The following is a 47,544-nucleotide window of genomic DNA, read 5'->3' as shown; positions in this document are numbered from 1 at the left end:
GTTTGCAGAGATTTTGGTGCGGAACTGAAAGAGTGTGACGGAGAGGCTGATCATGTTCACATGCTGATAGAGTACGGCCCAACAGTGCAGCTATCGGTGCTGGTGAACTCGTTAAAGGCGGTCACATCAAGGCGACTGCGTAATGAATTTCTGGACTTGAGGGGTGCTTACAGCAAACCCGTACTCTGGTCACGCTCTTACTTTGTGGGCTCTTGCGGCGGTGCGCCGTTAGAGGTGATCAAGCAATACATTCAAAACCAGCGGGGCTGACGCCCCGGCGAAATTCCCCTCCCACCTACGTCGGAGGGAGTCCCCTTTCGCATTTAAGATGGGGTTGAAGGGGCGATCGATCACCCCGTGTTCAACGTTGAGATCGAGCGGCGAGACGTAGACCCGCTCCCAGGGCAGCGCCATGGCATCGCGAAAGTAGTAACGCTCCCCCTTGTTCTGCAACTGGTCGTCCGTCACACGCCACAGATGCTGGCCCTGGCGATCGATGCGCACCCGCTCCATGCCATCCGGGGCAAGCCAACGCACCTGGGCATAGTCGGGATTGCGGTTCAGCAGGATGGTGAACTGGACGGCCAGGGTGTCACGGTCATTGCGAGCCGCCGCTTCGAGCAGGATGGGTTCTTCCGACATGCTGCGCACATGGCGCAGCGGCACCGCCAGCTCGCCGTCAAGGCGGCCGCTGGCAAGCGCCAGGAAGGTGCTCTCATCACTGCGAACGCGATAGAGCTCGCGCTCGATCAGTGCATTGCCCAGCAGATAGCTACCTGCCAGGACAAGCAGCAGAATAGGTGAAAACAGCAGGATATTGCTGTAAAAACAAAGAGGCCACCCGATTGGGTGGCCTCTTCACAGGAAAGTTCGTTGTCGATTAGACGCGAACGAAATCCAGGTGAACCAGCTTGTAGCGAACCGGGTGACGCTGGATAGCCTTCACGTTCACTTTGACTTCTTCACCGTTGATGACCAGGGTCAGCTCGGAGGAGTAGAACTCCGGCTTCTCTTGGGCCAGGATCAGCTTCTTGTGGTCCAGGGTAACGGACACGGCTTCTTTGCCTGCACCGTAAACGATGGCAGGAACCAGGTCAGCATGACGCAGGCGGCGGCTCGCACCTTTCCCCAGGTCAGAACGGACTTCAGCTTGGAATACGAAAGACATAGTGATTATCTCTTTTAAGATGAATGTATGGTGTTGACTGCGACCGGTCAGCACCTCGCAAAACGAGCGCGAATACTAGCACGGGCCCGGAGGGGATACAAGGAAAGAACCCGCGTCACTCCTCTTTGGCCAAGAGGCACTCCACCACGCCTCTCGCCATCCCCTAGCGCCCCTGCTCCAGACGGGCAAACTGCTGCTGTCGCTGGGCCGGGCTCAGGGAATCGAATTGCGCCAGAGTCTGCGCTTTCGGGCAATAGAGGCGCTGCCCGGCCTGTACCTGGATCCCTTTGGCCATCCTGTCACGATTTTCCTGCACCAGCGCCAGCAGATAACTGTAAGTATCCGAGCCGCCGGCCTCCTTTGACTGAAGCTGGCTTGCAATGCGCCACAGGGTTTCTCCCGGCGCCACCTGATGACAAACCCGCGATGCCTCCCCTGCCGCCGTGGCGGAAAGAATCAGGGTCGCCTGCTCAGGGGCAGAATCTGCGGTGGCCATGGGCTGTGCATCTCCCTGTCTTGCCAAGGCCTGTGTGGGGACCAGCCCCCCAAGCCGTGCGAGCAAGGGCTCCCCCAGAGGCATCCGCATCTTCCTCTCCCGGGGCAGGGAGAACTCGGCGACAAAGGCGACAGCGCCCGGGACTTCGAACGAGGGGGCCGAGGAGGCGGCTTGCAGTACTGATTGGTGGGGAGCCATTCCATAGGCCATCTCATCGATGCGCTTCAGCCTGGCCAGGTAAGCCTTGGAGAGCTGGGCCTCCCCTTCGAACAGATCGAAGGGGGGCACCAGCCGGGCAGGAAAGAGGATCTGCCAGCGGCCATTCTTCTTTCTCTGTTCAAGTGGGGGAAACTGATTGCCCCGCCAGGCCGCAAAAATGGGCGGCACGGGGCGCTGCACCGGATAGAACTCCGGGTTGAGCTGCACCCAGGTTTGTTCCGCAATGGGTTGATACCCGCTGATGTTGACCAGTGCCACCCCCAACCAGATCCCCAGCATATGACGGCCTCCCTTCCCTTTGGCGTCTCGTTGCTTTCACACTATGGCTCAGAAAACAGATAGATAGCAGCTTAGCACTGGGCAATGGCGCTCTGCACCCGTTTATCCGAGATAGGGTATGGCGTCCCCAGTTGCTGGGCGAAGAAGGAAACTCGCAGCTCCTCGATCATCCAGCGGATATTGGCCACCTCGGCCGGGATCAGCTGGGATTTGGGGATCTTGGCGAGCAGTGCCTTGTACTCCGACTCCACGCTGTGCACCTTGAGCATGTAGACCCGATCCCGGTTGGGATCGATGGCGAGCTTCTCGAGCCGCCGCTCGATGGCCCGCAGGTAGCGCAGCAAGTCAGGCAGCCGCTGCCAGCCGGTCTCGGTGACAAAGCCCTTGTGAATGAGGTTACCCAACTGCTGCTGGATGTCCGACATGGCAAAGGCGGTGTCGAGCTGCATCTTGCCCTTGAGCCGTTTCTTGATCTCATGGGAGAGGGTCAGCACGGCTTCCACCTGTTTGGCCACCTCCACCACCGCATCGTTGAGCTCGGCGCGGACATACTCCTTGAGCGCCTCGAAACCGGCCTCGTCCCAAGCCATGCCGCCGTGCTGCTCAATCAGCTTGTCGCAGCCGCAGGCGATGCAGTCGTCAATCAGCTCGGCCACCTTGCCAAACGGGTTGAAATAGAGCCCGAGCTTGGCCTTGTTGGGCAACTTCTCCTGCAGATACTTGATGGGAGATGGCACGTTGAGCAGCACCAGCCGGCGTTGGCCTGCCCACATCAGCTGCTGCTGCACCACAGGGCTCTCCACCAGCTGGATGGCGACCGAATCTTTCTCGTCTACCAACGCCGGATAGGCCTTCACCTCGAACCCACCGCGCTTCTGACTGTACTCTTGCGGCAGTTCGCCAAAGCTCCACAGGGTGAGGCCAGACTGCTCGATATCATCGTCCGCCACTTGTGACAGAGTCTCCTGCACCTTGCCGCGCAGCGACTCTTTCAATGCCTCCAGATCCTTGCCTTCCGCCACCTTCTTGTGCTTGTCGTCCACCACACGGAAGGTGAGTTTCAGGTGATCGGGCACCGCAGCCCAATCCCAGGATTCACGGGGCACGGTCACGCCGGTCATGCGGCGCAGCTGACGCTCCATCTCGTCCAACAGCGGCCCCTGCTCGGGGTTGATACTGGCGAGCAACGCATCGGCATAATTGGGGGCCGGCACGAAGTTCTTGCGCATCGGCTTGGGCATCGACTTGATGAGGGCCACCAACAACTCGTGACGCAGCCCGGGGATCAGCCACTCGAACCCCTTCACCTCCACCTGATTCAGGAGCGGCAGCGGGATATGCAGGGTCACGCCATCCGCCGCCTCCCCCGGCTCGAACTGATAGGTCAGCTTGAGCTTGAGGCGCCCCTGCTGCCAGAAGTTGGGGTAGTCGAGATCGCTGATGTGGGCCGCATCCCCCTTCATCAACATCTCTTTCTCGAAGTTGAGCAGCTCGGGATCCTGCTTTTGCGCCTCCTTCCACCACTTGTCGAAGTGGCGGGCGGAAATCACATCTTCCGGCAAACGGGCATCGTAGAAGCGGAACAAGTCCTCATCATCCACCAGAATATCGCGCCGACGGGATTTGTGCTCCAGCGCCTCTACCTCGGCCAGGAGCTTGCGGTTATCGCTGAAGAAACGGTGGCGGGTCTCGAAATCCCCCTCCACCAGGGCGCGGCGGATAAACAGCTCGCGGCACAGCGCCGGATCGATGCGGCTGAAGTTGATGGTGCGCTCGTTGACCAGAGTCAGACCATAGAGGGTCACCTTCTCCTTGGCCATCACGGCACCGTTTTTCTTCGACCAGTGAGGGTCGCTGTGGTGCAGCTTGATGAGGTGACCTGCCAGCGGCTCCACCCACTCCGGTTCAATCTTGGCGTTGATGCGGGCGTAGAGGCGCGAGGTCTCCACCAGCTCGGCGGCCATCACCCACTTGGGCGGCTTTTTGAACAGACCGGAGGCCGGGAAGAGGTGGAAGCGGCCGTTGCGGGCCCCGAGAAACTCGGGCTTTTCCAGATCCTTGTTGCCGATATGGCTCAAAAGACCGGTAAGCAGCGCGCAGTGCACCGTCTTGAAGTCTGCCGGTTCTTGGTTGGCCTTGAAGCCCAGCTCCTTGACCGTCTGACGCAGCTGGAAGTGAATGTCCTGCCACTCGCGTACCCGCAGATAGGAGAGAAACTCCTTCTGGCACATGCGGCGAAACGGGTTGCTGCCAAGAGCATCCTGCTGCTCTTTAAGATAGTTCCAGAGGTTAACAAAAGCGAGGAAGTCGGAATCCTTGTCTTCAAAACGTCTGTGCTGCTCGTCGGCGGCCTGCTTTTTCTCCATGGGCCGCTCGCGGGGATCCTGAATGCTGAGGGCGGCGGTGATCACCATCACCTCGCTCAGGCAACCGGTCTGTGCCGCACTGATCACCATCTTCGCCAGACGCGGATCAAGGGGGATACGCGAGAGCTGGCGACCGGTCTCGGTCAGCTGCAGCTTGGCTTCGCGATCGCCCGTGGCGGGCAGCTCGCGCACCGCCTCCAGCTCTTTCAAGAGGGTCAGACCGTCCTTGATATGGCGCGACTCCGGCGGCTCGACGAACGGGAAAGCCTCCATATTACCAAGGCCGAGCGCCAGCATCTGCAGGATGACGGAGGCCAGGTTGGTGCGCAGGATCTCGGGGTCGGTAAAGGCCGGACGGCTATTGAAATCCTCCTCTGAGTAGAGGCGGATACAGATACCATCCGCCACCCGACCGCAACGCCCTTTACGCTGGTTGGCGCTGGCCTGGGAGACCGGCTCGATGGGCAGGCGCTGCACCTTGGTGCGCCAGGAGTAGCGACTGATGCGGGCCGTACCCGGATCGATGACGTAACGAATGCCCGGCACCGTCAGCGAGGTCTCCGCCACGTTGGTGGCCAGTACGATGCGCCGTCCGGCGTGTGGCTGGAACACCTTGTTCTGCTCGGCGTTGGAGAGGCGGGCGTAGAGCGGCAGCACCTCGGTATCGCGCAGGTTGAGCTTGCGCAGGGCATCGGCGGTATCGCGGATCTCCCGCTCGCCGTTCATGAAGATGAGGATGTCCCCGAGCCCCTCGCGGGCCAGCTCTTCCACCGCATCAAAGATCCCCTGCAGCTCGTCGCGCTCCTCCAGCCCTTCGCTCTTGTCATTGCTTTTTTTATCAACAAACAGTGGGCGGTAACGCACCTCCACCGGATAGGTGCGACCGGAGACCTCGATCACCGGCGCCTTGTTGAAATGACGAGAGAAACGCTGGGGGTCAATGGTGGCCGAGGTGATGATCACCTTGAGATCGGGGCGCTTTGGCAGCAGCTGTTTGAGATAGCCCAGGATGAAGTCGATGTTGAGGCTGCGCTCGTGGGCCTCATCGATGATGATGGTGTCGTACTGGGTCAGCATCCGGTCGTTCTGGATCTCGGCCAGCAGGATACCGTCGGTCATCAGCTTGATGTGGGTCTGCTCACTCACCTGATCGGTAAAGCGCACCTTGTAACCCACGTAGTGGCCAAGCTCGGACTCCATCTCCTCGGCAATACGGGCCGCGACGGTACGGGCCGCCAGACGGCGCGGCTGGGTGTGGCCGATGAAGCCCTTGACCCCACGCCCGAGCGCCAGACAGATCTTGGGGATCTGGGTGGTTTTGCCCGAACCGGTTTCGCCGGCGATGATCACCACTTGATGCTCTTCAATGGCTTTGGCGATCTCCCCTTGCTTCTGGCTGACTGGCAGATTGTCCGGATAGGTGACCTTAGGCACGCCCGCCAGACGGGACTGATAGCGCGTCTGTGCCACATCCAGGTCAGCGGCGATGGTTTCGAGCACGGCAGCCTGCTTGGCTTCCGGCAGCTTCTTGACCCCGTGCAGTCGACTGGAGAGACGGCGGGCGTCGAGATTCATGCAGGCGGTAAGACGGCGGCGCAGCGCCTCGATAGAGAGAGACAAGGTACGAATTCCTTAAAAGAGTGCCCATCAAGGGCCATATCGATAGCTGGGGGAGATCCTAAAGAGCGAGGCTGGGCGGTGCAAGCCTTAAAGCGCCGCGCCAGCACATCAAGCCGGAGGCGTCATGACCGTCACGGATGAAAAGAGCAGGCCGGAGCCTGCTCTTTGAAAACAACCAGACAACACCATTCAGACTCTGGCCTGATGCACGAAACAGGTGCCAAGCTGGGCGTGGATGGCCTGCATCACATTGTGGCGGTTGATGACCCCGAGCAGGCGCCCCTCCTCCACCACAGGATAGATCTTGGGCTTTTGACCCATCATCATCTCCGCCAGATCCAGGATGCTGGTGTCGGGGCCGACTGCCAGCACCTCCTTGCGCATCACATCCCTGACCTGGGCCACCTGTTCACAGTGGTAGGCCTCTTTCAACATGACGGCAATGCAATCCTGCTCGGAGACCCAGCCAATCAGATGTCCCTGGCTGTCCACTACGGGGCCGCCCAACTGATGACTGTTGAGAAATTTTTCCACCGCCGCCTGTACCATCATCTCTGCGCTGAAGATGATGGGCTTGGTCTGCATGTAGTCCTTTGCCTTGAGTGATTCCATGACGCTTTCCCCCAACGAGCCTCCCGAGGGGAGGCAAGAGCCGGGCACTATGTCCAGCTCACTCCAAGCATAGTCCGCGTGGATCAGGAGATGGATTGCAGCAAGAGCAAGAGCTCGTTCTGGCTGTGGCAGCCGGTCTTCTTGAACACCCCTTTCAGGGTGGAGCGCACGGTTTCCACCTTGACACCGCGCAGCTCCGCGATGTCGTTGCTGCTGTAACCCTTGCTCATCAGCACCAGCAGCTCCTTCTCGCCAATGGTGAGGGGATAGAGGCTGGCCAGCGCTTCGATGTCAGGATTGAAGGCGTGCTCGGGGTCACGCAGCACCACTTCCACATAGCGTTCAAAGCGGCTGAGTCCGCTCATCAGGGTGCATTGGACCAGCAGCGGGCGCAGGTTAGGCTGACGGGGAATGGACATATAGGCGCTGGCGCCGGGCAGCAAATAGGCAAAGCCATTGAGGATCTCCTTGAGCTGACGTTGCTGCTCCTTATTCTGCAAAGAGAAAATGCCATTGATGGCCCGCAATTCCACATTTTCATCGGCGATACGGTTGAAGGCCACATTGGAATAATGAATATGCCCCTTGTCGTCTATGATGGCGCTGGGCTTATTATGGTTTTTCACCAGCTGTTGCAACTGATAGTTCTGGGTTTCCAGGGCCAGCAAGTTCCAATAATGGTGGCTCCAGGCCGCCAGTCCGGAATAGATTTCCGAGAGCGAGGTGAGGTCGCGACTGCTGAAATCATCTTGCGCTGCACCACGGTAACTGCACAGGCTGCTCAGCCCACGCCCTTTGACCTGGCAGACGCCGCCGGCGGCGAATTGGGCGCCGAAACTTGCCAGCAGGCCCACCGAGCTTGAAATGCTGTTGGCGCTGACGATCCCCTTGCACCCTTTATCCAGATAATGGTTGAACCACACATCCTGGCGATGATGTTGCAGGTAAAACTGCTGCTGGGCCTCGGTCAGACCGCTGGAAAAAAGCTTTATTCCGTCGCTCTTGTCATCATCCCGCAATAAAAACAGGGATGAACTGCAGGAAACGTCGGCACGAAATTGGTCCACGACAAGCTTAATGTCAGAATCATTAATACCGCACTCGTATAACTGGCTGATATAGGGCGATATCCTTTCTTTCTCTAATGCCTTCACACCCGAACTCCTAATTCTTATTTTTATTGAAGAGGCATCTTACTCTGCAATGGGATAGTCGAAAAGTAGTCAAATGAACAAAGGGTTTATGATTTATTCATAAATAGTCATGAATATAGGCTCATGAATATGACCAGAAAGGGTAAATAGCCGCTCATGTTTTTCCTGGCGCTGGTCGCTTACCTTCCTGTTTTGCCTCTTGATGCCTCACCACCCACTCGCCATCCCGGCCCCTCTTTCCCCCCGAGATCACGCTTTTCAGTCTTGGGGTCATCTGCATCCACACCGATTCACATGTTGCATTTTAGTGACTTTGGTGTTTCCATTTTGAGCGCCGAACGATATTGTATATACAAATCATCCCCTCAACGGAATTGAACCATGCGGATCACAAGGAGAGAAAATGGAACCTGAACACACGCTCACTGCACCGGCAGGATCAGGGGCCGGCATCAAGCTGCTGCTGGCCAGCCTGCTTGGCATCGCCATCTTTTTCGTGCCCTTCGAGCTTGGCGGGCGCAGCACCATAGTGGTGGATCACCTGGCCGGCTTTCTGATTGCCCAGCGCCCCCTTGCCCTGACCCTCATTCTCTTGCTCATCGCCTATGGCGCCATCACCCCCTTGCTGGATGGCCGCTGGCGCGCCCGTCCCATCGACAGGGTATTGAGCCTGTTCAAGCTGCTCGGGCTGGCCCTGGCCATTTTGTATGTCACAGACTGGGGCCCTGCCTGGTTGATGACCCCGGATCGCCTCCCCTTCCTGTTCGATAAACTGGCCATGTCTGTGGGTCTCATCGTGCCTATCGGCGCCATGGCCCTGACCTTCCTGCTCGGTTTCGGCCTGCTGGAATTCATCGGGGTACTGATGCAACCTGTGATGCGCCCCCTGTGGCGCACGCCGGGTCACTCCGCCATCGATGCGGTCGCCTCTTTCGTCGGCAGCTACTCGGTGGGCCTGCTCATCACCAACCGGGTCTTCCTCGCGGGCAAGTACACGGTGCGAGAAGCCGTCATCATCGCCACCGGCTTCTCCACCGTCTCGGCCGCCTTCATGATCATCGTAGCCAAGACCCTCAACCTGATGGGACACTGGAACTTCTACTTCTGGTCCACCCTGGTGATCACTTTCGTCATCACCGCCATCCTGGCGCGTGTTCCTCCCATCAGTCGCCTGGCTCACCATGGGGAGACCGACGAGCCGCTACCGGCTGGCATGAGCCGCTGGCAGGTAGCCCTCACCTGCGGCCTGACCCAGTCCCACCAGGCCGATCCTCTGCTGCGGCAATTGAAGGACAACCTCAGGGACGGTCTTCACATGGCCGCTGCCGTGGTGCCCACCATACTGTCCGTCGGTCTGCTGGGCCTGCTGCTGGCAAAGCACACCCCCCTGTTCGATCTGCTGGGCTGGCTGCTCTGGCCACTGACCTGGCTGCTGGATCTCGGCGAGCCGCTCGCCACCGCCAAGGCCCTCTCTGCCGGTCTGGCCGAGATGTTCCTGCCCGCCATCCTGCTCAAGGATGCCGACCTGCTGGTGCGCTATGTCGCGGCCGTGGTTTCGGTCAGCTCGGTGCTCTTCTTCTCTGCCTCCATCCCCTGCATCCTGGCCACCCGGATCCCGGTGAGCGTGGGACAGCTGGTGGTGATCTGGCTGCTGCGCACCCTGCTTGGCATCCTGCTGGCCGCCTTGTGCGGTAGACTGGCGCTGGCCCTCGGCTGGCTCGGTTGACCAGGGCTCATAAAAAAACAAAGCGCCATCAGGCGCTTTGTTTTTATCGGGATTGTCTCAGGGGGCGATGACGGCGAACCGGCCGCTGTTGAAATCATCTATCGCCTGATGGATCTCTGCCTCGCTGTTCATGACAAAGGGGCCATAACCCACGATGGGTTCATCGATGGGCTCGCCACTCAGCAGCAACAAGCTGGCCTCGCCCTCCGCCTCCAACATGAACTCCTCACCGTTGGGATCGAGCAGCACCAGTTGTGCTTCGCCCGCGCGCTCCTGACCGTTGATAATGAGAGAGCCCTTGAGCACCACCAAGGCGCTGTTCCATCCCGCTACCGCCGGCAGCACCACGCTGGCCCCGCCCTTGAGCCGCAGATCCCAGATGTTCATGGGCGAGAAGGTTCGGGCTGGCCCCTCTACCTCGCCTTGTTGCAACCCGGCATCGTTCCCGGCGATGATGCGCACCCGCACATCGCCCTCCTTGAGGCTCAGTTGCGGGATGGTGTCGCTGGTGATGCCCTGATAACCGGGCGTCGACATCTTGTGTTTGGCGGGCAGGTTGACCCACAGCTGCACCATGTCGAGGGTGCCACCACGACGGGTGAACCCCTGGGAGTGGAACTCGTCGTGCATGATGCCGGCGGCGGCCGTCATCCACTGCACGTCTCCCGGACCGATGATCCCCCCCTGGCCGGTCGAGTCGCGATGGGCGACCTCCCCTTCATAGACGATGGTGACCGTCTCGAAGCCACGGTGCGGGTGCTCCCCCACTCCCCTGGCATGATCGGCGGGCTCGAAATGTGCCGGGCCAGCCCTGTCCAGCAGCAGGAAGGGGCTCAAGGCGCGGCCATGGGTCTGATACGAGAACAGCGAGCGAACCGGGAATCCGTCGCCGACCCAGTGTTGTCGAGGGGCGCTGTAAATACCGATGACTCTTTTCATGATGCTCTCCTGGGTGATCGTCACGGGATGTGTCGTGGCTCGCATTGTGAGTCTGGAACGCTGCGTCCGGTAGACGTAAAATTGGCTATCAGCGTCCTATTTTGTGAACGATAACCCCATGCAACAGGATCTCAACGACCTCTATTTCTATGTCCAGGTGGTGGATCACGGGGGCTTTGCCCAGGCCGGCAGGGCCCTCGGCATGCCCAAATCCAGGCTCAGCCGCCGCATCGCCATGCTGGAGGAGCGACTCGGGGTGCGTCTTATCCAGCGTTCCACCCGCAGCTTCACCGTCACCGAACTCGGTCAGGCTTATTACACCCGTTGCCGGGCCATGCTGGTGGAAGCCGATGCGGCGCAGGATCTCATCGCCGCGACCCAGAGCGAGCCTTGCGGTCTGGTGCGCATCGCCTGCCCCATCGATCTGCTGCACGCCCACGTAGGGAGGATGCTGGTCTCGTTCGCCCTGGCCCATCCCAGCGTCAAGGTGCAGCTCGTCGGGGTCAACCGGGCGGTGGATCTGGTCGCGGAGGGGTTGGACATGGCGCTCAGGGTGCGACCACTGCCCCTGGAGGACAGCGATCTCGCCATGCGGGTGCTGGGTTATGCGACCCAGTGTCTGGTGGCAAGCCCGGCCCTTGTCACGTCACTCGGCATACCCCGGGCCCCCGCAGATCTGCTGTCATGGCCGAGCCTCGGTCACGGCGCCAGCCTGGAAGGCCATCACTGGACCCTGCTGGGCCCCAATGAGTCCAGAGTCAAACAGCACCACAGCCCCCGCTTTGCCACCACCGACATGCAGACATTGCGTCAGGGGGCGATCGACGGGCTCGGGGTCGTGCAACTGCCCACCATGATGATGGATGAGCCCCTGGCCGATGGCCGGCTGGTGCGTCTGCTCCCCGACTGGGCACCGCGCCAGGAGGTGATCCACGCGGTCTTCCCCTCACGCCGCGGTCTGCTGCCTGCCATCCGCGCCCTCATCGATCATCTGGTCGAGGGCTTCTCCCACCTGGGGCAGGCAAGTGCGCCGCCCCCGCCATGATCTGTGCATGGCCGTTCCCGGGGGTGCCGACATGCAAAAGGCCAGAGCTTGGCTCTGGCCTTTTTATTTTTCCCCTTCCCAGAGGAGGGGAAACGGATACGGGCAGTATCCTCAGAAGGGCATTTTGAAGCCCGGGGGCAGTTGCATGCCGCCGGTCAGCTCGCCCATCTTGGCCTTGTTCTGCTCTTCCACGCGGCGCACGGCGTCATTGACGGCGGCGGCCACCAGATCTTCCAGCATCTCCTTGTCATCTTCCATCAGGCTGGGATCGATCTCGATACGACGCACGCTGTGGCTGCCGGCCATGGTCACCTTGACCATGCCTGCGCCCGCCTCGCCGACCACTTCCATCTGGGCCAGCTGCTCTTGCATCTTCTGCATGCGCTCTTGCATCTGTTGGGCCTGTTTCATCAGGTTACCCATTCCACCTTTACCAAACATAGATCGTCTCTCGTCTTGAAATCCGGCATCCAGCGCCGGGCTGTGGGTTCATCTGCCCTAAGTGGGGGCAGCCAAAGGTCTTTTCAACCGGGGACAAACCCGGCACGGTTTTTTCACCGCAATTCAGCGACTCAGGGGTTCGATGCTCTCGGGATGGAGCACGGCGCCGAAACGCTGCTGCAAGAATTGTACGTTGGGATCCGCCGCCAGATCCCGGCTCACCTGTTCACGCACCCCGAGATAGAGACGGTGCTCTATCTCGAGCGGCGTCTCCCGCGCGGGATCCGAGCCCAGGGTCACATCGATGTGAACCGGGCCGCCCAGCTCGGGACCGATGATCTCGGCCAGATCGGCGCGGGCCTTGTCGCTCACCAGATGGCGCTGCTCGGGTTTGAGCAGCAGGGAGACCCGATTGCCTTCCCGGGTCATCACCGCATTGATGGCGAGCTGGCGCAACCGACCACCCACCCCGGTGCGGGCGATAAGCTCGGCCCAGGTGTCCCCGCAATTGACCAGCAAGGACGAGGGGATCAGACGGGCGACCTCCCCCTCCTCTTCGGGCTGGGTGTCGCTCTCCAGGGCATCCCAGTCGATGGTCTCCATCAACGCAATGGCGGGCTGAGGCTCGCTGGCGGCCACTGGAGGCGCGGCAGACACCATAGCGACAACCGCAGGTGCCGCCGCATCCGCGCTGCCGACGTCAGCACCCAGATCCCAGGGCGGCAGATCCTCCTGCGAAGGAGGAGCCATGGTGGCGGGAGCTGCCAGGGCGGAAGTCACTGCCCGCGTGGGCAACGGGGCACTGGCAAACCCCTCGTCAAACCCCTGATTCAGATACTCTTCGTAGTCACTGGCTCCCTCTTCATAGGCATCCAGAGGGGGCAGGTCGTCATACCCCGTTTGCATGGCAGATCCCTGCCCCGGCATCTCGGGTCGCGCCGCTGATTGCACCTCGGCCTGGGGCGAAGTCGCGACGGCAGGCATCGCAGGGGCCGGTTTGGTCGCGACCACCGGTTTGACGGGGGTGATCCGGGCAGGCGCGGCGTTTGCGCTCTGCTCGCCACGCAGGCGGCTTCGCAGCAGATTGCGCTTGCCAAGCAGGCTCTGCATGCTGGATGTCGAAGAGATGGCGACGTCTTCCCCTTGGGCCTCAACCTGCTGCGTCTGCCCGGCGTCATCCGTCGCCAACGGCGCAGAGGCAGGCTCTGCAGGCGGACTGGCGGACACCACGGCCTCGTAACCCATCCGTTCGGCCTCGCGCAGCAGCTCATCCTGCTCGGCAAAGAGCGGATCCAGCACTGCGCCCTCCTCCGCCTTGGGTGCGGGGGCGACGTGCTCGGCCTCAAGGACAGATGCTGGCGCGGCGGGAGCCTGTGGTGCTGCGCTGGCAGCCGGGGCCGGCTCAGCCCCCTGGGGCTTTCCCGGCAGGAGCTGCGAGTTTTCCCTCGCAGCCGCCATCACGCCGGTGTGCCCTGTCATGAGAGGCTGGGCTGCCAGATTGGCGGGATGAACTACCTCGCGCCGGGGAGAGAAGGCCAGCATCCGCAGACAGGTCATCTCCAGTGCGGTGCGCCCGTCAGGGGCCCAGGGCAGATCCTTGCGCCCCCCCAGCACGATTTGATAGCAGAGCTGCACCTCTTCCGGGCTCATGGCTCCGGCAAGCTGCAGCAGGGCATCGGCATCCGCCCCCTGCTCCTGCACGCTCGCAGGCAGCAGTTGCGCCATGGCCACCCGATGGAGCAAAGCTTCCAGCTCGGCGTGAAGCTGGTCGAAATCCGGCCCCAGGGTAGCAATCTCGGTGATCTTGGCCATGGTGGCCGGGGCATCCTGGCGCAGCACTGCCTCCAACAACTGGTGCAGGTGGTGATGATCGAGGGTCCCCAGCATGGCGAGCACGCTCTCCAGGCGCACGCTGCCGTTGCCGTGGGCCAACGCCTGATCCGTGAGGCTCAGGGCATCGCGCATGCTGCCGTCGGCCGCCTTGGCCAGGGCCAGCAGGGCGCGAGGCTCGAAGGGTTGACCCTCCTGGTCCAGCACCCATTCGAGCTGCCTGGCGATCTGGGTCTGATCCAGACTCTTGAGATGAAACTGCAGGCAGCGCGACAGTATGGTGATGGGGAGCTTCTGCGGATCCGTGGTGGCCAGCAGGAATTTCACATAGGGGGGCGGCTCTTCCAGGGTTTTGAGCAGCGCATTGAAGCTGTGGCGCGACAACATGTGCACTTCATCGATGAGGTACACCTTGAAACGACCACGGGCCGGACGGTACTGCACGTTGTCGAGCAGCTCTCGGGTGTCTTCCACCTTGGTGCGGGACGCCGCATCGATTTCCAGCAGATCGACGAAATTGCCCTGATCGATCTCGCGGCAGGTATCGCACACACCGCACGGATGGCTGCTGATCCCCTGTTCGCAGTTGAGGCTCTTGGCCAGAATGCGGGCGATGGTGGTCTTGCCCACGCCGCGGGTCCCGCTCAGCAGGTAGGCATGGTGAAGCCGTCCCTGATCCAGGGCATTGGTCAGGGCAGTCAGCACATGTTGCTGGCCGACCACTTGTTCAAACGTATGGGGGCGCCATTTGCGCGCCAAAACCTGATAGCTCATAGATCTCGATGCTGGGAAACGAGGCATTGAGGCTGGATGCTAACACAAATGGAGGGCTGGCTGTATGGGGGATGCGCCGCCTTGGGAGGGATCGCTTGAATTTCAAACCGGTGCCCGTTCAGGCACCGGTTTGCGGCAGAAAGCAGGGTGACGAGGCCTGCCGCGCGAAGGGGCGATTTACGCCCCCGCGAGTTCCACCAGAGAGACAACCTTGACGCCGGCGGCGGTCAGGCGGGCATCACCGCCCAGGGACGGCAGGGAGATGATGAAGGCGGCATCCGCTACCTCACCGCCGGCGCGGCGGATGAGCTTGACGGTGGCATCGACGGTGCCGCCGGTGGCCAGCAGATCGTCCACCACCAGCACCTTGTCACCGGGCACGATGGCATCGGTGTGCAGTTGCAGGGTGTCGGTGCCGTACTCCAGGGCGTAGGACTCCTCGATGACGGCGCGGGGCAGCTTGCCCGGCTTGCGCACCGGCACGAACCCCAGCCCCATGGCGTAGGCAACCGGGGCGCCGAAGATGAAGCCACGGGCCTCGGTGCCGACAATCTTGGTGATGCCTTGATCACGGTAATGATCGGCCAGCAGATCGATGGTGGCCTTGAAGGCCTCGGCATTCTCGATCAGGCTGGTGATGTCGCGAAACAGAATGCCCGGCTTCGGATAGTCGGGAATGGTCTTGATGCTCGCTTCGATAAACTTCAGGGTTTCCGGATTCATTATTTGACCGCTTATTTTTTGAGCCCAGCCATGGCGGCGCACGGGGTCTCCGCCTGGGGGCAATAAAAAGGCCCGTCACGCAAAAATGACGAGCCAACTCCATAGCATTATTGCCGCGATAGCTTAGGGATTTCACTTCTTCATTGCAACCGGCTCCAGCACCGGCAGACGCATCAACCAGGTGAGCAGGATCACCATTATGACAACCAGCAGCCACCTCACCCAGGGCAACGGCACCACCAGCAGCGATACCGAGAACGAGATCAGGATGAAGATGATGGCGCGGCGTCTGGTGTGGCGGCGAATGCCGCGATACTGCTGCCAGTCGAGGATGGGGGGGCCAAACCAGGGATGCGCCAGCAACCAGCCATGAAAGCGGGGGGAGGAGCGCGCAAACAGCGCCGCCGCCAGCAACATGAAGGGGGTTGTCGGCAGCAGGGGCAGGACTATCCCGACTATCCCGGTGGCGAAGGCAAGCCAGCCCAGGGCCATCAGACACCAGCGTTTCATGGGTACTCCTCTAGTGTTTCTCTGCCTTTAGCCTAACAGAGTTGGCCCGGAAGCTGACAGCCTGGCCCAGTCTGCGGCCGTCGATGGGGGTCATCGAGTGGGCAGACGGCTGACAATCCCGGCGATTGCCACTACAATCTGCGCTCTTTTTTCTCCCCTTGTCTTCGGAAGCAGCTATGCGCGTTATTTTGGCCCCTATGCAGGGGGTGCTGGATCACCTGATGCGGGAGGTCCTCACCTCCGTCAATGATTACGACCTCTGCGTCAGTGAATTCATCCGGGTGGTCGATCAACTGCTGCCCGCCAAGGTCTTCCATCGCCTCTGCCCAGAGCTGAAACAGGATGGCAAGACCCGTGCAGGGACCCCGGTACGGGTGCAACTGCTGGGACAGCATCCGGAGTGGCTGGCAGAAAATGCCATCCGGGCCATCGAGCTCGGCTCTCCCGGGGTTGATCTCAACTTCGGCTGCCCTGCCCCCACGGTCAACAAGAGCAAGGGGGGCGCCGTGCTGCTCAAGGAGCCCGAGACCGTCTATCGCATCGTCAAGGCGGTGCGGGAGGCCGTGCCTGCCCACCTGCCGGTGAGCGCCAAGATCCGCCTGGGATACGATGACAAGGATCTCTATCTGGACAACGCCCAGGCCGTCTATCAGGGGGGGGCCAACGAGCTGGCGGTGCATGCCCGCACCAAGCGCGAAGGCTACAAGGCGCCGGCCCACTGGGAGTACGTGGACGCCATCCGCCGCGCCCTGCCCATCCCCGTCACCGCCAACGGCGAGATCTGGAACCATGCCGATGCCCTGACCTGTGCCCGGGTGTCCGGTTGCGATGCCCTCATGGTGGGCCGGGGCGCCATCTCCCTGCCCAACCTAGCCAACGTGATGAAGACGGGGTGTGCCCACATGAGCTGGGCCGAGGTACTGCAACTGATGGTGACCTACACCGAGCAGGATCTGGCGAGCGACAAGGCCGACTACTACCCCAGTCGCATCAAGCAGTGGTTCTCCTACATAGTGCGGGAATACCCCCAGGCCGACGAGCTGTTTCGTCGCATCCGCACCATCAAGACCGCAGAGGAGATCCGCACCGCCCTTGAGCGCGAGTGCGCCTCACAGGCCTAGACTTGGCCGCCGCCCCGCGGCGCCCTATGATGAAGGCTCATTGACAGGAGGTCAGGATGCAGGGAGTGCCGGTCAACTTTACCCATCAGCACGACAGGGCCGATTTTCGCGCCCTGCCGGGGCAGCCTGCGACCGAGCTCTATCGCGCCCACATCCAGCACCACATCTTCGATCCCCATAGTCACGAGGGGTTTGGCCTCGGTGTCATCGAGTGCGGTGCCGAGCGCTTTCGCTATCGCGGCAGCCAGCTCCTGGCCGGTCCCGGCAGCCTAGTGCTGATGAACCCCGATGAGCTGCACACGGGCGAGTCAGCCTGCGAGCAGGGGTGGCGCTATCGCATGCTCTACCTGCCCGCCGACCGGCTCGAGGCCATCAGCGGCGAGCGCGACTGGTATTTCACCGATGCCGTGCGAAGCGATCCGCGCACTGCCCCCGTCCTGCAGGCGGCCCTGGATGCCCTCTGGCACTGTGACAGCGAGCTCGCCGCCGACGGCCTGCTGCTGAGGGTGTGCGAGACCTTGCGCCCCCATGCCCGGGCCCTGGCGGCCCCGCGCGAAGCGGCCCACCCTCTGGGCCGCGCCATCGACTATATGCAGGCCTGTTTCGCTCGCCCCATTACCCTGGCCGAGCTGGCCGGTGCAGTGAACCTCAGCCCCTACCACTTCCAGCGCAGCTTCAAGGCCCGCTTTCACGTCACTCCCCAGCAGATGTTGATGGCCATCCGCCTGCAGCGCGCCAAGGGCTGGCTGGCCGCAGGCCTGCCCGCTGCCGAGGTGGCCTCCGCCTGTGGTCTGGCCGATCAGTCCCACCTCAACCGTGCCTTCCTGCGCCGCTATGGCACCACCCCGGTCCGCTACCAGAAACAGGTGCAGGCTGGCCGCTAAAGCGCAATCTGGTTCAATACGCCCCCCTTCCCCCCTGCTAGGCTGGCCTCCTTCTTCTTTACCGGATATGAAACATGTTGATCGGAGTCCTGTTTGCCCTGCTGGCCGGCCTGATGTGGGGGCTCATCTTCGTCGCCCCCCTCTTGGTGGACGGCTATCCCCCCTCCCTGCTCGCGAGCGGCCGCTACCTCGCCTTCGGCCTCATCGTACTGCCGCTCGCCTGGCAGGCCCGCAAACACCTGGCGGCCCTCTCGGCCAGCGACTGGCGAGAGGCCCTCGCCCTCACTCTGGTGGGGAACCTCCTTTACTACTTCTGCCTGTCGGGGGCCATCTTGCGCATCGGTTCGCCCCTGGCGGCCATGTTTATCGGCACCCTGCCGGTGGTGACGGCCCTGGCTGCCAACCGCCTCTATGGCGCACGGGACGGTCGCCTCTCCCGCACCCGGCTCTACCCGTCCCTGGTGCTGATGGGGGCCGGCCTCTATCTGGTCAACAGCGCCGAGCTGATCTGGCACACCGAGGCGCGCACCGAACAACTGCTTGGGCTCGCCCTGGCGGTGGGCGCCGTGCTGTGCTGGACCTGGTATCCCCTGCGCAACGCCCGCTGGCTGCGCGAGCACCCGGGCCGCAGCCCGGCCGTCTGGGCCACCGCCCAGGGGCTGGTGACCCTGCCGGTGGCGCTCATTGCCTATCTCGGCAGCCTCGGCCATCTTGCCCTGAGCGCACCGGACTTTCCCCTGCCCTTCGGGCCGACGCCCCTGCGCTTCGTGCTGCTGATGGGGGCAGTGGGGCTCTTCTGCTCCTGGCTTGGCACCCTGTGCTGGAACGAAGCGAGCCAGCGCCTGCCGACCGTGCTGGTCGGGCCGCTCATCGTGTTCGAGACTCTGGCGGGGCTCTTTTACGCCTTTATGCTGCGGGGGATCATGCCCCCCATGAGTACCCTGGTGGGTGTCGTCTGTCTGGTGGCGGGAGTGCTCTACGTCATCACCGGCAAGCCGCAGCACCTGCCGGAAAAACCCGTCAAAGCACGGTTAACTTGATTCATGTCATCTTGATAAACCGCGGGTTTCCCTATACTGGCCGAGTTTTATCACTCGTTTTTGGGGGCTGCTGTGTGTGAAGTGACGCAAGCCCGGTTGGCCGAATGGCATCAGCGCCTTCTGACCGACTGGGCGCAAACAAGAGAGGAGCTGATCCGTCAGCTCAAGGCCTATCGACAAGATGACTGGGCACAGAAGGTGGAGCGCTGCGAGCGAGATCAACTGGTTGATCTGACCAGCCGTCTCGATCTGCCCGGAGTGGAACACAGCGTGGCACGCCTCAAGCGGCTCGACGCGGCGCTCTGCCAGATGGATCTGGGGCTCTATGGCTTCTGCTCCGATTGTGAGGAGCCGCTGCTCCCTGAACAGCTGGAACAGGATCCGACCCTGCAACGCTGCCCGCGCTGCGAGGCCCGCTACCGCAAGGGGTTCCACGCTCACGAACTCTGATGGGGGCACCCTTTGTGCCCGCCATTTTCCTCCTCCCCCCCTTCTCGCTTCCCAACATGACCAACCCCCTGGCGCGACGATCCCGGCAACCCCGGGGGCAGCCGCACAGGCATGAAAAAGGGGAGTCATGGACTCCCCTTCTCGTACTGCGTACTCGTCACTGGGCCAGCAGGTGGCCTACCAGCTCATGACGCCACCCTTGCAGCAGCATGGGCTTGTCCGCCCTGGCCCGCTCCTCGGCACTCATGCGCCAGCTCCAGGTGAAGTACTGGTGGATGATCTTCTTGCTCGCCACCAGCTCCGGCGGAATGTTGCTGGCCTTGGCCTTCTCCTCCACCATGGCCTTGATGCGCTTGAGCTCGGCCTTGTACTGGGGGAAGTCCACCAGACGGCGGATGGGATCGGGCCAGCTAGCAGGGTCGCTCTGCTGGGCGGCGGCGACGATGTCCAGCATCCGCTTGCCGTGGATCTTGATCTCGATGGGCGAGAGGCCCAGCTCGTTGAGATCCCGCAGCGAAGCGGGACGACGCTCCGCCACCTTGAACAGGTGCAGCTCTTTGACCACGAAGTTGAGGGCGAGATCCCGGCGTACCGCTTCCTGCTGGCGCCAGGCGGCCAGCTCGCGCAGGATGGCCAGCTCACGGCGACCCAGTTGCCAGGCGTTGACTATCTCGAGGTAGGCCTGACGGGGATCGCTGCCCTGGGTCTTGCGGGCGGAGTGGTTCTGGCACTCCTGTTCGAACCAGGGGAACTTGCCGCTCTCGCGCAGTCTGGCCATCACCTTCTCGTAGAGGGGCATGAGGTAGAAGACATCCGCCGCGGCATATTCCAGCTGACGAGGGGTAAGGGGGCGCGCCAGCCAGTCGGTACGGGCCTGATCCTTCTCAAGCTCGACCCCGAGGAATTCGTTGACCAAGGCGCCAAACCCCACCGACACGCCATGACCCAGGAAGGCTGCCGCCAGCTGGGTATCGTGCATCTGGTTGGGCAGGTGACCCGCTTGATGCTGGATGAGTTCCAGATCCTCACCGGAGGCGTGCAGGATGGCAATCTGTCCGGCCCGACCGAGGCGCTGCCACAAACCGGAGAGCTCCAGGGTCAGGGGATCGAGCAGGGCAAGCTGCTTGCCATCGTAGATCTGGAACAGACCGAGCTGGGGATAGTAGGTACGGGTGCGAACGAATTCGGTATCGATGGCCAGGGGAACGTCGGCCAGAGAAGCGAGATACTGATCCAGTTCGGCTTGCTGTGAAATGAGTTGATATTGCATCGTTGCCTGCACGTTGGTCGGATCCAGAAAGAAAAAACCGTGGATGTCCCACGGTTTTGCATAACGACAGCGCTGGACTGCAAAGCAGTGCATGCCGGTTACTGCTTGGCAATCTCCTCGTCGCGCAGCACGCGGCGCAGGATCTTGCCCACGTTGGTCTTGGGAAGTTCGTCGCGAAATTCTACCAGTTTCGGCACCTTATAGGCAGTCAGATGTTTGCGGCAGTGGGCAATTATCTCCTCTTCCGCCAGCTTTGCATCTTTCTTGACCACGAAGATCTTCACCTGCTCGCCGGACACCGGGTTGGGTACGCCGACGGCGGCTACCTCCAGCACCTTGGGATGCAGGGCCACCACGTCTTCTATCTCGTTCGGGTAGACGTTGAAGCCGGAGACCAGGATCATGTCCTTCTTGCGATCGACGATCTTGAAGAAGCCCTGCTCGTCGCATACCGCGATGTCGCCGGTGCAGAGCCAGCCATCCTGCATCACCTCGGCGGTCGCCTCCGGGCGCTGCCAGTAGCCGGTCATCACCTGAGGACCGCGCACCTGCATCTCGCCGGGGGCACCCCGTTCGGTGACCTGGTTCCCCTCGTCATCCACCAGACGGATCTCGGTGGAGCAGACCGGCAGGCCGATAGAGCCGTTGTAATCCACCAGATCATAGGGGCAGACGCTCACCAGGGGCGAGCACTCGGTCAGGCCATAGCCCTCCAGCAGCGGGGTGCCGGTCAGCCCCTTCCACTGCTCGGCCACCGCCCGTTGCACCGCCATGCCGCCACCGATGGTGAGCTTGAGCTTGGCAAAATCCATGCCCTTGAACTCGTCGTTGTTGACCAGGGCGTTGAACAGGGTGTTCACCCCGGTGATGCAGGTGAAAGGATACTTCTTGATCTCTTTGACAAAACCCGGGATGTCGCGGGGGTTGCTGATGAGCAGGTTGTAGCCCCCCAGACGCATGAACAGCAGGCAGTTTACCGTCAGGGCGAAGACGTGATAGAGCGGCAGCGCCGTGACCACGAACTCCTTGCCGCGCTCCAGCACGGGGCCATAGACACCGAGGCACTGCTCAACGTTGGCGATCATGTTGCGATGAGTCAGCATGGCCCCCTTGGAGAGGCCGGTGGTCCCGCCGGTGTATTGCAGGAAGGCGATGTCCTGGTTGCTGATCTCGGGTTTGATGTACTGCAGGTAGCGCCCCTTGGCGAGGGCCTGGCGCATGGTGCTGGCATGGGGCAGGTTGTACTTGGGCACCAGCTTCTTGACGTATTTGACCACGAAGTTGACCAGGGTCCCCTTGGCCAGCCCCAGGTTGTCACCCATCCGGGTCAGGATCACGTGCTTGACCGGGGTGTCATACACCACTTTTTCCAGGGTGTGGGCGAAGTTGGAAACGATGACGATGGCCTTGGCGCCGGAGTCTTTCAACTGATGCTCCAGCTCGCGCGGGGTATAGAGGGGGTTGACGTTCACCACCGTCATGCCGGCCCGCAGGATGCCGAATACCGCGATGGGGTATTGCAGCAGGTTCGGCATCATCACGGCCACCCTGTCCCCCTTGCCGAGCTTCAGCTCGTTTTGCAGGTAGGCGGCGAAGGCTCGGGACTGCTCCTCCAGCCGGCGGTAGGTAATGGTCTGCCCCATGTTGACGAAGGCGGGCTGATCGGCGAACTGGTTCACCGACTCTTCAAACATCTCGACCAGAGAGCCGTATTGGTCTGGATTGATCTCGGCGGGCACCCCTTCTGGATAACGCTTCAGCCAGACTCTTTCCACGAACTTCTCCTGCATAACTCGCACCTGTGCGCTCACTGTGTTGCCTCCGTCCCTGTCACATCCATTTCAATCAGTTGTTTTAAGTTCATGCTCTAATGCCGCACATATTTACATAAGGCAACATCAATTAACAGTGAATTAACAACGGGAAATGTGAGGGAGAAAGCAAACCTGACATGATTCAAAGCCGCCGATCCTACCGGATTTGAGCGAAGTTTTCGATATAAACGGCGGTTTCTGATGAATTTTCCATATGAAAATGATGGCCTCCTGCCACCGTCACCCGTTCAATGTGGCCAAAGGCCGCCTCCCGCAACTGCCACTGTGCCAGGAGCCCGGGGAAGCCCTGCTCTCCCCGGATAAAGAGCACCGGACAGACGATGGCCCGGATCAGGGCCTGGGCCTGCCCCTCGCTCATGCGCAGGGGCGAGAGATCGCGAAGACGGGGATCACTGCGCCAATACCAGCGCCCTTCCCGCGCCTCCAGTTGTCGCTCGCAGATAAGGCGTGCCGCACTCGGGGGGATGTCCGCCACCTTGCAGCGGGCAGCCACTGCCTCCTCGAGGGTGGCAAATCCACTGGTTGCACGCTCACGGGTACGAGTGCGGTTGAGGATGGCGCGGCGCAGCTGCCCCGGTACCTCCTCGTCGGGCTGGCTCAAGGGGCCGAGCCCCTCCAGCAGAATGAGCCGCTCGATTTGCTCGGGAAAGATGCCGGCATAGGCAGAGGCAATCAGCGCCCCCAGAGAGTGACCAAGCAGGATGAAACGCTGCCAGCCCGCGGCCTGGGTGATCTGGTAGAGATCATCCAGCCAGTCCACGAAGACATAGGGAGTCGACTTGTGATCGGAGTGACCATGGCCCGGCAGATCGACGCAGACCAGATGAAACGCCCCCAGCCAGGGGGCCAGAGGCAAAAAGCTGGCACCGTTGTCGAGCCAGCCATGGAGGGCCACCAGCAGCGGTCTGCCCTCCTGACCATTGTCCAGCAGGGCGATGTGCCGCCCGTCCGCCAGGCGCAGCCTGCGCTCCTGCAATGTCGCCGTCATCCGGGCTCCTCAGCGGCTCAGGGGCCGTCTGGGCCAGAAGGGATCATAGAAAGGATCGTAAAAGTAGGGATCCATGTATCGGATCTCCACCTCCTTCACCGGTGGCCACAGCTTGCTCCCCGTCACCTTGAGTACCGAGAAGCGATACTTGTGCTCGCCAATCTGGCTGTCTACCGGCTTGTCGAGGGTGCCGAGCACCGTCAGGCTGCGACCCTTGGCATAGAGGGTCGGGTCGACAAACCCCTGCATGATGGCGAGAAAACGACCTGGGCTCTGCTCGGTCTGCTCCGGCACCCCGTTGGACTTGAGGGGCAGATAGACCACCTCGATGACACTCTGATCCGCCTTGTTGTGGACCGCCGAGATGACACCGCTCCAGCGGGCCGGCTTGCCTTCCATCCCCTGCAGGGTAGGCTGATAGGCCACCAGCTGATCCGCAGGCTCATAGGCAAGCTCTTTGGGCACCGTGCTGCAACCGCTCAGCAGCAGCCCCACCAATCCCAGCATGATCACGGATTTTCTCATTCGTTTCTCCTTCATCGTCCGACAAAGCAGCCCGGGGCAGCCGTTGCCGCCTATTCGCGACCCGGCAGTTTCTTCCAGGTCACCTTGTCACGCAGATAGACAGGGGTGGCTTGCTCAACCGGCACCGCCTCACCCGCAAACCAGGCCTGGCGTGCCAGAGGCAGCATGTCGGCGGCCGCCGGGAAACGCACCTGGCTTGCCATCAGCACATCTGCCAGGCCGCCCAGGGTCTCCCCATAGGTTTCAAAACCGGTGCCAACGCAGCTCACCGCGCCAGTCAGCTTGTCACGGGCCTGCACCAGTGCGGCTGGCTCGCTCACCACCTCCTCGCCCACCAGCGTCATCACCCCGTCCACCAAGGCGTAGTGGCCGAAATAGACCTCGTCCATGCGCGCATCGATGGCGGCAAGCACCTGCTCGGCCCCTTCCAGCTTATGGGCCCCCTGGGCCATGGCTGCCAGGGTGGAGACACCGATCATCGGCACGCCGGCACCAAAGGCGAGCCCCTGGGCCACGCTGATCCCGATCCGTACCCCGGTGAAGGAGCCAGGCCCACGACCGAAGGCGATGGCGTCGAGCTCATCCAACGATAGACCGGCTTCATCCAACAGAGCCTGAACCATGGGCAGGATCTTGCGGGTATGGTCACGGGGCGCCTCTTCCCAGCGGGAAAAGAGGGTGTCACCCACCATGAGGGCTGCGGAGCAGGCTTCGGTGGCGGTATCCACGGCCAGGATCTTCAACTCATCCATTCTTTTTATTCTCTTCACATCAGTCAGTTAAATCGTCAGCATGGCCAAGGCCTGCCGTCATGCATGGCCGGGGCAATCAGCCCCGGCGCGGCGGACTCACTCCCGTGGTCCGAAAAATTCTCCCAGGGTCGCCAGCTCCCGGGTCCGTGGAATGGCAGGCAGGCTCTTGATGAAGGTGGCGCCATAGGGCTTGTTGACCACCCGAGGATCACAAATAACCAGTACGCCGTGATCACTGCGATCACGGATGAGCCGCCCCACCCCCTGCTTGAGGGCAATCACCGCCTTGGGCAACTGCAGCTCGGCAAAGGGATCCCCCCCCTTGAGCTTGCAATCCTCCACCCGTGCCTTGAGCTGGGGATCGTCCGGGCTAGCAAAAGGCAGTTTGTCGATGATAACACAGGACAATGCCGCCCCCCGCACGTCTATCCCCTCCCAGAAACTGCTGGTGGCCACCAGCACGGCCCGACCGTTTTCCACGAAGGTCTTGAGCAGCCGCTGCTTGTTGTCTTCCCCTTGCAGCAGGACGGTGCGGCCGATTTCCCGGCGCAGCACCTCAGCCACCTGGCGCATCACCTGATGGCTGGTGCAGAGGAAGAAGCACCCCCCTGGCGTCTTGTTGATGAGGGGGATCATCAGGGTCGCCAGCTGCTCCCCGCGCCCGAAGGCATTGGGCTCTGGCAGGAAACGGGGTACGCACAGGCGCGCCTGCTCGGCGTAATCGAACGGACTGTCGAGAATGAGTTCGGCGCTGCCGGCCAGCCCCATCTCGGCGACGAAGTGGGCGAAGCGATTGTCCACCGTCAAGGTGGCCGAGGTGAAGACCCAGGCCACCTCGGGGCGCTGCACCTCGGCACCGAAGCGCTCGGCGACCGACAGCGGCGTCAGATTGAGGGTAAAGTGCAGACGCGAACAGTCATACCAGTAGGAGAAACCGGTCTGGTTGACCGCCAGCACCTCCCCAAGGCGGGTACGCAGCTCGCTGATGCGCTCGAAACAATGATCCAGCTGCTCCCCTCGCCCGAGCGCCAGTTTCAGCACTTCATAACAGAGCCCGATGGCATCGTTGAGGCGGGCCAGCGCCTGGGCCCAGAGGGATTGTCTCAGCAGATCCCGGGTGTTGCCGCGCCCCCCCTCCACGCCGAAGGCAAGGCGCAAATCCTGACTGGCAATGGCGAGCCTGTCCGCCGCCTTGCCAAGCTGGGCCATGTCATGAGCCTCTGCCCGGTAGGCGAGCTGGATATCCTGCGCCAAATCCTGGATGGTGCGACTGCCCACGGACTTGCCGAAGTAGTGGCTGGCGATCTCGGGCAGCTGGTGCGCCTCGTCGAAGACATAGACCTGCACCTCGGGCACCAGCTCGCCAAAGCCGGTGTCTTTGACCGCCATGTCGGCGAAAAAGAGATGGTGGTTGATCACCACCACCTGGGCGTCCATGGCACGGCGCCGGGCGATGACCAGGTGACAATCATCGTAATAGGGGCAGTCGCGACCCAGGCAGTTGTCGTTGGTGCTGGTGACGTGGGCAAGGATCTCGGCGTTCTCCTGTAGCCCCGGGATATCCCCCACATCGCCGTTGTCGGTGGCAGTCGACCAGGATTTGACCTTCACGAGATCGCTCAGGATCTCGGGCTTTTGCAGATGGGATTCACTCAACAGCCGGTTCATCCGCTCGATGCAGAGATAATTGCTGCGCCCCTTGAGCAGTGCCACCGGCGGGGTGTAGTGAAGCGCCCCCGTGATGGTGGGCAGATCCCGATAGAAGAGCTGCTCTTGCAGGTTCTTGGACCCGGTACTGATCACCACCCGCTTGCCGGATTCCAGCGCAGGCACCAGATAGGCATAGGTTTTGCCAGTGCCCGTTCCAGCCTCCACCAGCAAGCGGCCACCTTGCTTGATGGCGCGCGACACCGCCTCGGCCATCTCCAGTTGCGGGGCACGGGCCTTGAAGCCGTCGATATGGCGGGCCAGGGGGCCGTCTGGCTTGAACAGGGTCTGGATGATGGTCAAAGGCATGTCCCGCTGCAAAAGCGGGCATTATGCCAAAAGCGCGGAAAAAGCGGGACTGATAATGCGTTCAGACGAAGAGATCAATCCGGTGGTCCGGATCCGGTTTGTGATCATCATCCTGCACCGCTGGTTGATCAGGCTTTGGCGGCTGCTCTCTCTGCTGGTGATGCTGGCCACCGCCGCCATTGTCGGTGCCTATCTTGCGCAGCTGATGTTTCTGGCTGATCTGGGTCACCTCCCGCTTGATGTCATCCGGGCTCGGTGTCGAGGGTGCGCGGGGCAGGATGGGAAATAACAGGTCCTGGCTGGGCATGATGTCGCCTCCTTTGGCATCTCATTGTCTAGTTATCGACCAGAAAACCGTTTTCTCAACTTTAATCGTCCGGATCACATTTTTCGGTTGCATTTTCTGTCAAGGCAGGTAGTTTAAATCGGGCGTCAACAACGGCATCTGATTTGTAAAGGATTCATTACATCATGAAGTTCACCACCCTGAAGACTCATCATCACCATCATCATCCCGAATAGTCTTTCAGGAGGTTGACTGCTGGAAGACACTTAACTGGTGACTTCCAAAAGGACCGCAAGATTCATGAACCCTCGGAAGCACATACTTCCGAGGGTTTTTTCGTTTTTGACTAGAAGGAAATCGAGCAATGGAAACACAACGTCTGCGCATCGCCATGCAAAAATCCGGTCGTTTGAGCCAGGATTCCCAGGCCCTCTTCAAGAGCTGCGGCCTCAAGATCAACCTGCGGGAACAGCGCCTCATCGCCCATGTCGAGAACATGCCCATCGACATTCTGCGAGTGCGTGATGACGACATCCCGGGTCTGGTGATGGAAGGGGTGGTCGATCTTGGCATCATCGGCGAGAACGTTCTCGAAGAGGTGCAGCTCATTCGCGCAGCCCAGGGGCAGCCCTTTGCGGTGAAGACCCTCAAGCAGCTCGACTTCGGCGGCTGCCGCCTCTCTCTGGCGGTGCCGGACGATGTCAACTACACAGGACCCGAGAGCCTGGCCGACAAGCGCATCGCCACCTCCTACCCCGGTCTGCTCAAGCGCTTCTTCGACGAGAAGGGCCTGGGCTTCAAGAGCGTGATGCTGGGTGGCTCGGTGGAAGTGGCCCCCCGCGCGGGTCTGGCCGATGCCATCTGCGATCTGGTCTCCACCGGCGCGACCCTGGAAGCCAACGGCCTGAAAGAGGTCGAGGTGATCTACCGCTCCAAGGCCGTCCTGGTGCAGGCTCCCAACCCCCTGAACGATGCCAAGCAGAAACTCATCGACAAGCTGCTGCCCCGCATCCAGGGGATGCAGCAGGCGCGCGAAAGCAAATACATCATGCTGCACGCCCCCAAAGACAAGCTCGATGCCATCACCGATCTGCTGCCGGGGGCGGAGCGTCCCACCATCATGCAGCTCGCCGGTGACACCAACCAGGTGGCCCTGCACGTCGTCTCCAGCGAAACCCTGTTCTGGGAGACCATGGAACAGCTCAAGGCCCTGGGTGCCAGCTCCATCCTGGTGCTGCCCATTGAAAAGATGATGGAATAAGCCGAGATGATGGAATAAGGAAGACACATCATGCAGACCCTGATCTGGAAGACCCTCTCCCCCGCCCGGCAAGCCGAGGTCCTGACCCGGCCCGCCCTTGGCGACGAAGCCGACATCGGTACCGTGGTGCGAGACATCATTGCCGCGGTACGTAGCCGGGGCGATGAGGCCCTGCGCGAGCTGAGCCAGCGTTTCGAACGCGCGCCCCGCGAACAGCTTCGGGTGAGCGACGCGGAAGTGGATGCCGCCTGCGCTCGACTCGGTGATGACATCAAGGGTGCCATCGAGGCCGCCATCGCCAATATCCGTACCTTCCACGCCGCCCAGGTACAGCCCGTCGTCCGAGTCGAAACCCAGCCCGGGGTACTGTGCGAGCTGCGCACCCAACCCATCAGCCGGGTCGGCCTCTATGTCCCGGGAGGCAGCGCGCCGCTCCCCTCCACCGTGATGATGCTGGCCATTCCGGCAAGCCTGGCCGGTTGCCGTGAGGTGGTGCTCTGTACCCCGTCTCCGGCGAGCGACGAGATCCTGTTTGCCGCCCGCGCCTGTGGCGTCCGTCAGGTGTTCGCCATCGGCGGCGCCCAGGCCATCGCGGCCATGGCCTATGGCACGCAAACCATCCCCAAGGTGGACAAGATCTTCGGCCCGGGCAACGCCTATGTGACCGAAGCCAAGGGCCAGGTTTCCCGTGACTGGCGGGGCGCCGCCATCGACATGCCAGCCGGCCCCTCCGAGGTGCTGGTGATCGCAGACGAGAGCGCCAACCCGGCCTTCGTGGCATCGGATCTGCTCTCCCAGGCCGAGCACGGCCCCGACAGCCAGGTGGTGCTGGTCACCACCTCCGCTTCCCTGGCCGATGCCATCGGCAGCGAGATCCAGGCGCAACTCGCCGACCTCAGCCGCCGCGACATCGCCGAGCAAGCCCTGAAGGCAAGCCTGGTGATCCTCTGCGACAACCTGGAGGAGGCCTGCGCCATCTCCAACGCCTATGCACCGGAACACCTCATCGTGCAGACCCGGGCACCCCGGGATCTGCTGGACAAGCTCGAGAACGCGGGCTCCATCTTCCTCGGGGCATGGACACCGGAGTCGGTCGGTGATTACGCCAGCGGCACCAACCACACTCTGCCCACCTACGGCTATGCCCGCACTTGCTCGAGCCTGGGGCTTGCTGACTATCAGCGCCGCTACACGGTTCAAGAGCTCACTGCAGACGGCATTCGCGGCCTTGGCCCCATTGTCCAGCGCATCGCCCAGGCCGAGGGGCTCGATGCCCACAAGCATGCCGTCACCCTCAGGTTGAACGCCCTGGCCGCCGAGCCCCAACAAACAGCACAGCAGAAGGATTTGTCATGAGCATCGTCAATCTGGCCCGTCGCGTTGTACGGGCTCTCACTCCCTACCAGTCCGCGCGCCGCATCGGCGGCCAGGGCCACGTCTGGCTCAATGCCAACGAGGCCCCCCTGGCCTATCCCTTCACCGTCGAGGGGAGTCGCCTCAACCGCTATCCCGAGTGCCAGCCGGCCGAGGTGGTGAATGGCTATGCCGCCTACGCCGGGGTCAATCCGGATCAGGTGCTGGTAAGCCGCGGTGCCGACGAGGCCATCGAGCTCTTGATCCGCACCTTCTGCGAGGCGGGGGAAGATCAGATCCTCATCTGCCCCCCCACCTACGGCATGTACGCCATCAGCGCCGAGACCTGTGGCGTGGGGATTGTCGAGCAGCCATTGACCGCCAGCCGTCAGCCGGACTGGCCCGCCATCGCCGATCGCCTCTCTGACGTGAAGCTGGTGTTCCTCTGCTCCCCCAACAATCCCACCGGGGATCTGGTGGGCCGCAAGGGACTCGTCGCCCTGCTGGAGAAGGCCCGGGACCGCGCCATCATCGTCGTGGACGAGGCCTACATCGAATTCTGCCCGGAGGCCTCTGTGGTGGACCTGCTCGCCCAATACCCGAACCTGGTGGTGACCCGTACCCTCTCCAAGGCCTTTGCCCTGGCAGGGATCCGCTGCGGCTTTACTTTGGGGGATCCCGAGGTGATTGCCATGCTGGCCAAGGTGATCGCGCCCTACCCCATTCCCGACCCCATCGCCCAGATTGCCGCCCAGGCGCTCTCTCCCATGGGGCTGGAACTGATGCAGGAGCGGGTGCTGGAACTCAACAAGCAAAAGGCGCTCATCAAGGCGGAGCTGCTTCGTCTGCCCTGCGTCAAGGAAGTGTTCGAGGACAAGGGCAACTTCGTGCTGGTGCGCTTCAAAGATGGCGCCGCCGTGTTCGCCGCCATGAAGGCCGCCGGCATCATCTTGCGTGATTTCTCCAGCAAGCCTGGCCTTGACAACAGCATCCGCATCACCATCGGCTATCAGGGCGAAATGGACGCCGTGCTGGCCGTGCTGCGTGACCTGCCCCCACCCTCTCTGTAAGACAAGCAAGGATGTAGCGATGAAAACCCCGTTTTTGTTTATCGACCGTGACGGCACCCTGATCGAGGAGCCGGTCACCGACAAGCAGGTGGACAGCCTTGCGAAGCTGCGCTTCGAGCCCATGGTGATACCTGTGCTGCGTGAGCTCCAGGCCGCCGGCTACGTGCTGGTGATGGTGACCAACCAGGATGGGCTCGGCACCGCCAGCCTGCCCCTTGAACACTTCCAGCCGCCCCACGACCTGATGATGCACCTCTTCGAATCCCAGGGTGTTACCTGGGAGCAAGTGCTGATCTGTCCACACTTCCCTACCGACGGTTGCAGCTGCCGCAAGCCTCACCTTGGGCTGGTGAAGGAGTATCTCGCCTCGGGCCGCATCGACTTTGCCAACTCCTTCGTGATTGGCGACAGACAGACCGACATCCAGCTTGCCGAGAACATGGGCATCCGCAGCATACGTTACCACCCGCAAGATCACGGCTGGACTGTCATTCGTGATCAGCTGCTCTCCAAGGGGCGCGTGGCCGAGGTGGAGCGCTACACCAAGGAGACCCGCATCCAGGTGGCGGTGGATCTCGACAAGAGCGGTGGCAACCAGATCGCCACCGGCATCGGCTTCTTCGATCACATGCTGGATCAGATAGCGACCCACGCGGGCTTTCGCCTCAAGCTCAAAGTGAGCGGCGATCTGCACATCGACGATCACCACACGGTGGAAGATGTGGGATTGGCGCTGGGTCAAGCCCTGCGCCAGGCCCTTGGCAACAAGCGCGGCATCGGCCGCTTCGGCTTCGTGCTGGCGATGGACGAGGTGCAGGCGGTGATCGACGGGCGTCCCCGCCAGGAGGCTGACAACACCTCGCTGACCGAGCTGGACGTGGCCACGGCGCTGGATCTGAGCGGCCGTCCCTACTTCGTGTTCGACTGCCCGAGCGGCTTTGGTCGCGACAGCGTGGGAGAGATGGCCACCGAGATGGTGCCCCACTTCTTCCGCTCCCTCTCTGACGCCATGGCCATCACCTTGCAGATGAAGGTGGGCAGCGGCAACACCCACCACCAGGTGGAAGCGCTGTTCAAAGGCTTTGGCCGCGCCCTGCGCCAGGCCATTCGCGTGGAAGGGAGCGAGCTTCCCTCCAGCAAGGGGGTGCTGTGATGGGGAAACAGAACCTGGTCATCATCGACACCGGCTGCGCCAATCTCGCCTCGGTGCGCATGGCGTTCGAGCGCCTCGGCGTGCAGCCCAGGGTGAGCTGCAAGGCCGCCGACATCGAGCAGGCCGACAAGCTGATCCTGCCCGGCGTCGGCACTGCCATCGCCGCCATGAAGAACCTCAATGAGCGGGAACTGGTGCCCCTCATTCGCGCCGCCAAGCAGCCGCTGCTCGGTTTTTGCCTCGGCATGCAGATGCTGGCACAGGCCTCGGAAGAGAACATGAGCGCCGATGGCAGCGAAGGAGCGCTCATCGACTGCCTCGGCATCGTGCCTGGCAGGATCCGCCTGATGGAGGTGGGCAACCTGCGCCTGCCCCACATGGGCTGGAACCAGATTGAACACGACGAGACCCACCCGCTACTCAAAGGCATCCCCAGCGGCAGCTACTTCTACTTTGTCCACTCCTATGCGCTGGAGGTGACCGACGCGACCCTGGCGACCTGCGACTACGGCCTGCCCTTTACCGCCATCGTCGGGCGGGACAACTTCTTTGGCGCCCAATTCCACCCGGAGCGATCCGGCCCGGCCGGTGCCCGCCTACTGCAAAACTTTCTGGAGCTATGACAGGCATGATTATTCCCGCAATCGACCTTATCAACGGTCAGGTCGTGCGCCTCTACCAGGGCGACTACGGCCAGAAAACCGCCTACAGCGACAACCCGCAGGCCCGCTTCGATGACTATGTCAGCCAGGGGGCGGCGCAGCTGCACCTGGTGGATCTGGACGGCGCCAAGGATGCCAAGGCCCGCCAGTTGGCCCTCATCGCCCAGCTGCTGTCCGCCACCGAGGCACCGGTGCAGGTCGGCGGCGGCGTGCGCAGCGAACAGGATGTGGCCGACTTGCTGGCGGCCGGCGCCAGCCGGGTGGTGATCGGTTCCACCGCCGTCAAATCCCCGGATCTGGTGGCCAGCTGGATGGAGAAATATGGTCCCGAGCGCATCGTGCTGGCCCTGGATGTCAACATCGATGAACAGGGCAACCGCCACATCGCAGTGGCTGGCTGGCAGGAGAACAGCGGCATCTCCATCGAGGCGCTGATCGAGCGCTTCCTCCCCGCCGGACTCAGGCATGTGCTCTGCACCGACATCAGCCGGGACGGTACCCTGGCGGGCACCAACGTCGAACTCTACCGGGATCTCTGCGCCCGCTACCCGAGCGTCGGCTTCCAGGCGTCCGGCGGTATCGGCGGTCTGGCGGATATCGAGGCGCTCAAGGGAACCGGCGTCAAGGGGATCATCCTCGGCCGTGCCCTGCTGGAGGGCAAGTTTGACGTGGCAGAAGCCATTCACTGCTGGGGTGACGGCCGCGCTGCGTGACGCGCCCCTTTCCGGCATCAGACAGCCTGCCCATCCGGGCAGGCCTCTTTCTCCCCGATGGGGGCGAACCTTATGATTTGGCAGCAATTGGCTCTATACTCGACCTCACAGGGATAGCGTCATGGAAGACATATGTTGACACCTCACAACGCCACCATCCTGATCGTCGACGACTCACCCGAAAATCTGATGGTACTGACCGAATTGCTTTCGCCTCATTACCGCGTGCTGGCTGCGCAGAGCGGGGAAAAATGCCTGCGCATCGTCAGCGCGGATCCAAAGCCTGACCTCATCCTGCTGGATGTGATGATGCCCGGCATGGATGGTTATGAAGTGCTCAGGCAATTGCGTCAGTCCCCGATCAGCAGCCGTATTCCCGTCGTTCTGCTCACCGCCCTCGCCGACCCCCAGAGCGAGGAGTTCGGCCTCTCCCTCGGCGCCGCTGATTACATCACCAAGCCCATCAAACCGGTGGTCGTTCAGGCCCGGGTGCGTACCCAGCTGGAGGCCAAGCAGGCCCGTGACGGTCTGCAAAACCAGAATGCGGCGCTGGAAGCCGAGGTCGCGCGGCGAATGGCGGAAAACGACCTGATCCAGCAGGTCTCCATCCGCGCCCTCGCCCATCTGGCGGAGATCCGCGACCCCGAAACCGGCAACCATATCCTGCGCACCCAGGGCTATGTGCGTCTGCTGGCGAGCGCCCTGGCTGATCACCCCCGTTTCGCCGATACCCTGAGCCCGGGTTACATCGATCTGCTGAGCCGCTCCGCACCGCTTCATGATATCGGCAAGGTGGGCATTCCCGACCACATCCTGCTCAAGCCGGGCAAGCTGACCCCGGAGGAGTGGCAGATCATGCGCACCCACGCCAAGCTCGGCAGCGATGCCATCGAGGAGGCCGAACAGGACATGGAGCAGCCCCTGGCCTTCCTCACCCTGGCCAAGGAGATCGCCCACTGGCACCACGAGAAGTGGGATGGCAGCGGCTACCCGGATGGCTTGCAAGGGGACGCCATACCCCTCTCGGCCCGCCTGATGGCGCTGGCAGACGTGTTTGACGCCCTCATCTGCGCCAGGGTCTACAAGCCGGCCATGAGCTACGACGAGGCTCGCGCCCTCATCCTCTCCGGCAGCGGCCACCATTTCGATCCCGATGTCGTGACCGCCTTCGATCGCCATTTCGACGCGTTCGTCACCATTGCCGAACGCTACCAGGATGGCAGCGAGGCCGTGGATGGCTGAGGCTCCCCTGACCCGGGCACATGTGCTCAACGTCGTGCTCACCTATGCCGCCGTGGCAAGCCTGTGGATCCTGCTCTCCGACAAGGCGGTGGAGTGGCTGTTCAGCACCCCTGCCCAGTTTGCCATGGCAAGCACCATCAAGGGCTGGCTCTTCATCCTCATCACGGCCCTCATGCTTTATGCCATGCTGCGTCGTCGCATTGACACCACCGGCAGCACACCTGTCTTTACGCGGCGTCAATGGATCCCCTTCCTGTTGCTCAACGGGCTCATTTTGGCCCTGACCGCCATGGCCATCGCCCGCAACATCGAACTGGCACGCAACAAGGAGGTGGCTCGTCTCGAAGCCATCGCGGATCTCAAGAGCCAGCGCGTCACCGAGTGGCTCGGAACCCACGAGCAGGATATTCACCAGCTCATAAAGGGTCTGGGCAGTACTGATTTCTATCGTCCCGGACAAGCACCATCCTCACCCGAAGCGATCACGCCACCACTGGCAAGGCTGCTCGAATTCATCTCGGTACGCGGATTTCACGGTGCGGCCGTGTTCAATCCTGCCGGACAGCCCCTGTGGCATACCCCGGGTGGCGACACCATGAATGCCACGTTGCGTGACGCCCTGCCACGGCTCGAGCAGGGCAACGTCATGCGTCTTGGTCCCTATCTCGATGATCGCGGTCACGCCAGGCTGGACTTTCTGGTCAATCTGGAGGTTGCTGCAGGACCTGCCCCCGTGCTGGTGATGCAGATAAGCGCAAATCGCTGGCTCGATCAGATCCTGGGGTCCTGGCCCGTCCCAGACAGCAGTGGAGAAGCCATTCTGTTTCGCCAGCAGGGGGATCAGGTCCACTATCTGAGTAGCCTGCGCTATCGCCCGGAACCGGCTCTCACCCTGCACTATCCCGTCACCCACCCCACCCTGCTGGCTGCCCAGTATTTGCGGCTCGCCGAACGCGGCATGCCCCAGGTACTCTATGGCCAGGATTACCGGGGCAGCGAGGTCTTCGGGGTTGTCTATCCGGTCATGAACACGGACTGGTACCTGCTGGCCAAGATCGACAAGGCGGAACTCTACCAGGCCACCTTCAAGGAGAGCGTCTGGATCGGTCTCATCGGCCTGCTGGTGCTCTTTGTCACCAACGCCGGCATCATCCTGCTGCGCCAGCACACCCGGCTGCAGATGGCCGAGCAGCTTCAGCATTCCCAGTCCCAGCGGCTGGAGGCGTTGCAACTGCTCTCCGCCATCGCCGACAGCTCGGAAGACGCCATCTTCGCCAAGAACAAGGAGGGCAGATACATCCTCTTCAACCGGGCCGCCAGCCAGTTTGTCGGCAAGCCGGTTGACGAGGTGCTGGGCCAGGATGATCTGACGCTCTTCCCGCCGCAGCAGGCGCAGATGCTGATGGCATCCGGGCGCCAGGTCATAGAGCGCAACCGGGTGCAGACCGAGGAGGAGTACCTGACCCTGCCCGATGGCGAGCATGTGTTTCTCGCAACCAAAGGCCCCTTGCAAGACAGCGAGGGGCAGGTGATCGGGATCTTCGGCATCTCTCGGGACATCACGGACTTCAAACGGGCCGAGGCCGACTTGCGAGAGCGGGAGGGGCTGTTCCGTGCACTGGTGGAGCAATCCCTTGCCGGGATCTACATCATCCAGCAGGGTCGGCTCTGCTACATCAACCCCTGTTTTGCCCGACTGTTTGGCTATGACACCCCGGGGGCGCTGATCGCCGTTGGCCAGTTGCACGCCCTTGCCGCTCCCAAGGACAGCACCAGGGTTGCCGAGCTGGTGCACGCGTGCGAGCAGGACGCGCGCGATATCCACACCCGCTTCAGTGCCCTGCATCAGCACGGGGAATCCCTGGAGATCGAGCTGTACGGGCGGCGCGTCGACTACCTCGGCCAGCCCGCCATCATCGGCATTCTGCTCGATGTCACCGAACGGGAGCAGGTTGAACAGGCCCTGACCCGCCAGGCCAGCGAGCTGCGCCAGCAGAACCATGAGCTGGAGCGGTTCAACAAGGTGATGGTAGACAGGGAGCTCGCCATGCTGGCCCTCAAGCACCAGATCAACGGGCTCTCCCGTCGGCTCGGAGTGCCGCCCCCCTATCCCCAGGCCCCCATGCCACCGGAGGATCTCCCATGATGAGCTGGTCACCCCTGTGGCATGTGCGCCCCTCCACCCAGCGCTGGGGGATCTCCCTGCTGGCCGTGCTGCTGCCCGTTCTGATGTTGCAAATCCGTGTCCAGCTGCCCATCGCCTTTGGTGAGCGACCGCTGCTGGTTCTCTTCATGCTGCCCATCATCGTTTGCGCCCTGTTGGGGGGCTTGTTGCCAGGTCTGCTCTGCACCCTGATCACCGCCCTGGTCACCAGCTATTTCATGCTCCCCCCCATTTATTCACTGAGTGTCGAGGCTGGCCAGGATCTGGTGCAATGGTGCCTGCTCATCGCCAACGGTCTGCTCATCAGCGTTCTCAGTGCCGCCTTTCATCGCGCCCGGGCCAGAGAGGTCCTGCGCTGGCAGGAGCTGATGAACACCCAGAACCAGTTGCAGCAGAGCGAGAACCGCTTCCAGGTCACCTTCGAACAGGCAGCGGTCGGCATCGCCCTGGTCTCCCCCGATGGACACTGGCTGCGTGTCAATCAGCGGCTGTGCCACATCCTGGGCTACCGGGCCGACGAGCTCACCGGGATGACGTTCCAGCAGTTGACCCACCCGGACGATCTCTACCTCGATGAGGCCCATGTGGCCCGGGTGCTGGCGGGAACTATCCCCCACTACACCCTGGAGAAGCGCTACCTGCACAAGGGGGGCGAGATCATCTGGACCACTCTGACGGTGGCCCTGGTGCGCGACGCCGAAGGCAATCCCGACTACTTCATCTCCATCATCGAGGACAACCGGCAGAACAAGGAGACCGAGGAGGCGCTGCGCCGCAACGAAGCCATACTGCGCGAGTCCCAGCGTCTCGCCAAGATAGGGAACTGGCGCTGGCGCGTGGCCGATGACAGCCACTTCTGGTCACCGGAGATCTATCGCATCTATGGCCGGGATCCGGCCCTCCCCCCTGCCGTCTATCCCGAGGTCAGAAAATACTTCACTCAGGAGGGGTGGCACACGGTGGCCCAGGCCGTCGAGCGCTGCAGGATGGACGGGCAGCCCTACGAGTGCGATGCCGAAGTGATCACGGAGCAGGGGGAGACCGCCTGGGTCATTGCCCGCGGGGCGGCGCTCAGGGACAGGGATGGCACCATACTCGAGCTCTACGGCACCGTGCAGGATATCACGGAGCGCAAGCTCGCAGAGCAGCGCCTGCAACACAATCAGCAGATGGCGCTCGATACCCAGCGTCGTGCTCGCCTCGCAGCCCTGAACCTGATGGACGACGCCATCAGTGCACGGGTGCGTGCCGAAACCGTCAGCAGCGCCCTGCGCGAGAGCGAGCAGCGCCTGCTGATGGCCCAGGAAGGGGCCCATGTCGGCATCTGGGAATGGGATATGGTCAGCAACCGTCTCTTCTTCTCGCCGGAATGCGCCCGCCTCTATGGCCGCAGTGCCGAGGCGCTCGGCGAGCTGGCCGCCTGGCAAGCCTGCCTGCATCCGGATGACAGGCCCCGCATCGAGCAGTTGCTAGCGGAGCGGGCGGTCAGCGGCGCCCCCGTCGAGCTGGAGTTCAGGATCCTGCTGCCAGATGGCGGCATCCGCTGGCTGGTGAGCAAAGGGAGCGTCTATCGGGACGCCCAGCAGCGGCCCGTGCGCCTCCTTGGCATCCATCTGGACATCACCCAGAGCAAGCTGGCCGAGCAGCAGTTGCGCCAGTTGTCCCTGGCCCTCGAACAGAGCCCTGACGGCGTCTTCATCACCGACACCCGGGCGCGCATCGAGTACGTCAACCCCGCCTTCCTCGCCGCCAGCGGTTACCAGCAGCACGAAGTGATAGGCCGGACCCCGTCCCTGCTGCGCTCTGGCCTCACCCCGGATGCCAGCTATGTCGCCCTGTGGGATGCCATCAACCACGGCCAGCGCTGGCATGGCGAATTCATCAACCAGCGCAAGGATGGCTCCCACTACCAGGTGCTGGCCACGGTGTCGCCGATCCGCCAGGAGAGCGGCGAAATCACCCACTACGTCACGGTCCAGGCCGACATCACCGAGAAGAAGCAGCTCGGCGAGGAGCTGGACCAGTATCGTTACCACCTGGAGGAGATGGTCAACGAGCGCACCCGGCAGCTGGCCCAGGCCCACCAGCGGGCCGAAAGTGCCAACCACGCCAAGAGCGCCTTTCTTGCCAACATGAGCCACGAGATCCGCACCCCCATGAATGCCATCCTGGGGCTCACCTATCTGCTCAAGCGCGACACCCGGGATCCCACCGACCTCGAACGGCTGACCAAGATAGACACTGCCGCCCAGCACCTGCTCAGCATCCTCAACGACATCCTGGATCTCTCCAAGATCGATGCGGGCAAGATGACGCTGGAGCTGACCGATTTCTCCCTCTCCGCCATGCTGGACAACGTCCGCGCCCTGATGAACGACCAGGCCAGGGCCAAGGGGCTCACCATAGTGACGGACATCGGCGATACCCCCGCCTGGGTGCACGGCGACATCACCCGCCTGCGCCAGGCCCTGCTCAACTATGCGACCAACGCCATCAAGTTCACCGAGCAGGGAACCGTCACCCTGCGCGTCAGGCTGGCCCGCCCCCTCACCACCGGCTACCTGCTGCGCTTCGAGGTGGAAGACACCGGCATCGGCATCACCCCTGCACAGCGCGAGAAGCTGTTCCAGGCGTTCGAACAGGCGGATGTCTCCACCACTCGCAGATATGGCGGCACTGGCCTTGGCCTTGCAATCACCAGCCGGATCGCCGCCCTGATGGGGGGTGAGGTCGGAGTCACCAGCGAGCCAGGCCAGGGAAGCTGCTTCTGGTTTACCGCCAGGCTGTTCAAGGCAAAAGAGGACGCTCCTTCCCGGACCCCGTCCGAGCAGGGGAACCAACAGGCCTTCAGCTTCCCTCGCCACGCCCGGATCCTGCTGGTGGAAGACAACGCCATCAACCGGGAAGTGGTGCTCGAGCTCCTGTGCCACAGCGGCCTCGTCATCGAGACTGCCGTCAACGGCCAGGAGGCCCTGGCCCTCGTCAACCAGCATCCCTTCGACCTCATCCTGATGGACATACAGATGCCGGTGATGGATGGCTACAGCGCCACCCGCGCCATCCGGGCCCTGCCCGGCATGGACAGGTTGCCCATTCTGGCGCTCACCGCCAGCGCCTTCGAGGAGGACAGAAAGGCGAGCGAGTCGGCCGGCATGAACGATTTCATTGCCAAGCCCGTCACCCCCGCCAAGCTGTTTGACGCCCTGCAGCGCTGGTTGCCCCAGAGCAAGGTCCCCGAGATTGACCCGGACGACAGCACTCGCCATCCCGTGACAGGCCCCCTTGCCCGCCTGCAGGCACACCAGGGTCTGGATCTCGACCAGGGGCTGGCGACCCTCAACGGCAATCAGGAGAAATACCTGGCCCTGCTTCGCTACTTCATCCATGAGCATGGCCAGGACATGGCCCGGCTGCACTGCCACTTGCAGGCCGGGGAGCACAGCGATGCAACTCGCATGGCCCACAGCCTGCGCGGCGTGGCGAGCACCCTGGGGGCACATGAGCTGTCGCGCCACTGCCTCGCCCTGGAGCAGGCCATCGCGGGCGGCGACACTGAGCCAACCGGACTCATGTCATCCATCGATGAGGAGATAGCCACCCTTTGCGCTCTGCTCGGGGACGATCTCGCCGCCCCGACCACCGATCTGGTGCCCCTGGGAGATCAGTGGCGCCAGCAACTGCTGGGCCAGATGGAAGCCCTGCTGGTGCAAAGCGACACCGCCGTGATCCCCCTCTACGAGCAGTATGCCGGCCCCCTTCGCCTCATGCTGGGGTCTCGCAGCGACACCCTGACCAGGCAACTGAAGGCGTTTGATTTTGATGCCGCCCTGCTCACCCTGCGCCAGCATATGGCAACGGACGAGACCCACCCGGACGATCGGGCTCCCCTCCCCGAGGCGCCAGCCTGCCATCCGGGGCAGGTGAAGGGCGACAAAGGGTTGAATCACTGAATGAAGTCATGCATATAGTGGGGTGCCCAGAGGCGACGAGACGGCCTGCCGGGCCTGTCGTTTCTCCCTTCATGGGCCCCCGTTCAAGGCATGCCAACCCTGTTCCCGTCCGCCGCCCGGGCCAACGCCGGCGGCAGAACGACGTTTCTTTAACCGTGCTTTACATGGAGCAATGAGCATGTTGTCAAAGCGTATTATCCCCTGTCTCGACGTCAAAGATGGCGTGGTGGTCAAGGGCGTGCAGTTTCGCAACCACGAGGTGATGGGCGGCATTGTCGACCTCGCCCGCCGCTACGCCGCCGAGGGCGCCGATGAGCTGGTCTTCTATGACATCACCGCCTCGAGCGACGAACGGGTAGTGGACAAGAGCTGGGTAAGCCGGGTGGCGGAAGTCATCGACATCCCCTTCTGCGTCGCCGGCGGCATCAAAAGCGTGGAGGATGCCCGCCAGATCCTGGAATTCGGTGCCGACAAGGTCTCCATCAACTCCCCCGCCCTGGCCGATCCCACCCTGATCACCCGGCTCGCCGAGCGCTTCGGCGTGCAGTGCGTGGTGGTGGGTATCGATTCCTACTTCGATGCCGCCCTCGGTCAATATCAGGTCAAACAGTATACCGGCGACGAGAGCCGCACCCGCACCACCACCTGGACCACCCTGGAGTGGGTACAGGAAGTGCAGCGCCGGGGCGCGGGAGAGATAGTGCTCAACGTGATGAACCAGGACGGCATGCGTCAGGGGTACGACCTTGAGCAGCTCAAGCTGGTGCGCGCCGTGTGCAAGGTGCCCCTCATCGCCTCCGGCGGCGCCGGGGCCATGGAGCACTTTCGCGATGCCTTTACCCTGGCCGACGTGGACGGGGCGCTGGCCGCCTCCGTGTTCCACAAGGGCCTCATTCCCATTCCCGAATTGAAACGCTGGCTGAAAAACGAAGGAGTCGCCATCCGTGAATAATCAAGCAGTAGACAATGCATTGCCGCTGGCCGAGCGCCTGGACTGGGCCAAGTGTGAGGGCATGATCCCCGCCATCGTCCAGCATTCCCTCAGCGGCGAAGTGCTGATGCAGGGCTTCATGACCCGCGAGGCGCTGGAAAAGACCCAGACCACCGGCCAGGTCACCTTCTTCAGCCGCAGCAAGCAGCGCCTGTGGACCAAGGGCGAGAGCTCGGGCCATGTGCTCAAGCTCGTCGCCATCACCACCGATTGTGATCAGGACTCCCTGCTCATTGCCGCCGACCCGGTCGGCCCCACCTGCCATCTGGGCAACCCCTCCTGCTTCGACGGCCACCCCGTGCCGCCGCTCGGCTTCCTGGCCGAGCTCGAACAGATCCTGGCATCACGCAAAGGGGCAGATCCCGCCACCAGCTACACCGCCAGCCTCTATGGCAAAGGCACCAAGCGCATCGCCCAGAAGGTGGGTGAAGAGGGGGTGGAAGTGGCCCTGGCCGCCATGGCGAAAGACAGAGAAGAGCTCATCAACGAATCCGCTGACCTGCTCTACCACCTGACCGTCTTGCTGCAAAACGAAGGCTTGGGTTTGAAGGATGTGGTGCAGCGCCTGCATGAGCGCCACACCAAGTAATTATTGAATTCTGTTCAACAAAACGGGCCCTGTGGGCCCGTTTCATTTCATGATTGTCCCCTCGCCGGGGGATGGCAGGCCCCGCGCCGCCCTCAGCCGATACGGGTCCAGAAGCTCATGTTGACCGAGTCATGGTCAAGCAGGGTCAGGTACTCCCCTGCCACGTCGTTGTGCAGCCACTGCTGGCAGTAGGCTTCCACCAGCGACTGGCTGGGGGCCATCACCACGTCCGCATAGAGGCCGTCGGCGCCGCGCAGCAGGCAGTGCATGATGAGCCCGGATTGCTGGACAAGAAACTCGGACTCGACCCGCCGTGACAGGGCGAGCAAATCCGCCTCCGTCACCCCTTCCCTGAGCCTAAAGGTGGCAAATTCGACGCCCCCTGCCTCTTGCATGTCACCCTTGATGATCACCTCGTTTTCTCCGTTGTGGATGGTCTGGAGAACCCAGCATAACGAAGGGCTACTGACAGCCTTGTGTCAGTCCTGAATGACTTTTTCGGCGCCACTGCGCCCAGGGGGGAACGCGTCCGACTGGCGCAGGGCAAGGTAATCGGCCAGGGTCGCACCAGGTGGTGCCCCTTCTCCCGGTCGGCACGACGCCAGGGTGTCGATGCGATCCACCCTGAAATCCCGGTAGGCCAGGCGCAGCGCACACCAGGCGCCGAGCGTCCAGCATCCGCCCCAGTAGAAGAGCCCGAGGGGAAAGAGCTGGCGTTCCGTCCTGCTGGCGCTGGCATCCCGGTAGCCAATGTGCAGCCAGTGACCGGCCGTGATGGCATCGTGCAACCTGTCCCAGCGAGCGTATGCAGGGTGCGCCGTGGAATAGTCCGGCACCCGCACCACGGGGACGCGAGGTGCCCGAGCCTCCTTGGCGGGCAGGGCCGCCTCAATCTTGGCGAGCAGGGCGCGGGCAGGATCGGCCATCCCCTTGCCCGTCAGCACCGCCACCAGGTTCACCCCGGTGATGAGGGCCTCCACCTCGGCCGCACTCAGTTGCAACGGGGCCATCTCGAACCCCTCGCTCAGCCGATAGCCCAGCCCGGCTTCCCCGTAAACCGGAATGCCCGCCAAAGAGAGATCGTCGATATAGCGGTAGATGGTGCGCTCCGACACACACAGGCGCGTCGCCAGCTCCCGGGCGGTCAGGGGTTGATGCGCCCGCAGCAGGTTGGTCAGTTGAAACAGTCGATCCGATTTTCTCACAGGCATCCTCAGGCTCGCGGGACATGGCAGGCATGGTAAGCCGGGACGGGCTCGAAAGGCACGTCTTGTTGGCTGGCGACCGCTACCGGCGAGGCCCTGCTTCTTTGCATCGCGCAACACAAAACGGACCCGCAGGCCCGTTGATGGCACGGCGCCTTTGTCGTCACGCCAACTGCTTGCGCAGCATGAATTTTTGCACCTTGCCGGTGGAGGTCTTGGGCAGCGGGGTGAAGATGATGCGCTTGGGGGCCTTGAAGTGGGCCATCTGCTCGCGGCAGAACCCGATGAGCTCGGCCTGGGTGAGCTCGCGCCCCTCCTTGAGCTTGACGAAGGCGCAGGGCACCTCCCCCCAGGTCTCGTCCGGCATGGCGATCACCGCGGCTTCTTCCACATCGGGGTGGCGATAGAGCACGTCTTCCACCTCCAGGCTGGAGATGTTCTCCCCGCCGGAGATGATGATGTCCTTGGATCTGTCCTTGATCTCCACATAACCGTCCGGGTGCCAGACCGCGAGATCCCCGCTTCGAAACCATCCCTGTGCCATCGCCTCTTCGCTCGCCGCCGAGTTCTTGAGGTAGCCCTTCATGACGATGTTGCCCCGCAGCACTATCTCTCCCAGGGTTTTGCCATCCATGGGGACCGGCTCGCCGCTGACGGGGTTGATGACCCGCATCTCCCCTTGCAGGGGGGAGGCCACCCCCTGGCGCGCCTTGAGACGGGAGAGCGTGGTGGCATCCTGCCCCTGCCAGCGTCTTTGCGGCTCGCACACCACGCAGGGGCCATAGGTTTCGGTGAGGCCATAGACATGGGTCACGGCGATCCCCATGGCCTCCATGCCGGCGATCACGGTGGCGGGCGGCGCTGCCCCCGCCGTCATCGCCTTGACGGGGTGGTCGAGCCCCTGCTTGAGCGCCGGATCGGCATTGTTGAGCATATTGAGCACGATGGGGGCGGCGCAGAAATGGCTCACCTTGTGCTCGCGCAGCGCCCCGTAGATGGCCGCCGCCTGCACGTGGCGCAGACAGACGCTCACCCCGGCGGTGGCCGCCAGGGTCCAGGGGAAGCACCAGCCGTTGCAGTGGAACATCGGCAGGGTCCAGAGGTAGACGGGGTGCTTGGGCAGCTCCCAGGAGAGGGCGTTGTTGACCGCATTGAGGTGGGCGCCGCGATGGTGATAGACCACCCCCTTGGGATTCCCCGTGGTGCCGGAGGTGTAGTTGAGGGAAATGGCCTGCCACTCGTCCGCCGGCAGCCAGCCGGGTTCGTCCCCGTCCCCCAGGGCGATGAACCCCTCGTAGTCGAGCTCGCCGACCAGCACCCCTTCCCGGTAGAGGGGATCGTCGATGGCGATCACCAGGGGCTGGCTGTCAATGAGAGAGAGCGCCTTTCGCACCACGGCGCCGAACTCCCGGTCCACCAGCACCATCTTGCTCTGGGCGTGCTGGAAGATGAAGCCCATGGCGTCCGCATCGAGCCGGGTGTTGATGGTGTTGAGCACAGCGCCGCTCATGGGCACCCCGAAGTGCGCCTCGAACATGGCCGGCACATTGGGGGCGACGATGGAGACGGTGTCCCCCTCGCCAATGCCGCGACGGCGCAGGGCCGAGGCGAGCTGGCGGCAACGGCGTTCGGTCTGGGCCCAGCTCTGGCGCAGGGGCCCATGGATCAGCGCCGGATAGTCGGGATAGACCCGGGCGGCCCGCCCCAGAAAGCTCAAGGGGGTCAGCGCCTCGAAATTGGCGGGCGTCTTGCCAAGGCCGGCGTCGTACATGTTCTGCTCTGTCATCGGATCCTTCCTCACAGGGACACAAAACGGGGTGGCTCTCGCGGTTCACCACGACCGGCATTGCGCCCTGATACGGGGCCAGGACGCCGGCTGGAACCGGATGAAAGGGTATCAAGGGGGCCAGATCCCAGGTATTAGCGAAACGTCTTAGGGGCCCTCGGCCCTGCTCCCCCTGTCGCCAATCGCCGACGCTATTTTTGCGCGGTCACTTTTTGCGCAGTCAGCCCCTGTCGCGATCCCGTGGCCCTTGCCTTGAGCCTGCGGCGCAAAATGCGAAGAATGATCCCAAGCCCTCAACGGGTATGAGTACGAGGAGAAGAGTGATGAACAAATCCATGTTGGCAGGTGTCGGGATCGGTGTAGCCTCTGCGCTGGCATTGTCGGCGGTCGCCAGCGGATCCCTGTTTTCATCAGAGCCCCAGTTTGCCGAGGTGCTGGCCAGCAAGCCGGTGACCGAGACCATCAAGACGCCGCGTCAGGAGTGCCGCAACGTCACCCTGACCCACCGCAAGCCGGTGCAGGACGAGCACAAGATCCTGGGTACCGTAGTTGGCGCGGCCCTGGGCGGCGTGGTCGGCCACCAGTTTGGCGGTGGCAGCGGCAAGAAGGTGGCCACCGCCGCCGGTGCCGTGGCAGGGGGTTATGCCGGGAATCAGGTGCAGGGCAACATGCAGGCGGGTGATACCTACACCACCACGGAGCAGCGCTGCAAGACGGTGCAGGAGAGCAGCACCCGCACCATCGGCTATGACGTCACCTACCGTCTCGCCGGCCAGGAAGGGGTGGTACGCATGGAGAAGCAACCCGGCCCCACCATTCCGGTCAAGGATGGCAAGCTGGTACTGAGCAACGCGCAGGGTTGATACTCCGTTAGGAGCGCCCTGCCATGAAGAAGGCCCACCATGACGGTAATGCCGATCAGTTAAGGATCCATTGACCGATCCTCAGGCTGTGTAAGAATCCGAAACTCCTTGTTGGGTTTCGGATTTTTTTATGCGTATCGACCAAGCTCTCGACTTCATTCACGCCTGTCCTCCCGGAAAGTTTGAGTCCCTGTCTGACCTGCTGTCACCTGAACTGGTGCAGGCTTGCTTGGCCGAGACGGGCTCCGTCTCCTTGCGCCGACGGCGCATGCCCATGGAGCGGGTGCTATGGGCCATTATCGGGATGTCCTTGTTTCGTCATGTCCCTATGGCCCAGCTGGCCAACCAGCTCGATATCCTGTTACCCGGCGACCGGCCGTTTGTCGTCCCCAGCGCCTTCATCCAGGCGCGCCAAAAACTGGCTGACCAAGCCGTTCGACAGGTGTTCCAGCAGACCGCCACACTCTGGCATCAGCTGTGTCAGCACCCCACCTGGGCCGGCTTGCAGCTGCTGGCCGTGGACGGGGTGGTCTGGCGCACGCCCGATACTCCGGACAATGCCGGCGCCTTTGCCAAGTCGAAAACCGTCCAGGGGGAGACGCAATATCCCCAGGTCCGCATGTTGTGTCAGATGGAGCTGACCAGTCATCTGCTGACCCAGACAGTGATGGACTCCTGTGCGGTAAACGAGATGGTGTTGGCAGAGCAACTGATTGAAAAAACACCCGATAATAGCCTGACCCTGTTCGATAAGGGCTTCTACTCACTGGGGTTACTCCATGCCTGGCAACGCCAGGGCGTAGCGCGTCACTGGCTTATTCCGCTGAAAAAGGGGGCTCAATACGAGGTCATCCGCAAGCTGGGGCGGCAGGATGTGCTGGTACGCCTCAGAGCCAGTCCGCAGGCCAAGAAGAAGTGGAGCGAGTTGCCGGAGCAGTTCGAAGCCCGGCTGCTGACCCGGACGGTAAACGGCAAGGAGCGGCAGGTGCTGACCTCGCTCACCGACCCGCTGCGCTTCCCGGCCAGCGAGTTGATGGAGCTATACCAGAATCGCTGGGAAATCGAGCTGGGCTATCGGGAGATGAAACATAGCCTGCAACAGCACCGGCTGACGCTGCGCAGCAAGAAACCCGATGGAGTAAGGCAGGAGCTATGGGGCTTGGTATTGGCCTATAACCTACTGAGATATCAGATGGTTAGGATGGCGGCGAGCTTAAAGGGCTATACGGCCAGCCAGTTGAGCTTTCACATGGCATCGGTGTATCTGCTGCATGAACTCAGTTGCCTGCCGTTTGTGTCACCGGGCATGGTTCCAGGGCGTGTCGCTGAGTTGGACAAACAGGCAGAGCAGTTCAAGTTACCCGCCCGCCGAGAACGAAGTTACCCAAGGTGCATCAAAGCCAAACCACAGAAGTATGCGACGAGAAAACCTAGTAAAAACAATGCCAGTCAGGCTTAACTGACTGGCATTAC

Annotated in this window: 40 protein-coding genes, 1 pseudogene and 1 other annotated feature; of the genes and pseudogenes, 20 read left to right on the top strand and 21 right to left on the bottom strand. The window is 62.4% G+C overall.

The genetic code is table 11. The annotated features are described in order from the left end of the window. Window positions 1–270, top strand: a 270-nt coding sequence (gene tnpA, locus AB5Y54_RS18520) for an IS200/IS605 family transposase (protein WP_210558359.1), incomplete at its 5' end; no start/stop codon positions are given. A gap of 54 nt (window positions 271–324) precedes the next feature. Here the strand turns inward: tnpA and AB5Y54_RS18515 are convergent. The 6 genes and pseudogenes from AB5Y54_RS18515 to AB5Y54_RS18490 all read right to left on the bottom strand — a co-directional run. Beyond that, window positions 325–816 (bottom strand): annotated as a pseudogene (locus AB5Y54_RS18515) (sensor histidine kinase); the annotation flags it as partial. Between the two features lie 64 nt (window positions 817–880). Beyond that, the gene (rplY, locus tag AB5Y54_RS18510; RefSeq protein WP_010674717.1) at window positions 881–1,168 is read right to left on the bottom strand and encodes a 50S ribosomal protein L25; all 288 of its coding nucleotides are present in this window, start codon (window positions 1,166–1,168) and stop codon (window positions 881–883) included. 163 nt (window positions 1,169–1,331) lie between these two features. Next, the gene (locus tag AB5Y54_RS18505; RefSeq protein WP_052815105.1) at window positions 1,332–2,162 is read right to left on the bottom strand and encodes a LysM peptidoglycan-binding domain-containing protein; all 831 of its coding nucleotides are present in this window, start codon (window positions 2,160–2,162) and stop codon (window positions 1,332–1,334) included. A gap of 71 nt (window positions 2,163–2,233) precedes the next feature. Next, window positions 2,234–6,148: an ATP-dependent RNA helicase HrpA gene (gene hrpA, locus AB5Y54_RS18500; protein ID WP_049636836.1), complete on the bottom strand. Its 3,915-nt coding sequence runs from the start codon at window positions 6,146–6,148 to the stop codon at window positions 2,234–2,236. Window positions 6,149–6,337: 189 nt separating this feature from the next. Then, window positions 6,338–6,760: a CBS domain-containing protein gene (locus AB5Y54_RS18495; protein ID WP_043152696.1), complete on the bottom strand. Its 423-nt coding sequence runs from the start codon at window positions 6,758–6,760 to the stop codon at window positions 6,338–6,340. Between the two features lie 83 nt (window positions 6,761–6,843). After that, entirely contained in the window at window positions 6,844–7,914 is a 1,071-nt protein-coding gene (locus AB5Y54_RS18490) for a transcriptional regulator (RefSeq protein ID WP_043152694.1), read from the bottom strand. A 403-nt stretch (window positions 7,915–8,317) separates the two neighbouring features. On the opposite strand from AB5Y54_RS18490, the gene AB5Y54_RS18485 reads away from it, so the two are divergent. Continuing rightward, entirely contained in the window at window positions 8,318–9,640 is a 1,323-nt protein-coding gene (locus AB5Y54_RS18485; protein ID WP_052815104.1) for a YjiH family protein, read from the top strand. 57 nt (window positions 9,641–9,697) lie between these two features. Here the strand turns inward: AB5Y54_RS18485 and AB5Y54_RS18480 are convergent, their stop codons facing one another. Then, window positions 9,698–10,579, bottom strand: a complete 882-nt coding sequence (locus tag AB5Y54_RS18480) for a pirin family protein (RefSeq protein ID WP_043152681.1) — start codon at window positions 10,577–10,579, stop codon at window positions 9,698–9,700. 118 nt (window positions 10,580–10,697) lie between these two features. On the opposite strand from AB5Y54_RS18480, the gene AB5Y54_RS18475 reads away from it, so the two are divergent. Next, window positions 10,698–11,624 carry a LysR family transcriptional regulator gene (locus tag AB5Y54_RS18475; protein ID WP_052815005.1) on the top strand — a complete coding sequence of 309 codons (927 nt, stop codon included), beginning with the start codon at window positions 10,698–10,700 and terminating at the stop codon, window positions 11,622–11,624. 111 nt (window positions 11,625–11,735) lie between these two features. Here the strand turns inward: AB5Y54_RS18475 and AB5Y54_RS18470 are convergent, their stop codons facing one another. The 4 genes from AB5Y54_RS18470 to AB5Y54_RS18455 all read right to left on the bottom strand — a co-directional run bounded on the left by AB5Y54_RS18470 (window position 11,736) and on the right by AB5Y54_RS18455 (window position 15,902). After that, window positions 11,736–12,065, bottom strand: a complete 330-nt coding sequence (locus AB5Y54_RS18470) for a YbaB/EbfC family nucleoid-associated protein (protein ID WP_005301028.1) — start codon at window positions 12,063–12,065, stop codon at window positions 11,736–11,738. A 123-nt stretch (window positions 12,066–12,188) separates the two neighbouring features. Next, the gene (dnaX, locus tag AB5Y54_RS18465) at window positions 12,189–14,669 is read right to left on the bottom strand and encodes a DNA polymerase III subunit gamma/tau (protein ID WP_368154159.1); all 2,481 of its coding nucleotides are present in this window, start codon (window positions 14,667–14,669) and stop codon (window positions 12,189–12,191) included. Window positions 14,670–14,846: 177 nt separating this feature from the next. Beyond that, window positions 14,847–15,392: an adenine phosphoribosyltransferase gene (apt, locus tag AB5Y54_RS18460; protein WP_010674707.1), complete on the bottom strand. Its 546-nt coding sequence runs from the start codon at window positions 15,390–15,392 to the stop codon at window positions 14,847–14,849. A 132-nt stretch (window positions 15,393–15,524) separates the two neighbouring features. Then, window positions 15,525–15,902: a YbaN family protein gene (locus AB5Y54_RS18455; RefSeq protein ID WP_109112463.1), complete on the bottom strand. Its 378-nt coding sequence runs from the start codon at window positions 15,900–15,902 to the stop codon at window positions 15,525–15,527. A 176-nt stretch (window positions 15,903–16,078) separates the two neighbouring features. Here AB5Y54_RS18455 and dusC point away from each other — a divergent pair, with 176 nt between their 5' ends. The 4 genes from dusC (at window position 16,079) to AB5Y54_RS18435 (ending at window position 19,397) form a co-directional block, all read left to right on the top strand. Then, a complete protein-coding gene (gene dusC, locus AB5Y54_RS18450; RefSeq protein ID WP_103243143.1) occupies window positions 16,079–17,023 on the top strand; it encodes a tRNA dihydrouridine(16) synthase DusC in 945 nt (314 codons plus the stop codon). Window positions 17,024–17,079: 56 nt separating this feature from the next. Then, the gene (locus AB5Y54_RS18445) at window positions 17,080–17,907 is read left to right on the top strand and encodes an AraC family transcriptional regulator (RefSeq protein ID WP_109112464.1); all 828 of its coding nucleotides are present in this window, start codon (window positions 17,080–17,082) and stop codon (window positions 17,905–17,907) included. A gap of 74 nt (window positions 17,908–17,981) precedes the next feature. Further along, window positions 17,982–18,947, top strand: a complete 966-nt coding sequence (locus AB5Y54_RS18440) for a DMT family transporter (RefSeq protein ID WP_053288206.1) — start codon at window positions 17,982–17,984, stop codon at window positions 18,945–18,947. 81 nt (window positions 18,948–19,028) lie between these two features. Further along, the gene (locus AB5Y54_RS18435) at window positions 19,029–19,397 is read left to right on the top strand and encodes a TraR/DksA C4-type zinc finger protein (protein WP_109112465.1); all 369 of its coding nucleotides are present in this window, start codon (window positions 19,029–19,031) and stop codon (window positions 19,395–19,397) included. A gap of 157 nt (window positions 19,398–19,554) precedes the next feature. Here AB5Y54_RS18435 and rnd read toward each other — a convergent pair whose 3' ends face one another. The 7 genes from rnd to AB5Y54_RS18400 all read right to left on the bottom strand — a co-directional run bounded on the left by rnd (window position 19,555) and on the right by AB5Y54_RS18400 (window position 27,090). Further along, window positions 19,555–20,667 carry a ribonuclease D gene (gene rnd, locus AB5Y54_RS18430; protein WP_042865294.1) on the bottom strand — a complete coding sequence of 371 codons (1,113 nt, stop codon included), beginning with the start codon at window positions 20,665–20,667 and terminating at the stop codon, window positions 19,555–19,557. Window positions 20,668–20,765: 98 nt separating this feature from the next. Continuing rightward, window positions 20,766–22,442 (bottom strand): long-chain-fatty-acid--CoA ligase FadD, encoded by a 1,677-nt coding sequence (fadD, locus tag AB5Y54_RS18425; protein WP_010674700.1) that lies wholly within the window; start codon window positions 22,440–22,442, stop codon window positions 20,766–20,768. 196 nt (window positions 22,443–22,638) lie between these two features. Next, window positions 22,639–23,490, bottom strand: coding sequence for an alpha/beta fold hydrolase (locus tag AB5Y54_RS18420; RefSeq protein WP_109112466.1), 852 nt, complete (start codon window positions 23,488–23,490; stop codon window positions 22,639–22,641). 9 nt (window positions 23,491–23,499) lie between these two features. Further along, window positions 23,500–24,015 carry a Slp family lipoprotein gene (locus tag AB5Y54_RS18415; RefSeq protein ID WP_053288208.1) on the bottom strand — a complete coding sequence of 172 codons (516 nt, stop codon included), beginning with the start codon at window positions 24,013–24,015 and terminating at the stop codon, window positions 23,500–23,502. Window positions 24,016–24,065: 50 nt separating this feature from the next. Continuing rightward, window positions 24,066–24,767, bottom strand: coding sequence for a tRNA (adenosine(37)-N6)-threonylcarbamoyltransferase complex dimerization subunit type 1 TsaB (gene tsaB / locus AB5Y54_RS18410; protein WP_053288209.1), 702 nt, complete (start codon window positions 24,765–24,767; stop codon window positions 24,066–24,068). Between the two features lie 96 nt (window positions 24,768–24,863). Beyond that, window positions 24,864–26,783 carry an ATP-dependent DNA helicase gene (locus tag AB5Y54_RS18405; protein WP_323885565.1) on the bottom strand — a complete coding sequence of 640 codons (1,920 nt, stop codon included), beginning with the start codon at window positions 26,781–26,783 and terminating at the stop codon, window positions 24,864–24,866. Between the two features lie 61 nt (window positions 26,784–26,844). Further along, window positions 26,845–27,090: a hypothetical protein gene (locus tag AB5Y54_RS18400; protein ID WP_010674695.1), complete on the bottom strand. Its 246-nt coding sequence runs from the start codon at window positions 27,088–27,090 to the stop codon at window positions 26,845–26,847. 190 nt (window positions 27,091–27,280) lie between these two features. After that, window positions 27,281–27,405: a sequence feature (His leader region), on the top strand. Between the two features lie 28 nt (window positions 27,406–27,433). Here AB5Y54_RS18400 and hisG point away from each other — a divergent pair. The 11 genes from hisG to hisIE all read left to right on the top strand — a co-directional run bounded on the left by hisG (window position 27,434) and on the right by hisIE (window position 42,217). Next, the gene (hisG, locus tag AB5Y54_RS18395; RefSeq protein WP_041211400.1) at window positions 27,434–28,330 is read left to right on the top strand and encodes an ATP phosphoribosyltransferase; all 897 of its coding nucleotides are present in this window, start codon (window positions 27,434–27,436) and stop codon (window positions 28,328–28,330) included. Window positions 28,331–28,360: 30 nt separating this feature from the next. After that, window positions 28,361–29,686: a histidinol dehydrogenase gene (gene hisD, locus AB5Y54_RS18390; protein ID WP_041211399.1), complete on the top strand. Its 1,326-nt coding sequence runs from the start codon at window positions 28,361–28,363 to the stop codon at window positions 29,684–29,686. Next, a complete protein-coding gene (gene hisC, locus AB5Y54_RS18385) occupies window positions 29,683–30,753 on the top strand; it encodes a histidinol-phosphate transaminase (protein WP_052815011.1) in 1,071 nt (356 codons plus the stop codon). The genes hisD and hisC overlap by 4 nt, the downstream gene beginning before the upstream one ends. A gap of 19 nt (window positions 30,754–30,772) precedes the next feature. Next, entirely contained in the window at window positions 30,773–31,906 is a 1,134-nt protein-coding gene (hisB, locus tag AB5Y54_RS18380; RefSeq protein ID WP_052815012.1) for a bifunctional histidinol-phosphatase/imidazoleglycerol-phosphate dehydratase HisB, read from the top strand. Then, complete coding sequence (gene hisH / locus AB5Y54_RS18375) at window positions 31,906–32,529, top strand: imidazole glycerol phosphate synthase subunit HisH (RefSeq protein ID WP_039039129.1); 624 nt, start codon at window positions 31,906–31,908, stop codon at window positions 32,527–32,529. The genes hisB and hisH overlap by 1 nt, the downstream gene beginning before the upstream one ends. Before the next feature lie 5 nt (window positions 32,530–32,534). Beyond that, on the top strand, window positions 32,535–33,281 hold the full coding sequence (hisA, locus tag AB5Y54_RS18370) for a 1-(5-phosphoribosyl)-5-[(5-phosphoribosylamino)methylideneamino]imidazole-4-carboxamide isomerase (protein ID WP_045524835.1): 747 nt from the start codon (window positions 32,535–32,537) through the stop codon (window positions 33,279–33,281). Between the two features lie 132 nt (window positions 33,282–33,413). Then, window positions 33,414–34,523: a two-component system response regulator gene (locus AB5Y54_RS18365; protein ID WP_109112963.1), complete on the top strand. Its 1,110-nt coding sequence runs from the start codon at window positions 33,414–33,416 to the stop codon at window positions 34,521–34,523. Further along, window positions 34,516–36,669 (top strand): PAS domain S-box protein, encoded by a 2,154-nt coding sequence (locus AB5Y54_RS18360; protein WP_109112964.1) that lies wholly within the window; start codon window positions 34,516–34,518, stop codon window positions 36,667–36,669. The genes AB5Y54_RS18365 and AB5Y54_RS18360 overlap by 8 nt, the downstream gene beginning before the upstream one ends. Beyond that, window positions 36,666–40,637: a PAS domain S-box protein gene (locus AB5Y54_RS18355; RefSeq protein WP_109112965.1), complete on the top strand. Its 3,972-nt coding sequence runs from the start codon at window positions 36,666–36,668 to the stop codon at window positions 40,635–40,637. The genes AB5Y54_RS18360 and AB5Y54_RS18355 overlap by 4 nt, the downstream gene beginning before the upstream one ends. A gap of 178 nt (window positions 40,638–40,815) precedes the next feature. Then, window positions 40,816–41,589 carry an imidazole glycerol phosphate synthase subunit HisF gene (hisF, locus tag AB5Y54_RS18350; protein WP_052815017.1) on the top strand — a complete coding sequence of 258 codons (774 nt, stop codon included), beginning with the start codon at window positions 40,816–40,818 and terminating at the stop codon, window positions 41,587–41,589. Continuing rightward, entirely contained in the window at window positions 41,582–42,217 is a 636-nt protein-coding gene (gene hisIE, locus AB5Y54_RS18345) for a bifunctional phosphoribosyl-AMP cyclohydrolase/phosphoribosyl-ATP diphosphatase HisIE (RefSeq protein WP_029314506.1), read from the top strand. Before hisF ends, hisIE begins: the two co-directional genes overlap by 8 nt. A gap of 92 nt (window positions 42,218–42,309) precedes the next feature. Here hisIE and AB5Y54_RS18340 read toward each other — a convergent pair whose 3' ends face one another. The 3 genes from AB5Y54_RS18340 to AB5Y54_RS18330 form a co-directional block, all read right to left on the bottom strand. Continuing rightward, window positions 42,310–42,630 carry a hypothetical protein gene (locus AB5Y54_RS18340; RefSeq protein ID WP_042863838.1) on the bottom strand — a complete coding sequence of 107 codons (321 nt, stop codon included), beginning with the start codon at window positions 42,628–42,630 and terminating at the stop codon, window positions 42,310–42,312. A 66-nt stretch (window positions 42,631–42,696) separates the two neighbouring features. Then, window positions 42,697–43,395, bottom strand: a complete 699-nt coding sequence (locus tag AB5Y54_RS18335; protein ID WP_174213900.1) for a YafY family protein — start codon at window positions 43,393–43,395, stop codon at window positions 42,697–42,699. Between the two features lie 190 nt (window positions 43,396–43,585). Then, window positions 43,586–45,208, bottom strand: a complete 1,623-nt coding sequence (locus AB5Y54_RS18330) for an acyl-CoA synthetase (protein WP_109112855.1) — start codon at window positions 45,206–45,208, stop codon at window positions 43,586–43,588. Window positions 45,209–45,531: 323 nt separating this feature from the next. On the opposite strand from AB5Y54_RS18330, the gene AB5Y54_RS18325 reads away from it, so the two are divergent. Further along, window positions 45,532–46,071 (top strand): glycine zipper 2TM domain-containing protein, encoded by a 540-nt coding sequence (locus tag AB5Y54_RS18325; protein ID WP_010674678.1) that lies wholly within the window; start codon window positions 45,532–45,534, stop codon window positions 46,069–46,071. 130 nt (window positions 46,072–46,201) lie between these two features. Beyond that, window positions 46,202–47,530, top strand: a complete 1,329-nt coding sequence (locus AB5Y54_RS18320) for an IS4 family transposase (protein ID WP_010676218.1) — start codon at window positions 46,202–46,204, stop codon at window positions 47,528–47,530. The last annotated feature ends 14 nt before the right edge of the window (window positions 47,531–47,544 follow it).

The organism is Aeromonas sp. s9 (genome assembly GCF_040907765.1).
GTDB lineage: Bacteria > Pseudomonadota > Gammaproteobacteria > Enterobacterales > Aeromonadaceae > Aeromonas > Aeromonas caviae.
This window is presented reverse-complemented; position numbering and strand designations above follow the sequence as displayed.

Bases quoted from the DNA above. Each gene is read 5' to 3' on its own strand.
- rplY (WP_010674717.1), bottom strand. From the start codon at position 1,168: ATGTCTTTCGTATTCCAAGCTGAAGTCCGTTCTGACCTGGGGAAAGGT.
- AB5Y54_RS18505 (WP_052815105.1), bottom strand. From the start codon at position 2,162: ATGCTGGGGATCTGGTTGGGGGTGGCACTGGTCAACATCAGCGGGTAT.
- AB5Y54_RS18495 (WP_043152696.1), bottom strand. From the start codon at position 6,760: ATGGAATCACTCAAGGCAAAGGACTACATGCAGACCAAGCCCATCATC.
- AB5Y54_RS18485 (WP_052815104.1), top strand. From the start codon at position 8,318: ATGGAACCTGAACACACGCTCACTGCACCGGCAGGATCAGGGGCCGGC.
- AB5Y54_RS18480 (WP_043152681.1), bottom strand. From the start codon at position 10,579: ATGAAAAGAGTCATCGGTATTTACAGCGCCCCTCGACAACACTGGGTC.
- AB5Y54_RS18475 (WP_052815005.1), top strand. From the start codon at position 10,698: ATGCAACAGGATCTCAACGACCTCTATTTCTATGTCCAGGTGGTGGAT.
- AB5Y54_RS18470 (WP_005301028.1), bottom strand. From the start codon at position 12,065: ATGTTTGGTAAAGGTGGAATGGGTAACCTGATGAAACAGGCCCAACAG.
- dnaX (WP_368154159.1), bottom strand. From the start codon at position 14,669: ATGAGCTATCAGGTTTTGGCGCGCAAATGGCGCCCCCATACGTTTGAA.
- apt (WP_010674707.1), bottom strand. From the start codon at position 15,392: ATGAATCCGGAAACCCTGAAGTTTATCGAAGCGAGCATCAAGACCATT.
- AB5Y54_RS18455 (WP_109112463.1), bottom strand. From the start codon at position 15,902: ATGAAACGCTGGTGTCTGATGGCCCTGGGCTGGCTTGCCTTCGCCACC.
- dusC (WP_103243143.1), top strand. From the start codon at position 16,079: ATGCGCGTTATTTTGGCCCCTATGCAGGGGGTGCTGGATCACCTGATG.
- AB5Y54_RS18445 (WP_109112464.1), top strand. From the start codon at position 17,080: ATGCAGGGAGTGCCGGTCAACTTTACCCATCAGCACGACAGGGCCGAT.
- AB5Y54_RS18440 (WP_053288206.1), top strand. From the start codon at position 17,982: ATGTTGATCGGAGTCCTGTTTGCCCTGCTGGCCGGCCTGATGTGGGGG.
- rnd (WP_042865294.1), bottom strand. From the start codon at position 20,667: ATGCAATATCAACTCATTTCACAGCAAGCCGAACTGGATCAGTATCTC.
- AB5Y54_RS18420 (WP_109112466.1), bottom strand. From the start codon at position 23,490: ATGACGGCGACATTGCAGGAGCGCAGGCTGCGCCTGGCGGACGGGCGG.
- AB5Y54_RS18415 (WP_053288208.1), bottom strand. From the start codon at position 24,015: ATGAGAAAATCCGTGATCATGCTGGGATTGGTGGGGCTGCTGCTGAGC.
- tsaB (WP_053288209.1), bottom strand. From the start codon at position 24,767: ATGGATGAGTTGAAGATCCTGGCCGTGGATACCGCCACCGAAGCCTGC.
- AB5Y54_RS18405 (WP_323885565.1), bottom strand. From the start codon at position 26,783: ATGCCTTTGACCATCATCCAGACCCTGTTCAAGCCAGACGGCCCCCTG.
- AB5Y54_RS18400 (WP_010674695.1), bottom strand. From the start codon at position 27,090: ATGCCCAGCCAGGACCTGTTATTTCCCATCCTGCCCCGCGCACCCTCG.
- hisG (WP_041211400.1), top strand. From the start codon at position 27,434: ATGGAAACACAACGTCTGCGCATCGCCATGCAAAAATCCGGTCGTTTG.
- hisD (WP_041211399.1), top strand. From the start codon at position 28,361: ATGCAGACCCTGATCTGGAAGACCCTCTCCCCCGCCCGGCAAGCCGAG.
- hisC (WP_052815011.1), top strand. From the start codon at position 29,683: ATGAGCATCGTCAATCTGGCCCGTCGCGTTGTACGGGCTCTCACTCCC.
- hisB (WP_052815012.1), top strand. From the start codon at position 30,773: ATGAAAACCCCGTTTTTGTTTATCGACCGTGACGGCACCCTGATCGAG.
- hisH (WP_039039129.1), top strand. From the start codon at position 31,906: ATGGGGAAACAGAACCTGGTCATCATCGACACCGGCTGCGCCAATCTC.
- hisA (WP_045524835.1), top strand. From the start codon at position 32,535: ATGATTATTCCCGCAATCGACCTTATCAACGGTCAGGTCGTGCGCCTC.
- AB5Y54_RS18365 (WP_109112963.1), top strand. From the start codon at position 33,414: ATGTTGACACCTCACAACGCCACCATCCTGATCGTCGACGACTCACCC.
- AB5Y54_RS18360 (WP_109112964.1), top strand. From the start codon at position 34,516: ATGGCTGAGGCTCCCCTGACCCGGGCACATGTGCTCAACGTCGTGCTC.
- AB5Y54_RS18355 (WP_109112965.1), top strand. From the start codon at position 36,666: ATGATGAGCTGGTCACCCCTGTGGCATGTGCGCCCCTCCACCCAGCGC.
- hisF (WP_052815017.1), top strand. From the start codon at position 40,816: ATGTTGTCAAAGCGTATTATCCCCTGTCTCGACGTCAAAGATGGCGTG.
- AB5Y54_RS18330 (WP_109112855.1), bottom strand. From the start codon at position 45,208: ATGACAGAGCAGAACATGTACGACGCCGGCCTTGGCAAGACGCCCGCC.
- AB5Y54_RS18325 (WP_010674678.1), top strand. From the start codon at position 45,532: ATGAACAAATCCATGTTGGCAGGTGTCGGGATCGGTGTAGCCTCTGCG.
- AB5Y54_RS18320 (WP_010676218.1), top strand. From the start codon at position 46,202: ATGCGTATCGACCAAGCTCTCGACTTCATTCACGCCTGTCCTCCCGGA.